The 56,428-nt window shown below is 61.4% G+C and carries 54 protein-coding genes (2 of these 54 only partly in view); 19 read left to right on the top strand and 35 right to left on the bottom strand.

Annotated elements, in window-relative coordinates; translation table 11 throughout:
- Window positions 1-547 carry the final stretch of a Fic family protein gene (locus PZH32_RS02115; protein ID WP_275205980.1) on the top strand. It extends 656 nt beyond the left edge of the window, so 547 of the gene's 1,203 nt are visible here — the last part of the coding sequence; the start codon falls outside the window, past its left edge; it ends in the stop codon at window positions 545-547.
- Between the two features lie 8 nt (window positions 548-555).
- Window positions 556-1,116 carry an RNA 2',3'-cyclic phosphodiesterase gene (thpR, locus tag PZH32_RS02110; RefSeq protein WP_275205979.1) on the top strand — a complete coding sequence of 187 codons (561 nt, stop codon included), beginning with the start codon at window positions 556-558 and terminating at the stop codon, window positions 1,114-1,116.
- Here the strand turns inward: thpR and PZH32_RS02105 are convergent.
- Both PZH32_RS02105 and PZH32_RS02100 read right to left on the bottom strand, forming a co-directional pair.
- Window positions 1,113-1,460, bottom strand: a complete 348-nt coding sequence (locus PZH32_RS02105; protein WP_275205978.1) for a hypothetical protein — start codon at window positions 1,458-1,460, stop codon at window positions 1,113-1,115. The two genes, thpR and PZH32_RS02105, sit on opposite strands and share 4 nt — an antisense overlap.
- Window positions 1,457-1,603, bottom strand: a complete 147-nt coding sequence (locus PZH32_RS02100) for a hypothetical protein (RefSeq protein WP_275205977.1) — start codon at window positions 1,601-1,603, stop codon at window positions 1,457-1,459. The genes PZH32_RS02105 and PZH32_RS02100 overlap by 4 nt, the downstream gene beginning before the upstream one ends.
- A 140-nt stretch (window positions 1,604-1,743) precedes the next feature.
- On the opposite strand from PZH32_RS02100, the gene PZH32_RS02095 reads away from it, so the two are divergent.
- The 4 genes from PZH32_RS02095 to glsA all read left to right on the top strand — a co-directional run bounded on the left by PZH32_RS02095 (window position 1,744) and on the right by glsA (window position 4,416).
- Complete coding sequence (locus PZH32_RS02095; protein WP_275205976.1) at window positions 1,744-2,109, top strand: arsenate reductase family protein; 366 nt, start codon at window positions 1,744-1,746, stop codon at window positions 2,107-2,109.
- A gap of 11 nt (window positions 2,110-2,120) precedes the next feature.
- Complete coding sequence (locus PZH32_RS02090; protein ID WP_275205975.1) at window positions 2,121-2,885, top strand: NAD-dependent protein deacylase; 765 nt, start codon at window positions 2,121-2,123, stop codon at window positions 2,883-2,885.
- 141 nt (window positions 2,886-3,026) lie between these two features.
- Window positions 3,027-3,368 (top strand): SemiSWEET family transporter, encoded by a 342-nt coding sequence (locus PZH32_RS02085; RefSeq protein WP_275205974.1) that lies wholly within the window; start codon window positions 3,027-3,029, stop codon window positions 3,366-3,368.
- Window positions 3,369-3,450: 82 nt separating this feature from the next.
- Window positions 3,451-4,416: a glutaminase A gene (glsA, locus tag PZH32_RS02080; RefSeq protein WP_275205973.1), complete on the top strand. Its 966-nt coding sequence runs from the start codon at window positions 3,451-3,453 to the stop codon at window positions 4,414-4,416.
- 9 nt (window positions 4,417-4,425) lie between these two features.
- Here glsA and PZH32_RS02075 read toward each other — a convergent pair whose 3' ends face one another.
- A complete protein-coding gene (locus PZH32_RS02075) occupies window positions 4,426-5,967 on the bottom strand; it encodes an MDR family MFS transporter (RefSeq protein ID WP_275205972.1) in 1,542 nt (513 codons plus the stop codon).
- Window positions 5,968-6,502: 535 nt separating this feature from the next.
- On the opposite strand from PZH32_RS02075, the gene PZH32_RS02070 reads away from it, so the two are divergent.
- Window positions 6,503-7,867: a hypothetical protein gene (locus PZH32_RS02070; protein WP_275205971.1), complete on the top strand. Its 1,365-nt coding sequence runs from the start codon at window positions 6,503-6,505 to the stop codon at window positions 7,865-7,867.
- An 18-nt stretch (window positions 7,868-7,885) separates the two neighbouring features.
- On the opposite strand, the gene PZH32_RS02065 is transcribed toward PZH32_RS02070, so the two are convergent.
- Window positions 7,886-8,635: an SOS response-associated peptidase family protein gene (locus tag PZH32_RS02065; RefSeq protein ID WP_275205970.1), complete on the bottom strand. Its 750-nt coding sequence runs from the start codon at window positions 8,633-8,635 to the stop codon at window positions 7,886-7,888.
- 415 nt (window positions 8,636-9,050) lie between these two features.
- Between PZH32_RS02065 and PZH32_RS02060 the strand changes: the two genes are divergently transcribed.
- A complete protein-coding gene (locus PZH32_RS02060; protein ID WP_275205969.1) occupies window positions 9,051-9,737 on the top strand; it encodes a DNA alkylation repair protein in 687 nt (228 codons plus the stop codon).
- A 182-nt stretch (window positions 9,738-9,919) separates the two neighbouring features.
- Window positions 9,920-11,044 (top strand): threonine aldolase family protein, encoded by a 1,125-nt coding sequence (locus PZH32_RS02055; protein ID WP_275205968.1) that lies wholly within the window; start codon window positions 9,920-9,922, stop codon window positions 11,042-11,044.
- A 363-nt stretch (window positions 11,045-11,407) separates the two neighbouring features.
- On the opposite strand, the gene PZH32_RS02050 is transcribed toward PZH32_RS02055, so the two are convergent.
- The 4 genes from PZH32_RS02050 to PZH32_RS02035 all read right to left on the bottom strand — a co-directional run bounded on the left by PZH32_RS02050 (window position 11,408) and on the right by PZH32_RS02035 (window position 18,207).
- Window positions 11,408-12,916, bottom strand: coding sequence for an APC family permease (locus PZH32_RS02050; protein ID WP_275205967.1), 1,509 nt, complete (start codon window positions 12,914-12,916; stop codon window positions 11,408-11,410).
- Between the two features lie 126 nt (window positions 12,917-13,042).
- Window positions 13,043-15,280: an APC family permease gene (locus tag PZH32_RS02045; RefSeq protein ID WP_275205966.1), complete on the bottom strand. Its 2,238-nt coding sequence runs from the start codon at window positions 15,278-15,280 to the stop codon at window positions 13,043-13,045.
- A 108-nt stretch (window positions 15,281-15,388) separates the two neighbouring features.
- On the bottom strand, window positions 15,389-16,738 hold the full coding sequence (locus tag PZH32_RS02040; RefSeq protein ID WP_275205965.1) for an aminopeptidase C: 1,350 nt from the start codon (window positions 16,736-16,738) through the stop codon (window positions 15,389-15,391).
- 110 nt (window positions 16,739-16,848) lie between these two features.
- Window positions 16,849-18,207, bottom strand: coding sequence for a C45 family autoproteolytic acyltransferase/hydolase (locus PZH32_RS02035; RefSeq protein WP_275205964.1), 1,359 nt, complete (start codon window positions 18,205-18,207; stop codon window positions 16,849-16,851).
- Between the two features lie 351 nt (window positions 18,208-18,558).
- Between PZH32_RS02035 and PZH32_RS02030 the strand changes: the two genes are divergently transcribed.
- Together PZH32_RS02030 and rd are read left to right on the top strand one after the other, a co-directional pair.
- The gene (locus PZH32_RS02030) at window positions 18,559-20,163 is read left to right on the top strand and encodes a response regulator transcription factor (protein ID WP_275205963.1); all 1,605 of its coding nucleotides are present in this window, start codon (window positions 18,559-18,561) and stop codon (window positions 20,161-20,163) included.
- 166 nt (window positions 20,164-20,329) lie between these two features.
- Window positions 20,330-20,494: a rubredoxin gene (gene rd, locus PZH32_RS02025; RefSeq protein WP_275205962.1), complete on the top strand. Its 165-nt coding sequence runs from the start codon at window positions 20,330-20,332 to the stop codon at window positions 20,492-20,494.
- Between the two features lie 147 nt (window positions 20,495-20,641).
- On the opposite strand, the gene nrdD is transcribed toward rd, so the two are convergent.
- On the bottom strand, window positions 20,642-20,947 hold the full coding sequence (gene nrdD, locus PZH32_RS02020; protein WP_275205961.1) for an anaerobic ribonucleoside-triphosphate reductase: 306 nt from the start codon (window positions 20,945-20,947) through the stop codon (window positions 20,642-20,644).
- 298 nt (window positions 20,948-21,245) lie between these two features.
- Here nrdD and PZH32_RS02015 point away from each other — a divergent pair, with 298 nt between their 5' ends.
- Window positions 21,246-21,923 (top strand): class I SAM-dependent methyltransferase, encoded by a 678-nt coding sequence (locus PZH32_RS02015; protein ID WP_275205960.1) that lies wholly within the window; start codon window positions 21,246-21,248, stop codon window positions 21,921-21,923.
- 92 nt (window positions 21,924-22,015) lie between these two features.
- Here PZH32_RS02015 and PZH32_RS02010 read toward each other — a convergent pair whose 3' ends face one another.
- A complete protein-coding gene (locus PZH32_RS02010) occupies window positions 22,016-22,516 on the bottom strand; it encodes a hypothetical protein (RefSeq protein ID WP_275205959.1) in 501 nt (166 codons plus the stop codon).
- A gap of 305 nt (window positions 22,517-22,821) precedes the next feature.
- Between PZH32_RS02010 and PZH32_RS02005 the strand changes: the two genes are divergently transcribed.
- The 3 genes from PZH32_RS02005 to PZH32_RS01995 are packed head-to-tail and all read left to right on the top strand — an operon-like array spanning window position 22,822 to window position 25,588.
- Window positions 22,822-23,616 (top strand): FxLYD domain-containing protein, encoded by a 795-nt coding sequence (locus tag PZH32_RS02005; RefSeq protein WP_275205958.1) that lies wholly within the window; start codon window positions 22,822-22,824, stop codon window positions 23,614-23,616.
- 2 nt (window positions 23,617-23,618) lie between these two features.
- Complete coding sequence (locus tag PZH32_RS02000; protein WP_275205957.1) at window positions 23,619-24,941, top strand: 4Fe-4S binding protein; 1,323 nt, start codon at window positions 23,619-23,621, stop codon at window positions 24,939-24,941.
- 32 nt (window positions 24,942-24,973) lie between these two features.
- Entirely contained in the window at window positions 24,974-25,588 is a 615-nt protein-coding gene (locus tag PZH32_RS01995) for a hypothetical protein (RefSeq protein ID WP_275205956.1), read from the top strand.
- Between the two features lie 100 nt (window positions 25,589-25,688).
- Here PZH32_RS01995 and PZH32_RS01990 read toward each other — a convergent pair whose 3' ends face one another.
- The 13 genes from PZH32_RS01990 to PZH32_RS01930 form a co-directional block, all read right to left on the bottom strand.
- Window positions 25,689-26,897, bottom strand: coding sequence for a 4Fe-4S binding protein (locus PZH32_RS01990; RefSeq protein ID WP_275205955.1), 1,209 nt, complete (start codon window positions 26,895-26,897; stop codon window positions 25,689-25,691).
- A 5-nt stretch (window positions 26,898-26,902) separates the two neighbouring features.
- Window positions 26,903-27,928 carry a 4Fe-4S binding protein gene (locus PZH32_RS01985; RefSeq protein ID WP_275205954.1) on the bottom strand — a complete coding sequence of 342 codons (1,026 nt, stop codon included), beginning with the start codon at window positions 27,926-27,928 and terminating at the stop codon, window positions 26,903-26,905.
- 12 nt (window positions 27,929-27,940) lie between these two features.
- Window positions 27,941-28,591, bottom strand: coding sequence for a 4Fe-4S dicluster domain-containing protein (locus PZH32_RS01980; RefSeq protein ID WP_275205953.1), 651 nt, complete (start codon window positions 28,589-28,591; stop codon window positions 27,941-27,943).
- 54 nt (window positions 28,592-28,645) lie between these two features.
- Window positions 28,646-29,335 carry a TorD/DmsD family molecular chaperone gene (locus PZH32_RS01975; protein ID WP_275205952.1) on the bottom strand — a complete coding sequence of 230 codons (690 nt, stop codon included), beginning with the start codon at window positions 29,333-29,335 and terminating at the stop codon, window positions 28,646-28,648.
- The gene (locus tag PZH32_RS01970; protein ID WP_275205951.1) at window positions 29,328-30,287 is read right to left on the bottom strand and encodes a hypothetical protein; all 960 of its coding nucleotides are present in this window, start codon (window positions 30,285-30,287) and stop codon (window positions 29,328-29,330) included. Before PZH32_RS01970 ends, PZH32_RS01975 begins: the two co-directional genes overlap by 8 nt.
- Window positions 30,288-30,436: 149 nt before the next feature.
- Entirely contained in the window at window positions 30,437-31,345 is a 909-nt protein-coding gene (locus PZH32_RS01965; RefSeq protein WP_275205950.1) for a DmsC/YnfH family molybdoenzyme membrane anchor subunit, read from the bottom strand.
- Between the two features lie 3 nt (window positions 31,346-31,348).
- Window positions 31,349-31,975, bottom strand: a complete 627-nt coding sequence (locus PZH32_RS01960; RefSeq protein WP_275205949.1) for a 4Fe-4S dicluster domain-containing protein — start codon at window positions 31,973-31,975, stop codon at window positions 31,349-31,351.
- Between the two features lie 19 nt (window positions 31,976-31,994).
- Window positions 31,995-35,000: a molybdopterin-containing oxidoreductase family protein gene (locus PZH32_RS01955; RefSeq protein ID WP_275205948.1), complete on the bottom strand. Its 3,006-nt coding sequence runs from the start codon at window positions 34,998-35,000 to the stop codon at window positions 31,995-31,997.
- A 370-nt stretch (window positions 35,001-35,370) separates the two neighbouring features.
- Window positions 35,371-37,293 (bottom strand): UvrD-helicase domain-containing protein, encoded by a 1,923-nt coding sequence (locus PZH32_RS01950; RefSeq protein WP_275205947.1) that lies wholly within the window; start codon window positions 37,291-37,293, stop codon window positions 35,371-35,373.
- Between the two features lie 38 nt (window positions 37,294-37,331).
- Complete coding sequence (locus PZH32_RS01945) at window positions 37,332-38,930, bottom strand: LuxR C-terminal-related transcriptional regulator (protein WP_275205946.1); 1,599 nt, start codon at window positions 38,928-38,930, stop codon at window positions 37,332-37,334.
- 158 nt (window positions 38,931-39,088) lie between these two features.
- Entirely contained in the window at window positions 39,089-40,132 is a 1,044-nt protein-coding gene (locus PZH32_RS01940; RefSeq protein WP_275205945.1) for a hypothetical protein, read from the bottom strand.
- Between the two features lie 326 nt (window positions 40,133-40,458).
- Window positions 40,459-41,160, bottom strand: coding sequence for a hypothetical protein (locus PZH32_RS01935; protein ID WP_275205944.1), 702 nt, complete (start codon window positions 41,158-41,160; stop codon window positions 40,459-40,461).
- A gap of 49 nt (window positions 41,161-41,209) precedes the next feature.
- On the bottom strand, window positions 41,210-42,067 hold the full coding sequence (locus PZH32_RS01930; protein WP_275205943.1) for a DUF364 domain-containing protein: 858 nt from the start codon (window positions 42,065-42,067) through the stop codon (window positions 41,210-41,212).
- Between the two features lie 144 nt (window positions 42,068-42,211).
- Here PZH32_RS01930 and PZH32_RS01925 point away from each other — a divergent pair, with 144 nt between their 5' ends.
- From PZH32_RS01925 to PZH32_RS01915, 3 genes are read left to right on the top strand one after another with little or no spacing between them, the layout of a single operon-like run.
- A complete protein-coding gene (locus tag PZH32_RS01925) occupies window positions 42,212-43,261 on the top strand; it encodes a FecCD family ABC transporter permease (protein ID WP_275205942.1) in 1,050 nt (349 codons plus the stop codon).
- Entirely contained in the window at window positions 43,258-44,040 is a 783-nt protein-coding gene (locus PZH32_RS01920; protein ID WP_275205941.1) for an ABC transporter ATP-binding protein, read from the top strand. Before PZH32_RS01925 ends, PZH32_RS01920 begins: the two co-directional genes overlap by 4 nt.
- 29 nt (window positions 44,041-44,069) lie before the next feature.
- The gene (locus PZH32_RS01915; RefSeq protein WP_275205940.1) at window positions 44,070-45,230 is read left to right on the top strand and encodes an ABC transporter substrate-binding protein; all 1,161 of its coding nucleotides are present in this window, start codon (window positions 44,070-44,072) and stop codon (window positions 45,228-45,230) included.
- 78 nt (window positions 45,231-45,308) lie between these two features.
- Here the strand turns inward: PZH32_RS01915 and PZH32_RS01910 are convergent, their stop codons facing one another.
- On the bottom strand, window positions 45,309-46,166 hold the full coding sequence (locus PZH32_RS01910; protein ID WP_275205939.1) for a pyridoxamine kinase: 858 nt from the start codon (window positions 46,164-46,166) through the stop codon (window positions 45,309-45,311).
- Between the two features lie 309 nt (window positions 46,167-46,475).
- On the opposite strand from PZH32_RS01910, the gene PZH32_RS01905 reads away from it, so the two are divergent.
- Entirely contained in the window at window positions 46,476-47,435 is a 960-nt protein-coding gene (locus PZH32_RS01905) for a hypothetical protein (protein WP_275205938.1), read from the top strand.
- A gap of 33 nt (window positions 47,436-47,468) precedes the next feature.
- On the opposite strand, the gene PZH32_RS01900 is transcribed toward PZH32_RS01905, so the two are convergent.
- From PZH32_RS01900 to PZH32_RS01850, 11 genes are all read right to left on the bottom strand, one after another.
- Window positions 47,469-48,530 (bottom strand): nucleoid-associated protein, encoded by a 1,062-nt coding sequence (locus PZH32_RS01900; RefSeq protein WP_275205937.1) that lies wholly within the window; start codon window positions 48,528-48,530, stop codon window positions 47,469-47,471.
- Window positions 48,531-48,568: 38 nt separating this feature from the next.
- The gene (locus tag PZH32_RS01895; protein WP_275205936.1) at window positions 48,569-49,651 is read right to left on the bottom strand and encodes a helix-turn-helix domain-containing protein; all 1,083 of its coding nucleotides are present in this window, start codon (window positions 49,649-49,651) and stop codon (window positions 48,569-48,571) included.
- 137 nt (window positions 49,652-49,788) lie between these two features.
- Window positions 49,789-50,331 (bottom strand): NYN domain-containing protein, encoded by a 543-nt coding sequence (locus PZH32_RS01890; RefSeq protein ID WP_275205935.1) that lies wholly within the window; start codon window positions 50,329-50,331, stop codon window positions 49,789-49,791.
- Between the two features lie 4 nt (window positions 50,332-50,335).
- On the bottom strand, window positions 50,336-50,602 hold the full coding sequence (locus PZH32_RS01885; RefSeq protein WP_275205934.1) for a DUF6485 family protein: 267 nt from the start codon (window positions 50,600-50,602) through the stop codon (window positions 50,336-50,338).
- Between the two features lies 1 nt (window position 50,603).
- The gene (gene rlmB, locus PZH32_RS01880; protein ID WP_275205933.1) at window positions 50,604-51,377 is read right to left on the bottom strand and encodes a 23S rRNA (guanosine(2251)-2'-O)-methyltransferase RlmB; all 774 of its coding nucleotides are present in this window, start codon (window positions 51,375-51,377) and stop codon (window positions 50,604-50,606) included.
- Window positions 51,378-51,537: 160 nt separating this feature from the next.
- Window positions 51,538-51,969 carry a PIN domain-containing protein gene (locus PZH32_RS01875; RefSeq protein ID WP_275205932.1) on the bottom strand — a complete coding sequence of 144 codons (432 nt, stop codon included), beginning with the start codon at window positions 51,967-51,969 and terminating at the stop codon, window positions 51,538-51,540.
- Entirely contained in the window at window positions 51,966-52,283 is a 318-nt protein-coding gene (locus tag PZH32_RS01870) for a hypothetical protein (RefSeq protein ID WP_275205931.1), read from the bottom strand. Before PZH32_RS01870 ends, PZH32_RS01875 begins: the two co-directional genes overlap by 4 nt.
- A 356-nt stretch (window positions 52,284-52,639) precedes the next feature.
- A complete protein-coding gene (locus tag PZH32_RS01865) occupies window positions 52,640-53,119 on the bottom strand; it encodes a phasin family protein (RefSeq protein ID WP_275205930.1) in 480 nt (159 codons plus the stop codon).
- 125 nt (window positions 53,120-53,244) lie between these two features.
- The gene (locus PZH32_RS01860) at window positions 53,245-55,005 is read right to left on the bottom strand and encodes a proline--tRNA ligase (protein WP_275205929.1); all 1,761 of its coding nucleotides are present in this window, start codon (window positions 55,003-55,005) and stop codon (window positions 53,245-53,247) included.
- A complete protein-coding gene (gene ispG, locus PZH32_RS01855) occupies window positions 55,002-56,072 on the bottom strand; it encodes a flavodoxin-dependent (E)-4-hydroxy-3-methylbut-2-enyl-diphosphate synthase (RefSeq protein ID WP_275205928.1) in 1,071 nt (356 codons plus the stop codon). Before ispG ends, PZH32_RS01860 begins: the two co-directional genes overlap by 4 nt.
- A gap of 81 nt (window positions 56,073-56,153) precedes the next feature.
- Window positions 56,154-56,428, bottom strand: partial view of a site-2 protease family protein gene (locus tag PZH32_RS01850; protein ID WP_275205927.1) — the 3' portion only. It continues 838 nt past the right edge of the window; 275 of the gene's 1,113 nt are visible here — the last part of the coding sequence; the start codon falls outside the window, past its right edge — the gene reads right to left on this strand; the stop codon is at window positions 56,154-56,156.

Here is a 56,428-nt window from a genome sequence, read left to right as displayed (position 1 = left end):
AACCGTCCATCCCTTCATCGACGGAAATGGTCGCACAGGCCGCACCCTGCTTCACTACTTGCTGCGCGAAGACGAGGTTCTGCGCCGCGCAACCATCCCCCTTTCCGCCGGGCTGCTGCACGATATCGACAACTACATGGAGGCGCTGCGCCTCTACCAGCAGGGCATGCCTGAGCCCATCATCGAACAGCTCATCGATGCCATTGATCTCGCCATCGTCGTCTCACAAAGGACTTCCGAACGGGCACGTGCGCTTTTGGAAGACTGGGAAAGCGCCATGCACGAGCGCGTAACGGCGAAGATTCGCCGCCTGCCAGCGCTCCTGGTAGAGCAACCTGTCGTGGATTCGGCTTTTGTCGCGCAACGACTCGGCATCACCCGCCGCGCCGCCATGGATCTCATCAACCGTGCATGCGAATACGGAATTCTCAGGCCCATCGGCAATGCGAAACGCGGGGAATTCTACCAAGCGCCAGCTATGCTCGACATGTTGGACGAAATATCAAGCATGGCCGGAATTCGTCGCATGCTTGGAATCGCCCGCTAGGAGGAACTATGCGTACCTTTATCGCCCTGGATTTGCCGACGGAATTTGCCGACGACGTGGCGGCCTTGGGCCGCCTGCTCAGCGCCGCTATGGAAGGGCGCTTTCTGGCACGGGATACCTACCACCTGACCCTCGCCTTTCTCGGCGACATCGACGATCCGGAAACCACCCGCGCCATGGATGCCCTCGATGAAGCCGTCGACAAGCTGCGCGACCCTGAAGCGTCCCTCCTGCTCTCCCCCGACGGCCTGGGAAAGTTCGGCCGTCCCCAAGATGCCACCCTCTGGCTCGGCATCGCCAAGACGCCTGCCCTGGAAGCCCTGGCTATCAACTTGCGCAACGCTCTCCAAGCCCGCGACCTCTCCTTCGACGACAAGGCCTTCTTGCCGCATATCACCCTCGGACGTCGCGTCCGCATTCCGAAGGACAAGCTGCCCGCTCTTGCCTTCCCGCTACCCGCCGAAGCCCCCAGCGTTACCCTCTACAAAAGCACCCTCAGCCGCGAAGGCGCCACCTACAAGCCGCTTTATCAGCGGACGTTGACTCCCGACCCAACTCGAAGAGTCTAGTACGCCGCACCTTCTATCCTCAGGTCGGCACAACCGAGGAGGGCGCGGGGACTCAAGCGCACGACGGCTTCCAGCTTGATGGCGGGGTTGGCCACCACCAGCTCTACGGGAGCATCGCCAACACAAATCCTACCGTCGTGCTCATCCTCGCAGAAGAACCGCCGCACGCCCGCTCGCCCCAGCGCCTCTTCCGCTTCCGCATCCTTCATCGGGCGCGCGAACAGCTCGCCTACCGCACCGCCGCAACTTTTGCAGAAGGCGACATCCATAAGCACGTAGCGCAAGCCTTTCTTCCGCAGGTGCGCCACAAGCTTGTCCGACAGCACTACCCGTTGCGCGTTCATCGCGCCGCCTCCTCCGGCTCTTCAACCACCACCTGGAACGCGTCAATGCGATCGCAGCCAAACTCGTGCACTTCCAGCGTGTCGTAGCCGCAGCAAGCTCCCCCGCTGCTGAAGCCAAACACCAATCGTTCCCCGTCGGTCATCGTCACGCCTTCCCGCATTAGGTACAATCATCGTAGGCTGCCGGCACCGCAAGTCACCAGGACCTGGGCGCGCCGGCACCGCATCATTACCGTATCACACTCTGGCGGGAAGCAGGTCCCGCTCGATCAAAGGAGATCCCATGGCCGACGCCCTGTTCGTTGAATACCCGAAGTGCTCCACGTGCAAGAAGGCCAAGGCGTGGCTCGACGCCCAGGGCGCACCGTACACCGACCGCGACATTGTCACCGACAACCCCACGGCCGACGAGCTGCGCACGTGGCACCAGCGCAGCGGGCTGCCGCTCAAGCGCTTCTTCAACACCTCGGGCATGCTCTACCGCGAAATGGAGCTTTCGAAGAAACTGACCACCATGACCGAAGACGAGATGTACGGCCTGCTGGCCACCAACGGCATGCTGGTAAAGCGCCCGCTGCTCGTTACCGCCGAAACGGTCATCCCTGGTTTCAAAGAGGAAGCCTGGGGCGCCGCTATGGCCGACAACTAAGGAGAAGAGTAATGGCACCCGCGGCGAACACCCCAACACCCCAGGACGCTATCGAGCAGCTGCGCCAGTGGATTCGCGATTGCGAGCCAGGACGCATGGTGTTCTTCGGCGGCGCCGGCGTGTCCACCGAAAGCGGCATCCCCGACTTTCGCAGCGCCGACGGCCTCTATGCGCAGAAGTACCCCTATCCGCCGGAGACCATGGTGTCGCGCAGCTTCTTCGACGCCCATCCGCGCGAGTTCTTCGACTTCTACTGCAACCGCATGCTGGCATTGGACGCCCAGCCCAATGCCGCCCACCGCAAGCTGGCCGAGCTGGAGCAGGAAGGCATCCTCTCGGCCGTGGTCACCCAGAACATCGATGGCCTGCACCAGAAGGCCGGAAGCCGCAACGTGCTCGAGCTGCACGGCAGCGTGCTGCGAAACTACTGCCAGGACTGCCACGCCCCTTACTCGGTAGAGGAGCTGATAACCCTGCGCGAAGCAGCCCTCGATGGCGTGCCGCGGTGCCCCCGCTGCGACGGCATTGTGAAGCCCGACGTGGTGCTCTACGAGGAGCCTTTGGACGACGCCACGGTGACCGCCGCCGTGCGCGCCATCGCCGCAGCCGACTTGCTGGTCATCGCCGGCACCAGCCTGGCCGTGTACCCCGCGGCAGGGCTCATCGACTACTTCAGCGGCAGCCATCTAGTCATTGTCAACCGCACCCCCACGCCCCGCGACGCCCATGCCGACCTCTGCATAGCCGCCAACGTCGGCGAGGTTTTCAACTTCTAGACGCGCACCGGGACGCCCCTCCCTCCACCGTTACAACGACCTTACACCCCCGTAAAGATAACTTTTCAATGATGAGCGCCAATCTCATCTGAAAGCTCGGCGCGGTACGGTTGAAGACGTCAAACGATGAAAGGAGGAAGCATGTCTGCGACGACCCATGCCGTAAGCAAGCACCCAATCAGCAAGCAAAACCAGACCGTACCCGAGCACAAGCAGCACGTTAAGCACGATGTAGTCAGCATCATTGGCCGCATCGCATCCGTGCTCTCCGTCATCATGTACGTGTCCTACATCACCACCATCGGCGATAATCTGGCCGGTCACGGCGGCAGCCCCTGGCAGCCGCTGGCAGCGTTCTTCAACTGCTGCATGTGGACGGCCTACGGCTTCCTGAAGCCGAAGAAGGACATCCCCATTATCGTGGCGAACGTACCCGGCATTTTCCTGGCCGGCGCCGCGTTCATCACGGCACTGGTTCACTAGCGTTGCTGGCAAAAAAAGCGGGCGCACGGGGCTTCCGCCCTGGACGCGCCCGCATTCCCCGACGGAAGGAAAGAGGCACCCCATGATCGTCAAACTCACCTATGCCCAGCTGAAGAAGGCGGTCGAGGACGCCTACGCCGCCTGCAAGGACCTTCCCGGCGGCCAGAACGCCCACTACATTCCCTACTTGGCCCATGTCGATTCGAGTCTGTTCGGCATTAGCCTGTGCCTGCCCGATGGACGACTCATCTCCGTGGGCGACACCGACTATCGCCTGGGCATTGAATCGGTCTCGAAGGTGCACACGGCTATCCTCGTACTGAAGGAGCTGGGCGCCAAGGCAGTGCTCGATAAGATCGGCGCCGATGCCACCGGCCTTCCCTTCAACTCCATCTTCGCCATCCTGCTGGAAAACGATCGCCCCTCCACCCCGCTGGTGAACGCCGGCGCCATTACCGCTTGCTCGCTCGTGGAGCCGCAGGGAGACGCCGACGCGAAATGGAAGGCCATCTTCGACAACATGACCGATCTGCTGGGCAGCGAACCGGTGCTCATCGATGAGCTGTACCACTCCGAGTCGGCCACCAATTTCGACAACCGCTCCATCGCGTGGCTGCTGAAGGAATACGACCGCATCTACGACGATCCCATGATGGCGCTCGATCTGTACACCCGCCAGTGCTCCCTGGGCGTCACCGCCGAGCAGCTGGCCATTTCCGCAGCCACCATCGCCGATGACGGCGTGAACCCGCTGACGAAGAAGCGTGTGTTCGATGCGGCGCTGTCGCCGAAGATTGTCTCGCTCATGGCCGCCGTGGGCTTCTACGAGCACTCCGGCGACTGGCTCTACGAATCGGGCCTGCCGGCGAAAACCGGAGTGGGCGGCGCCGTCATCGGCGTCATGCCCGGCGTCTTCGGCGTGTGCGCCTTCGCCCCGCCGCTGGACGATGCCGGCAACTCCGTGAAGGCCCAAGCCGCCATTCGCCACATCATGAACAGCCTGAACCTGAACGTGTTCTCGAACACCCACTTCGACATCGCCGATTAGCTGCGCCCGCTACTTCAAACTCTTCCCCTGGCCGTGGCCGCTGTGATTGATAGTCTTGGCCAGGGGATGTTTCTCCAGGAACAGCATAAGCACGAAGCAGCCGATCATCACCGGCACGAAGCACAGAAACAGCGGCACCAGGGCATCGGAATAGCCGGTGGCTACCACGCCTTGCAGGCTATCGGGGAGCCTGTCCACCACACTGGGGGTCAGCGTGGCCAGCGAGATGTGATCCGCCGCCGGCAGCTTGTCCGCCAGATTCGCCGTCAAACGGCTGGTGAACAAGGTGCCTACCAGCGAGGCGCCCACAGTAGCGCCAATCTGGCGGAAGAAGTTATTGGCTGCCGTGGCGGTACCTACATGGGACTGAGGGAACTCGTTCTGCACGATGAGCACCAAAATCTGCGTGCCCAGGCCCAGGCCAAAGCCCAGGATGAACAGGTAGAGCAGCGGCAGGAACACGGGCTCGTCCACGTACATGAGCGACATCAGATAGAAGCCGACGGCGCACACCGCGCACATGGCCAGAGGCATCCATTTGTACTTGCCCGTCTTGCCGGCAATCCAGCCCGTGGCTGTGGACGTAATGAAAATGCCCACGGAAAGCGGCGTGACCATGAGCCCCGCCAGTTCGGGCGACATGCGATCGACAATTTGGAAGTACGTGGGCAGGTAGTTCACCGTGCCCATAAAGGACACATTGACCAGCAGCGCCACGATGGCACAGAGGTTGAAGTTGCGATCATGGAACAGCCCCATGGGAATGATGGGCTGGGAGACGTGGCGCTCTACCACCACGAACACCATGCAGGCCACGGCAAACAGCACCAGAAGGCCGATGATCTGCCAGCTAAGCCACGCATAGGTCTCGCCGCCCCAGGTCATAGCCAGCACCAGCGCCGTTACGCCCACGGCCATAACGGCACTGCCCTGCCAGTCGAAAGTCAAGTGCTTGCCATGCAGGGAAGGCTGCTTCAGGAACACGGCCAAAGCCAGAATGGCCAACCCGGCCAGGGGTACCGTGAACCAGAAAATCCAGCGCCAGCCCAAGGTTTCCACGAACCAGCCGCCCAGCAGCGGGCCGAGCACGTTTGATACCGTGAACACCGATCCCATAACGCCCAGGTACAGGCCGCGCTTGCGCGGAGGCACCACATCGGCAATGGCCGCCTGAGACAGGATGATCAAGCCGCCGCCGCCAAGACCAGAGATAAGACGCCCCGTGAGCAGCATGGCCATGTCCACCGAAAGCCCGCACACGATCTTGCCCAGGGCGTACAGCACCAACGCACTGATCAGCAGAAACTTACGGCCGATAATATCGCCTATTTTGCCGTAGATGGGCATGGTAATCGTAGAGGCCAAAATGTAGGCCGTTGTGACCCATTGCATGATTTCCACGCCGCCCAAGTCGCCCACAATGGTGGGCAACGCAGTGGCCGCAATGGTCTCGGACAGCGAACTGACGAACATAGCCAGCAGCAAGCCGGCGAAGATGAATGCCAACTGCCGGCCGTGGACAGCGCCGTCCTCGGACGTCGAAGCGCTCATAGGTGTCATTCCTTCCTGCAGAGGGTCGCACCGATCCTCCAAACATTAGTAGTCCAGAAATTATTCTAGGAATCCACCTTGCCGAGGGCTTTTGTATTTTCCAGCCCTTATCGCATCGTTTGAAAACTGTTGTTGCAAAGTTGGGGTATGATGGCACGCCCCCTTGACGCGGGCGTGGGGAGGCTGTGATGTCAGGTCTGGGCCGCTCGAGAGAAGCCGCAGAACTTGAGCGTCCTCCCTGATAGAGTCGTTAATATTGATTGATTTCATCATCAATGTATAAGTCATGGATTCGCGGCCCATCCTCTGCCTCATCCTTCTCGGCCTCTTGTTTAACTGTACCGTTTTAGGTACACTTGCGCGCATCCGAGAGCGGTTGCGCCAATGCGCTTTCAATCCTCTTTTGCAGCTTGCTCTCGCTGTCCTTTGCAGCATTTTTCGTTTCCCTCTCATATTCGGGCGACCCATGCTGTGACCGCCCAGCAACTGGTCAGGTGCCTTCGCACCCGACTTGTTGCCCTATGACTGGAGAACTATGAATAATTCTTTTGCTGCCTTCTCTTCCCTGAAGGGCAAGGCCCTGGCGCTCGTGCTCGCCCTGGGCTTGACCTGCGCTTCCTCGCTGGGCCTAACGCTTGGCGCCCCTTCTGCGGCTCTTGCCAGCGAAAACGCCACCCTGAGCTCCGAGGCCGCCGAGGCTGTCGCCCAGGACAGTGGCGCCACCGCGCTGCCGGGACTGAACGCCACCGCGCTTCCTCTGGCCAGCAAGGGCACTAACTCGTCCTCCTGCGCTGGAGACGGCGACTACTCGATGACGTTCTACTACATCGAGCTGGTGCATTACCACGATCCCGAGCTCAATCATCCTTCGGGCCTGCGCCTTCTGCACACGCACACCGTCACGGGCCTCAACGTGGGCGATCAGCTTGACACCTGGGACTACGTGGCCGACCTGGAGGGCTATCTCTTCTTCGACGCCATTCCGGCTCGCCCGGTGGTTGGCGAAGACGAGGCGCTGAACGGAGTTGAGCTGCGCTACATGAATCCCGAGCTGAACGAGTACACCGTTGACTACTACCGCGTCTGTGACGGCTCGGACCGCCTCGATGACGAAACCTCCGAGGCTCCCCAAAGCGCCGAGGAGGGCATCTCCCCGAGTCACATTATCGAGATTATCAACGGACAGCCGATTGTCTTCGAGAGGCTCAAGTCCGTTACCGTCGACTGCCAGCCCTTCAACGTGAAGGTTCACGGCGACAGCCTGGCCCATCAGATTGACAATCTCGTGTACCTGGAGAGCTATCCTTCTTCGATTCGCGTGTCCACCAACGCCGAGGACAACGTCATCAACCTGCTCTACACCGACGCCATGGCCTCTCTGCCCGACGACACCGAGATTCCCGAGACCCCCGAAGAGGGGAGCGAGCCCGACAATACCCCCGGGAACGGCGGCGAAGGCGGGGGCGCCCCCGATAACGACAATACGCCGGACGGCGGAGATGGCAGCGAGAACGCCCCGGGCGACGAAAACACCCCCGGAGACGGGAACGGCCCCATCGACCTTCCCGGCATCGGCGCCGATATTAGCGGCACCCCCGAGGACGATGCGGGCGAGAACGCCCCGGGCGACGACGAGGACCAACCCGGCACCGACCCCGCGCCAGACACAGGCGACACCACGAGCCCCGATGAGGACGCGGCTGGTGATGAGGTCGGTTCGGCTGACGAATCCGGCGACGCCGACGACGGAGACACGACGATAGAAGCCGCCGAGGAAGAGTCCGCAGCCGATGCGACGCTGCCGCAAACAGGTGATCCTTTGAGCGGACCGGCAGCCCTTGCTACGGCAAGCGCCATCCTTGCCGTCGGCGCTCTGATGGTGGCGCGGCGCCAAAACTAGCCTTTACCGAAGCACACCCTAGAAGAGGGAGAGCTGATCGGCCCCTGGGCCTGAAACAGCTCTCCCTCGTTTTGTTTTATCGGGTGCCGGTAGTTCCTGCACTGCAAGGTCCACCTGAGCCCGATCGGCTAGCAATGCCCGCGCCTCGGGCACGCCTTCGAGCCACGTCCACGCCTCCTGCGTCGAAAGAACAAGCGGCATGCGGTTGTGAATCGGCGCCATAAGGGCATTGGGCTCAGTGGTCACCACCGTCAAACGGTTGCCCTCCACTACCAAGCCCGCCAGTAGCAGCGCCTCATCCGCCGGGCTCGTAAACCGATACTGAGGCTTGCGGTTGCCTTTGCCTGCAGAACCTGACGCATCCAGCGCCAACGACGGCTGATCGCTCGGCGGCTCCACGTTGCGCGTTTCGTAAAACGCGCGGACGGGCACCAGGCAGCGACCGGTCTCCATGGCCTCGCGCCACAGGCCCTCGCCCCGCAGCGCCGATTCCAACCGCGCATTGAACACAAGCCCCCTGCGCCACTCCACGGCTACGCCCCAGATCGTTTCCTGTTTCTTCAGGACGCCGTCCTCCGCGACAACTACTTCGCAAGGCGATCCCGGAAAACAATCGAGCGCCTCCCAGGGAACGGAACCCGCAGGAAAAAGCCGCGGCGCCCCTGCCTCCAAGCACGCACCTTCGGCCAGCGCTTGACGAACCGCCTGCAAGTAGTCCATGACCCGATCGACTTCATCCCCCACCAGGGGTGTAAACCGATGGCACACGACAGCTCCTCCCTTCCGCATCTCGCCGCCCTAGAGCACCCCGACCATCGCGAGCGCCAACGCACGCAAAGCTTCGCCTTCGAAGCATAGCCGACATCGGCTTTTTTGAGAACAAATGACAAATCTCGTCGTTTTTCTTAGCGCGAACCGAGAGCGAGCCAGCTGCGAGCAAAACGCAAGACGCGGCTCTTTCTCGCTTGGCACGGACAAACTGGCACCGCGCCCCTTCTAACTGATAGACTGGAAGAACCACGGCGCATCCCCCGCAACCGCCCAACTACGACACATTCCCGCAACCGCCCAACCGTAAGGAGTCCTTCGTGAACCAGGAACTGCGAATTCCGCACGGCACAACGGCCTGCGCCTTGGCGCGTTGCGCCTGTCCGTCCCTCCGCCACTCGGCGGGAATGCGCTCATGAGCATCCTGGACGACATCGCCGCATTCCTAGCAGAGCATCGCGACCCTGCGTACCAGGCATTTCAGGCAAAGCTTATTCCCAACCTGCCTGCCGCGTCGATCATCGGCGTGCGTACGCCGGCGCTGCGCGCCTACGCTACGCAGCTTGCCAAGCGCACCGATGTCGATGACTTCCTTTCTGCCGTGCCGCATCGCTGCTTCGAGGAAAACCAGCTTCATGCATTCATTGTCAGCGGGCGCCGTTCTTTTCCCGAACTTGTTGCAGGAATCGACCAGTTTCTCCCCTTTGTCGACAACTGGGCCACCTGCGACCAAATGTCTCCACGGGGCTTGGCGCAAAACCGAGAAGAAGCGCTCGCGCAAGCCCGGCGGTGGATGAGCAGCGACCATCCCTTCGCGGTACGCTACGGCATCGGCGTGCTTTTGGCGCTGTTCCTTGATGACGCATTCAACCCGCGCCTCCTTGAGCAAGTAGCCGCCATCGATTCCGAGGAATATTACGTGAACATGATGCGTGCCTGGTTTTTCGCCGAAGCGCTGGCAAAACAGCCAGAAGCCGCACTCGCCTTTCTTGAGTCGCAGGCGCTCGACCCCTGGACGCACAACAAGGCCATCCAGAAAGCCCGCGAAAGCCACCGCGTCGATCCAGCCCTTAAAGAGCGGCTACGATCCATAAAACGATGATGTCCCGAGCGCCGCTGGACCCCAAGAAGTGCCACTGGACTCCAAGAGGCGCCGATGCCCCGGCGTCCCGCAGCACTGCGAACGCTGCGTGGCTGGCGGCATTCACATATTTCTAAAACAGCGGCCGAATTTTCGTTGTTCCGCTACTCTGGTACCATGGCGAAAACAATGAAGGAGCTTGCATGATCTCGTTTGAGAACGATTACAGCACGGGAGCCCATCCGCTTATTTTGGAAGCCCTGGCCGCAACCAACCTCGAACCCGCTTCCGGCTATGGCACCGATCGTTTCTGCGCGTCGGCGGCCGAGCGCATCCGTACCGCCTGCGACGCGCCCGAGGCCGACGTGTTCTTCCTGACCGGGGGCACTCAAACCAATGCCGTCGTGCTTTCGGCGCTCCTGCCCAGCTGGGCCGGCGTGGTGTGCGCCGACACGGGGCACATCGCGGTGCACGAAGCGGGGGCCATCGAGGCCACCGGCCACAAAGTGCTTACCCTCCCCGAGCACGGCGGCAAGCTAGACGCCGCCGAGCTCGAGGGCTACCTGGCCGGCTTTTTCGCCGACGGGAACCACGAGCACATGGTTTTCCCTGGCGCCGTGTTCATCGCTCACCCCTCCGAGCTGGGCACGCTGTATTCCTTGGCCGAGCTGGAACAACTGCGCGCCGTTTGCGATCGCTACGACCTGCCCCTCTATCTTGACGGAGCGCGCCTTGGCTACGGTCTTGCCGCCTGCGACACCGACGTCACACTGCCCGACATTGCTCGCTTAACCGACGTCTTCTATATCGGAGGCACGAAGGGAGGCGCCTTGTGCGGAGAGGCGGTGGTGTTCCCCCGCGGCACCATGCCCACTCACTTCCTCACCCACGTGAAGCAGCAGGGTGCCCTTCTGGCCAAAGGGCGTTTGCTGGGAGTGCAATTCGACACGCTGTTCGCGCCCGCAGCCAGCCTTGTCGGCACCGATTCCTCAAAAGCAGATTCCCGACTCGGGGCCGAAGATGCACCCTGCAGCCCAGTCCCCACTCTGTACGAGGCCATTGCGTGCAACGCCATCGACCGCGCCCGCGATCTGGTGCGCGTGCTCACCGATGCCGGCTGCTCGTTTTTCCGGCGCTCCCCCACCAACCAGCAGTTCGTCATCTTGGAAAACGATGTCCTAGAGGCCCTGGCTCAGCAAGTGCGCTTCAGCTTTTGGGAGCGCTACGACGACACCCGCACCGTCGTCCGCTTCGTCACCAGCTGGTCCACCACCCCCGAGGACATAGTCGCGCTCGAAACCGCGCTGCGGCAAACCCTGCACCCCTAGGCACTTTTCGACGCCGCGACGACGAAAGCGCAGCTGCGGCCCAAGAGCCGTCGGAGACAGCACGCAAAAAAATCGCGCGGCCCGTCTCGGCGGGGGCCGCGCGATAAAACGACCACAGGCCTGCTGCAAAACAGTAGCACGGAAAATCAGCAGGCCCGGGTCGAACGGAATAGTCGTACCTCTCGGAACAGTCGTGCATACTGAAGAGGTTTCGGGGAGGAGCCTCGCGAAAGGCCCTTCTCCGAAGCTTGCTCATCGCATCGCCATGAGCGGGAAACAGGGGCTCCCCGGCTGCGCGACCAACCGTCATGCAGCCGAAACAAGCCCCGCCCCGCGCTCCGAGGCGCGGGGCGGTTAAGCGCTCTACCCGAGATGAATCTCGCGATGCAGAACGCGGGTCAGAACAAAGTAGTAGACAAAGCCAAGCACAATCCAGATGCCGCCCACCATCAGGGCCACATCCTTCACCGACAGCATAATGGCGAAGCAGATGATGGTGCCCAGCGCCGGGAAGATCAAGTGCATGAACAGCGCCTTGGCGCCCTTGCGCTCCTTCAGCTGGAACCAGCAGAAGATGATGACGCTCAGGTTCAGCAAACCGTAGGTGGCCAGGGCACCGAAGTTGCTGATCTTCGCGATGGTGTTCATGTCGATGCCGGCGAAGTGGAACACCAGCGTCAGCACAATGGACAGGCCGATGATGAAGATGATGGCGTTAATGGGCGAGTTGGTGCGCTTGCTCATCTTGCCCATGAACTTCGGCAGCGCGCCGCCCGTAGCCATGGTGAACATCACGAAGGCAATGGAGGTCTGCTGGGCAATAGCGGTGAACACGCCCTGGGCCAGAGCCACGCCCACGGCGCACAGGATGGCCAGCCACGGTCCGGTGATCATACGGGCCACCACGTAGAAGGCGTTATCGGTATTGTTGGCGAAGTTCGCGCCCGTCGGGTCGATGCAGGCGGCCACGAACATCTGGGCCACGTACAGCACGCACAGCACAATGGCCATCACCATCATGGCGCGACCGGGACCCTTGCGCGGGTTGATGGCCTCTTGGGTCAACGTGGCAATGGCACCGAAGCCCACATAGGACATAACGGCCAACGACACAGCCGACATGGTGCCGCCGAACTCGAACTTAGCGGGGCTGAAGATGCTGTCGAAGCTGAAGCCCGTGGAAGCCGGGTTCGTCACAATGTAGGCCACGCCAAAGCCCACGAACAGCGCCAAAATGGCCAGCTGGGCAATAAGCGCCGCCTTGTTCACCACCATGGCCGTCTTCATGCCAATCAGCGAGACAACGCCCACAATGATCAGGAAGGCGAAGCACAGCGCCAGAATTGGTATCTGAGGCACCAGCTCATGGATGGCGATAGCGGCGATGAGGTATACCAGCGCCGGGCTTACCAGGTACTGCAGCAGCATCAACCAGCCGGCAATAAAGCCCATGGCCTTGCCCATCACGTGGCTCACGTAGGTGAAGATGGAGCCCGACGACGGGAAATGGTTGATCATGATGCCAAAGGAGAACACCGAGAACAGCACGGCCACGAAGCCGATAAGGAAGGCCAGGGTGGGCATGCCGTTGGAGTCGGTGAACACGCCGCCGTAAATGGCCATCGGCGAAATGGGCACCATGCAAATGAGGCCCCAGATGACCATATCGGGCACGGTCAGCGTGCGCTTGAACGGGTCGCCGTTCTTGTGATTCTTGGCCACGGTAGGATGCGGATCCTGGCTGACGGCGGGAACGTCGGAGGCGGCCTTGGTGGCTGCCGCCGCTCCCGCAGCCGTGGCGGTTGCTGCCACGGTCGTCGTGGCCCCGGGGCTTGAGCCCTTCATTGGTTGTGCACTGTTTTGTTTGCTCATGTTGATCAGACTCCCTGATCTCGCTACCTTTCGAACAAGGGGCGCCGCTCTCGGCAATCCACGCCATCGGAAACGGCGCCCCTTGCTTGCCATACTCTCTGAAGCGTCCCGAAGGAACGCCCGCTCTTATTTGTTACCGCTCTGGTCGGAAGGCTTATCCTTCGAGTCACCCTTGTCCTTGGCGGCAGCGTCGGAAGCGTCCTTGGCGGGAACCTTCGCGGTTTCCTTGCCCTCGGCCACGCGCTTGCTCTGCTTGGCCGCGGCCTTGGCCTCCTTCACTTCGCGGCGGGCGGCAGCCAAATCGCTGTCGGCCTGCACCTGCTGCTCGAGCGCTTGGGCTTCGACGGCATATTCGTCGGCCTTCTTGCGGGCCTCGGCCTCGGCGGCCTTGGCCGCCTCTTCGGCAGCGGCGGCGCGCTTGGCATCGGCCACCGGGTCGCGCGGCACGGTCTCGGCCGCTACCTCATCAGCAGGGGCGGCGGGTACTTCGGGATCCAGGCGCACCGGCTCAGTGCCCTCGTCGGACTTGGCCTTCTTCAGACCCACCGTCGCCGAGGTGCCAATGCCGGCCTTCTTGGAGATGATCACCGGCTGGCTCATGGGAATGGCCACGGCCGTGTTCGCCACGCCGTTGGTCTTCACCGGATGGTTCATGGCCGCCGGGTCGTCGCCAGCCTCAAGGGACGGCGAAGAGGGATGATGCTTGCCCGGCACGTATTCGTCGGGAAGAACAATTTGCTCGTTGGGGTTCCACAGCTTCTTGATGGGCATGCCCATGGGGTTCTGGCCTTCGCTCATCAGCTCGGACGGCACGTTGGAAAGCACCTTGGCGGGCTTCTTCAAGCCCTCGAGCTGCCAGGTAAAGGGCGCGAACACGTTGTTGGGGTCAACCCAGTTGTGACGCTTGGAGGCCTGGTACACGCCGAAGCAGATGGCGAACGTCACCAGGATGATGGCCAAGATGACCACCACGTAGGTCACCGGGCTGCCCACTTCCTCGGACACCTGAGCCGGCGGGATGATGGCCAGCACGATGCCGAACACGCAAGCAAGCAGGCCCACGCCGGCAACAACCCAAGCGCCGACCTTGCCGCCAGGCACCTTGAACAGACGCGGACGGTTCGGCTGATCGTGACGCAACTTCAGGAAGGACACGAACATGAGCACGTAGTACATCATGTACAGAATGGTGATGGCCTGCGTGATCAGAATAACGAAGCCCTCGATGTTAGGAATAAGGAAGCACAGGAAGGCAACAGCGGTCATGAAGCCCATCTGCAGGTACATCAGGCGGCTCGGCATGCCGTGCTTGTTGTTGTTCTGCAGGATCTTCGGCAGGAAGCCGGAGCGGCCGGCCTGGCCCAGCATGAAGGAAGGACCAGCCATGTTGGTGACCAGCGACGCCATGGAAGCGCCCAAGCCAACCCACACGAAGGCCACGTAGATCCAGGGGCAGCTGAAGCATTCGCCCAAGATCTTATAGGTCTGGTACAAGCCGTAGACCAGGTTCATCTCGGACTTCGGCGTCACAATAGCGATGCAGACGGTACCGGCGATGAAGATGATCAGCGTCAGGATCATAGCGATAAAGATGGACAGCGGGAATTCCTTCTGGGGCTTCTTCAGCTGCTTAATGTGGGCAGCATTCATATCGATGCCCGCGAAGCTGAAGAACACACCGGCAGCCAGGGCCAGGTTCGTCAGGCTGAAGCCGCTGGCGAAGGGATTGAAAGCCTCAGGCGTGGGCGTCACGTTGGACACGTTGCCCTGAGCCAGCCATACCACCGTCATAATGACGATGAAGGCCAGCGGAATGAACGTGCCGATGATCACGCCGTATTTCGTGATGCGGGCGAAGGCCTTCACGCCCTTGGTGGCCAGGAAGGTCAGGCCCCAGTAGTACGCCAACCACGCGAGAATGATGAAGAACTGGTTCTCGGGATGGTTCATGAAGTCGACGGCCCAGTCCCAATCGGGCGTGTAGAAGCCGATGGTGGCGGAAGCAGATGCCACGCCGGAGCCGAAGTTAATGGAGGTTTGGAACCACAGAATCAGCAGGCAGGTAAAGGCCAAGCCAGGGCCTAAAGCCTCGCCGACCCAGCGGAAGATGCCGCCGCGCTGACCCCAGCCAGAGGCCAGCTCGGCTGCTACCAAACCGGTAGGCAGGAAGAAGACGATTGCGCCGATGATGAAGAGTGTAACGGAAGAAAGCCCGTAGTACGCTTGCTGAACATCGTTGGCGACACTGCCGATGATCGTAACGTTCATCATAACCAGTGCCATCAAGCTGATGTACGTGCCACTGTTTACTTTCGCCGCACCCTTCCCCGACGTTTTCGCAGGAGAGGATGCAGATGCGCTCATGATAGTCCCCTATCGGGTAGGGCCGAAGGGGCCGGGCCAGCTTGAAACGCTCGGCCCCTCCGGCAGGTTGGTAGATAGTGCGGACCGCGCCGGCCCGCGGGGTGCTCGTTAGGCGGAAACCGGATTGAAGGTTGCCCAGAACGGCCAGACGATGGGCTCGCCCGTAAGGGCCTTCTGCTGCTCGGCAGTCATAAACTTCTTGTTGATGGCCACCTCGTAGACGAAGTTGTCGAACCATTCGTCGCCGCAGACGAAGTACCCGTTGTTGCCGGTCTTCTTGCCGCCGTTCTCGGTGCCCCAAGAATTCTCGATCTTCCACTTGGTGGGCTTGCCGTCCTTGTCGAGGTCGACGCCGGCAATGACCATGGCGTGGGTCGGCAGGCTCTCGCGCATGGCGTAGCGCTCAGCCTTGGTCATGTTGAACTTGATGCCGAACATGGCCTCGAGATCGTACAGATCCATGTCCATGACGCCCTTGTAGCGATCGCAGTGCTGCAGCACGTCGCAGCCGAACCACACCGGCTCGCCGGCCTTCAGCTGAGCGATGACCATCTGCTTGAGGTCATCCATCTCAACGTTGAGGTACAGGTTCTCGCGCTCGGGAATCTGATCGGAGTCCTCGATGGTGTAGGTGCGGCCATAGGGGTTCTCATCGCCGGGCACGTTGATGACGCCGATATAGTCGTCCAAATCCATGCCCACGTACTTCTTGTAGAACTCAAGCGGCGTGAGGTCGTAATCGGCGTGGTAGTTGCCCTTCTTGTCCTCGTACTGGAAGTCGAACTTCTGCACCGGCTCGCCGAAGCACACGGCCAAGATGCGGTACACCTCGTTGAGCATCTCTTCCTGGACGGCCTCGGTGTCCTTGCCCTCGCGAGCCATGGAGCGCAGCTTCAGCGCATCCTGGCGCAGCAGGTGCGACAGCACGGTGTTCACCTCGGAGGTATTGTTGGTGCAGTGGGTCTCGCTCATGGCGGAATGCGGTACCACGCCGTACTTCTTCACCAGCGCGGCCACCATGTCCCAGTCGCCGCCATCCTGCATCGGCGACTGAATGAGCCAGGTAACCTCTCGGTCGTTCAGGTCCTTGTCAGCGGTTTCCACGATGTGCTTCATGAACCAGGCCGCACGCTCCAGCTTGTTGTAGAAGGCCAGATAGGCCTGGGAAAGCTCGAAGGTACCGTGGGGCAGGTCAAGCTCCTTCTCAATGCGGAAGCGCAGGGTGTTCAGGCAAGCGAACATCCAGCAACGGCCGCTCATCAGCTGGTTGGCGACGGCCTCTTTGTCCACGTCGATGGAGAAGGCGAAGTTCGCCGGCGAGAGACGCTTGAGCACTTCCACGTTCTCAGCAGATTTCAGAATACCGTTAACGGTAACGGCCTTCTGAGCCACCTGCTGAGTCTCGCACTTCTTGAAGCTCTCGTGCATCTTCTCAATTTGCTCTTTTGAGATCTTCATTTTCTATGGCTCCTGTTCTTACTACTTGCTTCGGTTTCGTCATCTATCTGGAAAGGGCTGGGCGGCGTCGGCTTTTCTGGAGGGTCCGACGGGGCGCAACCCGGATTTTCTTAATCGAACAGCGTCCAGGGCTGGGTGGGACGGTCGTACAGGTAGCCGTCCATCCACTTCCACAGCGGATGCTGCTCCATGAACTCCTTGGCGTTGAACTCCACGCCGTCGGCACGGCCGTAACGGCCCCACATGCGCATGTGCTCCATGTCGTCGGGACCAGCGGCCTTGGCGTCGCAAGAGCCGGCCGGGTAGAACGGAATGTTCCACACGGCATCCGGATCGTCGGCGTAGTACTGCGGATCGACATCGTAGTGGGCGCAGATGCAGCGGGACGAGGGGTTGTTGTAGCCCAGGTACACGTCAAAGGTGTCGGCCAGCATGAGCTTGGCGCGCTCGACGTCGATGGAACCGTAGTACTTGTCAATGAGCTCCATCCAGCGCTGGCGACGGGCGCCGGTCTGCTGACGCGGATCGTTGAAGCCGTTGTCCTTGCACTCCAGATTACGGATGCGCGGATCGAACACAGCGTTGCAGCCGAAGAAGGCGCCGTTGGTCTTCTTCTCAAGGGCCTGATACTCCAGGCCCTGCTCGTAGCGGGCAATCTCGCCGGTGTTCTTGTCGGCAATCAGCCACGCGTTGGCGTAGCCGCCGTTGTTGCCCTTGTTCAGGCGCTCGACGAACTCGTCGATGGTGCTGGCGAACTGCACGGCATCGCGGATGCGCACCCACTCGGGCATGCCTTCCTCGCTGTACTTGTCGAAGCCGGCCAGCGTAGTCTCGGTGACGGACAGGCCCGAGGAGATGACGTAGAAGTCGGTCATGGAAGCCAGCATGCACGGGCCCGAGGCCTGCATAACGAAGTCATAGCCCTCATCAGGCTTCACGTGCTTGCATACGTTGAAGTACTGGCCGCTCCAGAACTCGTCGAAGCTCTGGTGGGCGATAACCGGCTTGCCGTCCGGGGTCGCATCGCCCGTGGCGCAGATGGCGGAGCAGTGCTCCTTGCGGTGCGTCTTCATCTGGGGACGGCTCATGATCTTCGGGGCGTTCACCGGCCACCAGTAGCCGGTCATTTCCATATAGTCGTTCCAGGCAATGACGTCATCGACGGATGCCTCGACGCCTGCGGCAGTCAGGCCGTCGGCCATGCCCTGCAGCTCCTGCATATAGCGCTCGGGAATAACGTCCTTGTGCAAGCGGATGGACTGCTCGGCGAACCAGGAATATTCCTTGCCGTAGGTCTCGTAGGTCATATAGGCGAACACGCGCTGGGCGTCGGCCCATTGGTCGGCCAGCAGATAGCCTTCCTGGAAACCGCACTCGTAGGGCGAGCCCTTCACCTTGATGTGATTCCAGCCGTTGATCTTCTGCAGCTGGGCATGATCGACCATCTTTTGCTGCGTTTCGGTGAGCATATGATGGCTCCTTTCCTTTCTTTTCAACCAGCGCGCCGCCACTGGTTTAGGACGAATAGGATGGGAAGACGAAGCGGCAACTTCACCGAAGATTACAGCGCGTCAACGGCAAAACACGAGGTAGCGGGCTTGTTCTTCCTGGCTCGGATTGTGACCACCTGAGGGGTTGAGGCATCAACTCTTTCAGGTGATTAGGGGTTTTCGTTTCTCCTCCGTTACGGATCGGCGATCTGAAGGTCATCGCGGAACTCAACCTTTATTCTGAAAGTCACCAACATGCGAAGTGAAGCCTCTCCGGCCGCGTTCGCCATACTGCAGCATCAACAATCTCTTGGTAGAAAGGCGGTCCCCATGAGCAACTCGCGCAACCTTCGGGAGCTCTTCCCCTGCGTGCTCGGGCTCGCCTTCGGACGCCTCTGCTTCACGTTGGGCAGCTTCGGCAGCTACCAGAGCATGCCCGAAGGGATGGGGGGCGCTCAAGCGGCGGTAGCCTTCTTCATACTTGTGGCCGTTGTGGCCCTTCTTTTTTTCGTACGTAAGGTCCAACTCACCGATGCGCAAGCGCTCTTCGGCGCTCGCCTGGGCATTGTCGGCGCCGCCGTCATCATTGCCGTGGCTGCGGTTGTTCAAGGCAACGACGTTCTTCGAGCTACTCTTTCGTTTCCCTTGAGTCTGCTGCTCTCCGTCTTTGCCGCGGGCGTTGTCTTTTATTGGCTTCGCCTTGCGAAGGGAACGCACAGCTCGGTGGCGGTCGTTTACGTTTTCAGCGCCTTGGGACTAAGCGAGATCATGCTCCTTGGACTGCATATGCTGCCCTTGCCGCTGGGGGCGGCGGTCACCATTGTTCTTACCCTGGGACAGCTTGTCTGCCTCAAATGCAGTCGTCGCTACGCGCCCCTTTCCACCCTCTCGTTTGCCCATGGCACCGTCGGCTTTTACGACTTCGCGCCGCGCTTCACCATGAGTTCGGTGTTTCTCGCCTCGTGCGCTGCGGCTGCAGGGCTGCTCTCGGTGGTAGTCGGTGCCCTGCGCGGGTACCCCCACGGACTGCCCATCGCCTTAAGTCCCGAGGCGCTGGCCCTGCAAACGCTCGTGCTTGTGGGACTTAGCCTGCTCATTGCCGTTCTGGCCTCTCGGGGCAATCGCGACATTATTAGCTGGGGGCTTTGGGCCCTCGTGGAAATGGCCGCGGTGGCGGCCCTCATGCTCTATGCTCTCTTCCCCCACACCATCATGGTGGGCGGCGTTGGCACCGCTGTGGCGAACGCCCTGCTCGGCGGCATCGTCTGCTACGTAGTCATTTCTTTCGAATCCATCGGCAAGCGCGATCCTTACTACTACGCCCTTGCTGGCTGGCTCACCTGGACCCTGGGGCGCGCCGCCGCCCGCTGGGCTCTCCTGCTTATCGGGCACCCCAGCACCTTGGCGGTCTTCACGGTGCTCAGCGCATGCCTCATGGTATCGGCCCTGGCCATATTCATGGGCTACCAGAAAGGGGCCCTGCAGCAAACCGTGGTGTTCCCCGCCCCTGCACCGTTCTCGGCGGCGATTGGGGCTCGAGCGACTCAAGCCGCGGCCGCTGCCCCCTCTACGCCAGCGGATGCGGCGTCCCTTACGTCAACGGCGGCGGCGAACGAGGCCGCCCAAGCTCCATTGCCGGGCGCAGCCAGCGAAACCGTCGCCACTGCCCCCGCAACACCCGCGCCCGCGGCGCCAACCGATGCGGCAACGGCCTGGAAGGAAGGGCTTGTCGCCCTGGGAGAAACGTACATGCTGTCAGATCGCGAGCAGCAAGTGCTCGAGTTGTACGCCGGCGGCTATACGCAGAAGCGCGTGGCCCAACAGCTGGGAACCTCTCTGGACACCGTGCACACCCATGTCATGCATATCTACGCGAAAACGGGGCTCCACTCCCGCCAGGACATCATCGACTACCTGCGCGGACGTGAGGCCTAAGCGGACACAAGAGAGATCCGCGCCTTTTGACGGGTAGTTACAGAACGGAGTCGGTTTTCCCGTTGCCGAGGCCGCTGCTCGACAGTCATGCCATCATAGGCCCATATCAGCCAGACCGAGCAATGGCGCAGAGGGCGCCTGCCGGCACGAGAACTGGGAGGATACCATGGACAAGTACATTTGCGACGTGTGCGGCTATATCTACGATCCCGCCGTGGGCGATCCGGACGGCGGCATCGAGCCCGGCACCGCCTTCGAGGACATCCCCGAGGATTGGGTCTGCCCCATCTGCGGCGTCGGCAAGGACGACTTCTCGCTGTACGAGGAGTAAACGGCAATCTCGGCCCCGCACTCAGTCGGGGCCTTTTTATGAAGTGCCTTGGCAAGCCGGCACATCATCGGCGGCAAAGCCCCTTAAAATGAAAAAGCCCGGCACGGAGCGTCTTCCGTGCCGGGCTTTTCTTGCAAGCCATTGAGTTTAGGCAACCTCGTGCTTGACGCGGTCATGCTCCTCGGCGCGCTTGGCGTCGTTGAAGCGATCCATGGTGCCTACCAGGTAACCGGTGATACGGCGGATGCGGTCGAACTTCACGGGAGCCAGACCGTAGTGAATGCCCACGTCCTCGCCATCGACATCGAGCGTCAGAGACTCCAGCTTGCCATGGGGATACTTCTCGGCGGCACGATGCAGATAAGCCTTGATCTCGTTATCGGACACGGGCTCGTCGTTGCCGTTGGCGTAGTTCACGTTGATCTTCACGCCGTCGATCATCTTGGTGCTCATGAGTCTCTCCTGTTCTTACGAGGCGAGGGCCGCTGTTATGAAAAAGGGCATCTTGCGGGGACCCTTTGCCACTAGCAACCCTGATATCGCCTAGGGAATAGTTACCATATCTAGTTAGCGATTGCGAATATTACCACAATATGTTGTCCATATACCCAACGTTTTTCAGAAGTTACGCGAACCGCGCAAAGAGCCCGCGAAGAGGTGACGCGAGCATACAGCAGGCCGGCGATATTTGGCTTCGAGCCTGGAATAAATCGCCCGTGGTACCATAGCGCCCCGAGGAAAGAGAGGGCTTATGGACCGCGCATCTTACTACCAGCAACTTCCCGCCGAAGGCGGACTCGTCAGTGCCTGCCGCATGGCCCTTACCAACACGGACCTTGCCGGCAAACGCATCCTCGATATCGGCTGCCGCCGCGGCAAGGGCGCCTACAAACTCAGCGAACTTGCTGGTCCCGAGGGGTTCGTGCTCGGTATCGACTGGCGGGAGGCTTTCGTGACCCAAGCCCAGGAGGGTGTCGCGGCTGCCCTTGCCCGCAGCGGACTCAGCGAAAGCAACCTGGCCTTCCGCACCGCTTACCCCGAAGACCTGCGCAACGCCGGCATCGAAGACGGCTCCTTCGACGCGGTCTACCTGAACAACGGCATCACGCTGCTCTACGATCCTATCGAAGCGCTGCGGGAATGCGCCCGAGCGCTGACGCCAGGAGGCTTGCTCATCCTGGAGGCCGTCGTTTCCGAGGAGCCGCACGACACAGCAGCTATCGAAGCCGCCCGCGCTGCCGGAAGCAGCATCGGCGCCGCCTGCGCCGAGCTCGAGCTCCTCGCATGGCTTGTCACAGCCGGCTTTGACCAGTCCACCGTGGTCGAGCGCATCCCAGTGGACCCCTCTGTCGACAACCTCGACCCCGCAGCCTACCCCGGCCGCTTCTTCGCTCTCACCCTTCAGGCAAGAAAGCCCCTTTTCGAGTAAAAAGGCCCTCGGAAAACCGAGGGCCCGTTACTTACGCGACCGGTTTTTTCATGACGCTTGCGCAGCTATCTCCTGCGCGGCACTATGAGCTTCTACCGATCCTTGTTGGAGCACAGCAGCAAAATGCCTGCTACCAGCGAACAGAAAATGAGCGTGCACACGTCGAAGGCCACAGTGTTGGCCTTGGTGCCTTTGTAAATGCCCCAGGAAATGACGCACATGGGAATCATCCACGCCAGCGGCAGAATAAGCCAGCACGACCCCACCAACGACAGAATGCAGAAGATGAATGCCACCAGGCGCAAGTTGCGATCGGTGTCGGTCATGGGATAAAGCGGCGGTGCCTGCACCGGGGCCACGGGCTGCTGATAGGCCTGCTGATAACCCGGCTGCTGGTAACCGTAAGCCTGCTGCGCCTGATAGGGATCCTGATAGCCGTAGGGTTGCTGCTGGTAGCCCGAGGGCTGCCCATAGCCAGGGGCATAGTGGCCATCGGCCGTTTGGGTGTAGCCAGAATCGTAGTTTCCTCCGAAGCTTTCGCCAGTTGCCGCAGCGTCGGGCGACTGCGCGGGATCGTATTGCTGGTCGGACATAGAGCCGCCTCCTTGGTCTGTCATCTTTACCTTTAGTATAGCCGCGGCGCCCCTTCTGTGCGACCGATTTCGCTTACCTGAAGGTATCACTTTTGTAAGGGAGCACCTCGCATAATTTCACTGATCTTTTGTTGTCGCAGATCAGCGCATTGTTTTTGGAAGGCCGCCATGAGCAGGGAAAACGCTGCGATGCTATACTCGATTCATCGTTGGGTCTGTCTTCTTCCCCCCTCCCTAGCTCCTTCCACTTTCTTCAAGACAGGCCCAACCGGTTCCCTTGATTCCCCCAGAGAAAGAAGTCCGTCATGGCGAATCGCTCCTTCTGCACCTTTGGCCTGAGATTTGCGCTGGCTTGCATCGCCGCACTGGCGGCCCTTACCGCACTGGGATGTTCGCAGCCCGTAGTGGGCACGTCGAGCAACGACAAGTACGCGGTCTTCCAGGAAGAGGACGAGTCTACTTTCGTCCCTCAGCCGGTGTCCATTGCCTCTTCGAAGCAAGGCACTGAAACATCGATTGTCGACAGCGGCTGGTGGGCCAAGGACGGCTACATTCACTACGGCCTGAAAGTGGAGAACCCCAACGCCGACCTCATCGCACGCGACGTCACCGTCCAAATTACCTCCTACGACGAAGATGGCGTTCAGCTTTCCCAGGACAGCGAGGTTATTTCCTTTATCGGCCCGGACAGCATCGTCGGATTCGCCGGCGAATGCGGCAGCGGCCAGATGCCGGCCACCGTCGAATTCGCCGTCGTGGGCACTGCCGTATGGCAGGACGCCAACGGCTACGAGGAACCCCTGCTCATTGCCTCGGTAGAGGAAGAAGACAAGGGCTATTACCGCTACGAGTACACGGGCGGCGTCACCAACAATACCGGCGCCTACGTGTCCACCGCTCCCATTTGCATCCTTCTGGAAGACGAGGACGGCAGCATCTTGGCCGGCTACGCCGGCTCCACCAAGCGCATCAAGGAAGGGCGCACCCACGATTACCAAATCACTATCAACACCGCTCCCGATCATGCCAAGGTAGAAGTATTTGCCCAGTGGTCGTCCCTCAATGACGAGACGAACGAGGCCCTGGGGGAAAGCGAATAGCCATGGCGCGCCTTGCCGACTACGCGTCTTTGCTGGAAGCCCTGGAGCACCAGGGCTTCCGCATTAAGGCGAACCAGTGCATAGCCGTGAGGAATCGCACGGTCCAGTGCGGGCGCTGCGCCGAAGCCTGCGTCTCGGGGTGTATCCAGGTGGAGAACCGCGCTCTGTCGATCAATCCCGAGCAGTGCATTGGCTGCGGCAGCTGCGCGACGGCCTGCCCCACGGGAGCCATTGCCACCGTCAATCCCGACGATCATCAGATCATCGAGGAGATGGCGGCCGTACAGGCCCATAACGATGGCCTGGTGGTGATTGCCTGCGCCTCCATGCTGGAGCGCGCCGAAGGCAAGATCGATGGCGATGCCGTGGTCAAAGTGGCCTGCCTCGGACGCATCGACGAGGCCGCTTTGGTGCACGCAGCCGCCCAAGGGGCCCGCAAGATCGTGCTTGTCTCCGATGCATGCGAAACCTGCGCCTACGCCACGGGACGCAGGCTCATCGACCGCGTTGTCACAGGCGCCCAGGCTCTCCTGGCGGCCTGGAACAGTCCGTGTCGCATTAAGCTGGGCACCACTTTTCCGCGGCAGTGCGCCCGAGGACAGAAAGACACCTACGATTTGCAGCGCCGCGAGTTCTTGCTGGGCATGAAGGACATGGCCGCCACCAGCGCGCGTCAAACGGCCGAGCTCATGATCAACGACAAGCTTGGCATGGGCGAGGAGGAGCCCGCCTACGAGCATGTCACCGACGACGGCACGCTTCCCCATCGCCTCCCTGCGCGCCGCGTGCGCCTTTTGCAGTCGCTGAACGATCTGGGAAAACCTGCAGCCGCTACCGTCCCCGGACGGCTGTGGCACCGCGTGGTCATCGACGAGCAGCGCTGCAGCGGCTGCCAGATGTGCGCGGTCTTCTGCCCGAGCGGCGCCTTGGCCAAGCATCAGGAAATTGACGAGGCTGCCACCCAGGCCTGCAACAAGCTGTTCCGCGCGCCGGGCAATCCGCGCTCCGTTGCCGCAGAAGGCGCCGCAAAACCGGCCAAGCCCATCTACAAACGGCACAAGGGGCCCTCGGCAAGCAGCAGCTTTGCCGGCGGCGAGCAAGTGGACCTGCTGTTCACTCCGCGCCTGTGCCTGGGCTGCGACAGCTGTCGCCAGCTTTGCCCCCAGCGGGCCATCCGCATCGAGGAGGGCATCGACACCGCCCACATAACATCGAACGCCACCACGCGCACGCCCCTGAAGGACATCACACGCGAAAAAGGCGGCCCCGATGCTATCCGCAACTCCATGAGCAAGCTCATCGACAGCCCCTTCCTTTGGGGCTAGCACCCTCTCGCACCACACGGAAAGGACACTTCATGGCCATCAGCAGACGACACATTCTCAAGCTGGGAGTCAGCTACGGCACCGGCACGATCAACTTCGGCAACGACTCCGTCGTGTACGATCGCGCTTTACGCAAGCTGCCCGAGAGCACCGCCCTTGAGGAATTCCTCGAAGCGCTCAGCGCCGCCGAAGCCGCTCTTGCCGAAGAGGCACTGGCCCAGGAGGCAGCGAACGAAAACGGGTCGACGGGCTCCCCCGCCGAGGAGCTTGGCACCATGGCGAGCGAGCCAGCAGCCACCGAACCCCCGCTTGTCGGTGCCGGCGGCGAGGAAGCCGTCCCGACGTCGGCGGAGATACCGACTGAAACTCCCTCGGACCTCCAAGAAGAACCGCAAGAAGGCGAAGGGCGGCAGGGCGGCGAGGAGGCCGACGAAGCTGCCCCGACCCGGTCACCGGCCCTGGAAGAGGCCCTGGCCAAGGCCCGCGCTTTCCAGCAGCTGTGCAGTCAACTGGCCCTCAGCGAGCTCTATATGCAGGTGCGCGCCATGATAGGCGCCCTCGAGCAAGACGCGCTTCCCTCGGTGGAGGAGACGGCCCTGCTGAAAGAGCGCTACGACAAGATCATCGACTACCTGCAGCACTGCTAACCCCCGCACCCCCCTTATATACGACGACCACCTTTCGGTGGTCGTCGTTGCGTTATGTCGATGGGAGAATCAGGCGCCCTCGCGTCCCGGAGCAAACCTTCTAGTAGCTGTGCTCCACCGACTGCCCGCCGATCTTCACGCGCATGCGCTGGAGAATCTGGTCGGGGCCGGCCATCCAGTCGGGGTCGGCCATGTAGTACCGCTCCGTCTCGTGGGCGGCCAGCTGACGGCTGGGCACTTGGGTGACACAGGAAATGGCCTGGGCAGGGCAGATGTCCTGGCACAAACAGCAGTGGACGCACTCCGCCAGATAGTGCTCAATGCCCGCAATGCCATGCTCGTCGTGGAACTTGACGATGGCGCCCGTGGGGCAGAACACCGCGCACATCTTGCAGGACTGGCAGCGGCTGAAGTCAATGGCCACATGGCCCCAAAGCCGCGTATCGAGTTCTTCTTCCACGGGCTCGCCAAGGCGCTCCAGGGCATCCAGCAACTTGATGCGACGCGTGGGCACAAAGTGCGGCAGCGTGCCATCCTTCTGCACATGCGCAGGACGAATGTCGACCTCGGCCGCCTCGGCTGCACCGCCGCCCTGAACCTCAGGCTTTGGCTGACCTGCAGATGCGGCCTGCCCCCCGGCCGCCGCGCTGGCCGCAACGCCAACGGGCGCCTCCGTCTCGTCGGATGCCGCTGGCGCTACCCAGGCGGGAATGTCCCGGCTCACCACATAGTCGAGCGGGGTGCCCCAGACCTCCGAAATATGACTTGCCGTTCGCTGCACGGTCTCAATGCTGACCACGCCCTGCTTGCGCGGGCAGTCCTCGCACGTGTCGCACAGACCGTAGACCCGCTTCACCCCTGCAGCCGCCAGGGAGAACAGCAGCGTCTCCTCGATGCGGCTCAAGCACAGCACCTCCACTGCCGCCGCAGCTTCACCGTCGATGCGCTCCTTGGCCTTCTGGCAGCAAATCAGCGCCGTGCCCTGGTTTTTCGCCGCGGACTCCTTCGCCTGACGCAAGAGCGAGGCGTCATTGGGATGCTGGGCCTCCAACGCGCAGGTGGGACACACCGTCGCGCAGGTGCCGCACCCTACGCAGAGCTCGGGATCGATGTGCCACTGGCCCGCCTCCACAGCAATGGCGCCGGACGTGCAGGCGTCGGCGCACCGCCGACACGAGGCATGGCGATTGCGCACGCGCACGCACCGATGGGGATGCACGGCAAGCCCCTGGCTCGCCAGCATCTCGACAGCGGCAATGTCATCCACCACCGAAGGGCCGTGCGAGGCAACGGAGTTCTTCTTCGCCACCGCCCTCACTCCTTTTCAACGGCATCGCCCTTGCCCTTGCGCGACGGCAGGAAGGGGAAGGTGATGGCCTGGGTCGGACAATGATCGGAGCACTCGCGACACTTCGTGCAGTTGTTGAGCGAGACTTCCGACAGTTCAGGTTCGCGGATATTAATGTGCTCAGGGCAGCTCTTCGCGCACCGCAGGCACGAGATGCCCTTGGACGTGTCGAGGCACTTGCCGTCGTCGATCGTGGGGCGCAGCGTCTTGTTCGCCCCCGAGATCAGGGAAATCACCGCGCCAAGCGGGCAAATCTTCGAGCACCACTTGCGGAAGAACACCACTTCGAGCAGCAGCACCAACGGCACGGCGATGATAGCCCAGGTAGTCTCGCCGAATGCGAAAAGACGCATGACCAAAAACACGCCAGCGAACGTCAAGCCCACCGGGCAGATCAGGCAGAAGACAGGGAATCCGAAGATGGCCGCCGAGCCAAGAGCGCCCAGCAACACCCCGTAGCGCGAGTCGAACTTGAAGCGGTTCGGCTTTCCGCCGATATGGGCATCGATCTCCTGGGCCGTAGGCTCCGCAGCGGCGGGCGCAACCGAGGTCGCTTCACTGGCCACCGCCACTGAAGCCTCGGCAGCTGCCGGCGCTGCATCGTCGCCGACGGCCGGGGGCGCCGCCTGCGCAGGCGCGTTCTCGGACAGCGCCGCCGCGTCCTTGGCGCCCTTGGCCTTCTTGCTTTTCTTCCCCAGGCCGGGAATGATTTTCTGCAAGAACGGCATCGGGCACATCCAGGCGCAGAAGACGCGGCCCAGCACGATGATGAGCAGCACCACCGCAATGACCGAGATAAGCGCGCGCGGAACAAAGATCTTGCTGGCAAGCAAGCTTTCCAGATAACCCAAGGGGCACAGGAACGCGAAGACGTCGAAGCCAAAGCCGCTCAAATTGCCAATCCCCACGGCGGTGAAGTAGCCGATGGCCACGACAACGAGAATGACGCCCATCACCAAAGCGCGCAGGGTCGAAGCTTTCATTTTTTTCATGACGGACCTCCCCTAGGCGCCCACGGGCACAACGTTGATGGCTCGGGTGGTGGCACTTCGACCGCCGGCGCTGACCGAAACGCTCTCAAGGCTCACGCACGCCTGCTCGCAACTACCACAGCCGTTGCACAGCGACTCGTCCACATGGGGACGGTTGTGCTCGTCGAAGGTAATAGCCTCCTGCGGACAGGCATTCTTGCACAGGGTGCAGCCCTTCATCATCCACGCCAGGCACCAATCGGTCTCGATGCGCGCCACACCCAGCTGCATGGTGTCGAACGACGAGTCGTCCGTAGTGGTCAGCGCTCCGGACGGGCACACTTCGGCGCATTTCGCCACGCCGTTGTTGTACTCCGTGCAGTGATCGCACCAGCCCATGGCCCCTCGCAACTGCGATGCCGAGCGGGAAAAACCCAGCTTCGGCGTGCGCAAGTTCACCACACCGTCCTCGATGGTGGCGGGCACAATGCAAGCATTAGGGCACACCTCGATGCACTTGCCGCAGCGCACGCAGGCGCCCACAAACGCGTTTTCGCTCCGGGTTCCGGGCGGTCGACACAGCGCCTGCTCGGGCAGCATCACCACCCCGCCCAGCGCCAACATGCATCCTGCGCCGACGGCTCCGGTAATGAACCCTCGACGACTGACCGAAACTTTTTTCATCGCCCGTCCTCTCTCTCATTAGGATCGGCAGCGCTCCCTCAGCGCCTTCTGCTGTTATGCTGCGCGCTCGGCCTCAAGCTCCTCGGACAGCACGTTCTCAAGAAAGTCCTTGTCCACCTCGATGAACCCGCGCGTCAGGTAAGCCAAGGCGCGATAGAAATCGGTCTCGGCGAACTTCAGCATGTCCTGGGCCAAAAACGGAATCCAGCCCTGCAGGTGATCGACGATGAAGTGGTACTGGCACAGCATCTCGGCCGACGCCGTCTCCACGTCGTCCTTTTTCAAAGCCTCCATGGCACGCAAGGTTTTGATCTGCATATACTCCAGCTCGACGGCAATGTGGTCCTCGCCCATCTTCCAGCTGTCCAAGCTGCGAAGACCGGCCGCCCGGTACAGTGCCAGAATCTCGTCGCGCGCGTCCTGCATCAGCAGACGCTCGGGCGAGGTATGCACCGACTCGTTGGGGTAGGCGGCCGAATGGCCCGTGGTGTTCGCGCCAATGAAGGTGCGCAGGTAGTCGCGCTCCAGATCCTCCAAGGTGCGCTCCCAAGCGCCGCTCAAGTACTTATGGAACAGGCGATAGCCCGCATCCACATCGGCATTGCCCGTGTTGATGGGGCAGCGCATGGCCATCATCGCCTTCAGGCTAGCCGCATCCATTTCCTCGCGATACAGACGGGCCAGCATCCCGTACGTGGCCAATCGTCCCTGCATGACCGACTCGAGATTGATCTCCTTAGCCATGGCAAACCTCCTTGTTCAGCTGAGCCTCGTAATCCTCAATAACCGCTTGGCCGGCCTTCGTGATGCACCAGCCTCCTTGCCACTCCAACGCCCCCTGGCGCTCCAGACGACTGACGAAGTAGCCGGAATAGCGGCGCGGCTCCTGCAGCAGCGGGCTGTCATTGACCAAGTTGTCGATCTCCTTGGCCGAGCGTCCGTATTTCTCCTCGGCGCAGTAGTCGAGAATCTGGTGATAGATGTCCAGGTACTGGGGCTCCTTTCCCAGCAGCTCTTTGGTGTCGGCCACATCGTCGACCGCATCCACGGCCGCGCAACCGGCAGCCGTCGCCACCCAGACGCCGGGCTGGCGCTCTTCCACTTCCAGGAAATCGAGCACCACTTCCTCGTCGCCCTCGACCATCACGTCGTGGCAGACTTTCGCCTCATCAATGGGCACCAAAAGCGCGCCGCAGGCAAAGGGGTCGACCGTATCTGCAGATGCCTCCGCCGCCGCGGCCGGCAAAACGCCCGCTTCCCCGTCGGCAGCGCCCGTCTCCGACGCCGCGACCGTCTCGGCGGCCGCATCCTGGGGATCCTCATCGGTCAGGTACTCGATAGCACCGGCGCCCTCAAGCAGCTCGCGCAGCACCACCGGCGAGTAAACGCTGTAGCAGTGCTCCTGGAGCTCTTCGGTGTAGGCGTCCATCTCGACGCCCGTTTTGGGCTCGCGGCAGTAATCGACCAAACGCAGCATAAGGCGCTTCTGTCCCGGCACTTCCTCAAGAAGCTTGGCAATGCGCTCCTCGGGGGGCAGGGCGGGCGCTTCCTCCTGGGGGCGCTCCTCCAAGGGAGCCCCGATCAGGTCGTCGGATCCGTCTTCCGAAACAACCTCGACGGCCTCTCCCTCATCCTCGTCGTCAAAGGGATCGAACAGGTCGTCGTCAAGCAGCAAGTCACGGATATCTTTGTCCATGATGATCTCCTCTCGATATAGTGGCTTTGCTGAGGGGGGCAGACTTCTTCATGGACGGGAGAGAAGTCTGCCTTCCCCAACAAAGCCAAAGAAGCCGAACCTGCTCCGGAAGGAGGAGGGGGTTCCTTCCGGAGCAGGCAAAAGGCTGGCTAGAAGAAGTACACGTAGGAGGCGATACCGACTACGTACAGCACGATGCGGTAGCAGGTATTGCCGATAAGAGCGGCCACCAGGGCCACCACGGGCAGCGCCGGGTTGGCAGCAAGCTTCGCGCGGAAGGCTGCCACCGCCGCCACAACAATGGGCACGATGCCGCCCACCACCACGGCTCCGCCCCAGAACAGACCGGCTGAAGCGCCGCTCCAGGCCGCCGCCAAATCCGCGGCGGGATCCACAGCAGGATGGGTGGGATCGTAGGTGTAGAAGGTAATGCCCTCGATGGTTGCCGGCTCGATAGTGGAGATGGCGAACATGGCCGCAACGGTGATAACGGTGTACAGCACCGCCATGACCAGCGTCAGCTTACCGAACAGGGCATTGACGTCATCGCCCTGCTTCAACACGGCCGTCAGCACCCACACACCCGCGGCGCCCAGAATGAGCTCGCTGGCGTAGTAGTACAGGTACAGGAACAGATTGTTCCAGGCCGGACGTGCGTACATGTCGTACGAGTGAGCCGTCACGAAACCGCCGATCACCGCAATGATGATGAAGGCAACCCCCACAGCCTTGGAGGGGACCACGCCGTCCTCGCGACCCCTCCAAGCCATCACGAAGGCCACCACCAGGGCCACCACCATGACGACAATGAGAATAAGCTCGTGGGTAATACCCGAGTTGATCTGGCCGAAGCCGTTGAAGATACGCTCCCAATGCTGCAGGTGCGTGAATACGGCCAGGCCGCCCACCACCAGCACCACGGCCGTCACAATGAGCGTGATCAGGTGGAACCGGTTATCGCCCTTTCGCTGGACCATCATGAGACCCTGGAAGCCCATCAGGCCGTTCGCCAGACAGAGGAGCAAGGTGAAGATGACAAGTGGCGTCTGAATTTCCATAGGTTACCTCCAGGTCCGATTGCGAAGGATGAAGCGATCGCTCGGCCCGTTGCCCGAATCGGGCAGCGTGTGAACATCATCGTCCGAGAACGGCTTGATGTAGGACTCGTCGAGCAAGCTGATGTTGTTGCCGTTTTCGTCCAAGCGACCACGGAAGTCGTTGTAGCCAGCGTCCAAGTCGCCAAAGAAGCGCGCCGAACCGCCGCAGGCAATGACGCAGGAAGGCAGCTCGCCCTCGTTGGTCTTCTGGTAGCAGCGGGTGCACTTCTCCACCACGCCCTGCTCCTCGTTGAGGTAGCGCACGCCGTAGGGGCACGCCATGGCGCAGAACTGGCAGCCGATGCACTTGTCGTGGTCGATCTGCACCGAGCCGTTCTCCGTCTTATGGGAGGCGCCGGTGGGACACACGTGCACGCAGGCCGGATCCTCGCAGTGCTGACAGCTGACCGGCAGGTAGTACATCTCGACATCGGGGTAAGTGGACGTCGGGGTCTTCGGGTTCGGCCCGACGCGCAGAATCTTGATCCAAAAGCTGCCAATGGGTACTTCGTTTGCTTCTTTGCAGGCAACGACGCAGTTCAGGCAAGATACGCACCGATTCAAGTCGGTGATAACCGCATAACGGGACATGAGTAAGCTCCTTTCTCGCCTAGATAACTTCGTACTCGTAGGTAGGCAGCCATTCCTTCAAGCGAGGATCGGTTGCGGTGTGGATGATCTCGGTGCCGTCGTCATCACAGGGACACGGGTTGCCGAACGGGCTGTTCTCCGGCGTGGCCTTGTAGATCTTGGCCAGGTAGCCGCGGCAGTTGCAGGTACCGATAATGGGGTCCTGAGACTCGTGGTCCATGCTCACCAGCACGTTGACGTTGGACAGATCCCAACCATGCTTCGGCGCCGAGAGCTCGGGGTACCACCACTGGTGGTCGCACTCCACCGTGCCCGGGCGAATGCCGTAGAACAAGTCGGCCACCTGGCGAATGCGTCCGCGCTTCGTCTCGATCCAGCACCAGTCGCCCTGCTCGATGCCAAGCTCGGCGGCCGTATCGGGATGAATCTGGAACGTGGCGCAGGGGGTCAGCTCGCGCAGCCACGGCTGCTGACGTCCCTCGTTGTGGAAGTACAGCGGGTTGCGGCGACCGGTCGTCACGATGATGGGATACTCCTCGTAGAGCTCGGGGCTCGAAAGCGGCGACTCCACCGGCTCGCGATAGCCCGGGATGCCGTTGTAGGAACCCGGCGCCTCCACCCACTGGGTATTCGGGCCGTGATAGGACTCCAGAATGGTCGACAGAATCTCGAACTTGCCCGTGGGGGTGTTGAAGCCCGGCACGAAGGGCGCCGTCGGATCCTCGGCATCACGCGGACGGAAATGGCCCCACTGGAAGCGGTAGTAATAACCGAAGGGAGAGATCTCCTTGAGGTTCCACTGGCTGTGCTCCTGGTACTGCTCGACGTACTCGTCCCAGTCGTCGCAGCGCAAGATGTTGCCATCGGGAGCCGGCACGGCAATGTCCAGATGGGGCGCGATGACCGTGTCGCCAATCTTGGCCGGCAGCTCGCGGCGCATGGGCAGCACCGACATGTTCAGCATGTCCTTCTCAGTGGGCCACGGCTTCATCCACTCGTCGGGCCACTGGGGCAGCGGGCGATTCTTGGTCGGCCAGTACTCGTAGCCCATGGCCTTGGACAGCTCGCAGCAAATGTCCGCGGAGTCCCACGAGGCGTCGCCCTGACGCTTCACGGCCTGCACCTGGGCGCCAATGGCACCCTCGCCGCCCTGGGTGTAGCGCAGTACGCTGACCTCCAGGAAGTGGGCCGCCGGCATAACCACGTCGGCCAGCTCGATGGTGGGGCTGTGCCACAGCTCCCAGCCGCCGAAGAAGTCCAGCGTCTCGAACGCCTGCCAGTTCATCCAGGCGTTGCCCGAATTGAAGTGCTGGCCCGAGTTGGCAATCATGGCGCGGATGGGATAGGGATCGTCGTAGAGGATGGCCTCGGCGGCGGAAATGGGGTCGTGGTACAGAGCCGCGCCGCCGACCATCTGGAAGAACGGCGTCAGCGGGAAGCGATCGCCACCCACCACCTTGGCCTGCTCCTTCGGATCGAGCGTGCTATTCGCCCACGGAATGTGATACTGGAAGAACGTGTCCATGGTGAAGAACATGTTCTCGCAGCCGCGCTGACCGCCGGGCGAGTCGATGTTGTTCATCAGCGCCGACAGAATAAGCGGCAGCATGGTGGTCTGGATGGAGTTGCCGGCGTGCTCCAGCGGCAGGTTGAACACGATGCCGCCCTTGCCGGGCTCCTCGCAGTAAGCCTCGGCCGCGTCAATGAACTTCTGCGGGTCCACGCCGGTGATCTCCGAGGTGTGCTCGGGGGTCCAGGGCTCCAAGTGGCGCTTGAACATCTCCCATACCGGCTCTACCGTGTGCTCCTTGCCGTCCTTGAGGGTTACCTTGAAGCTTCCCTCGAGGGCCGGATCAATGTCCACCGGCAGGCCCGGATCGGTGGCCAGAATGCCGCCCTTGTATTCCACGCAATCCTTGTCGAGATCGGGGTACTGGTACTCGGTCTGGCCGTCCCACAGGCACGTATGGGTATCGAAGAACTTGATGCTGTTCGACTTGGTGTCCCAAACAGCCATCTTGCGCACATCGCCGCCCTCGACGATATCGGACTCCTTCAGGATGCGCGTGCGGATGTTCAGCGGGTAGCTGCCCATCTCCTGCTTGCCTTCGGGATCGCCCCACTTCGACCAGGTCCAGCCCGACGGCTCGATGTCCTCGCAGTACAGGAAGGGAGCGTTCGTCCACTTCTTCACGAAGGTCATATCGATGTTACAGTTGTCGTTGAACACCGCCTGATGCAAAAGGCCCAGGGCCACGGCGTCGTCAGTGCCGGGACGCAAGTCGATCCAAATGTCGGCTTCCTTGCCCAGGTTCTGCATACGCGGGCCTACCTGAATGGTGGTCTCGGCGCGCACATGCTCGTCCACGGTCACGCGGCACGAATTGTCGTAGTTGGAAACTTCCTGATTGGTGCCCCACTGGAAGTTGACCTTCTGGCCGTCGATAAGATTGCACCAGTGAGCACCCGGGAAGCAAATCATGGCGGCCGAGCTCAAGCGCGGGCCCTTGCACAGAATGCCGGCGGGCGAGCCGGTGTTGGCCGTCTGAATCAGATAGGTCGGATAGGCCTCGGTAGCATAGGTGGTAATACGCCCAGTGCCGTGCAGGCACTTAATGGAGTGCTGGCCGTACTTCTCGATAACGGCGTTGAAGCCGTCGGCCATATACTGGATAGCCTCGTCGTGGGACACGCGCTTCCACTTCGGATCCTCGCCCTTGGGCGTGGTGCGGATAAGCGGGTAGCGAATACGATCGGGATGGTACAGGGCCTGCGTGGCCGAGCGTCCCTTCACGCACAGGTTGCCACGGCTGGCCACGGCGCGATGGTCGCCTTCCAAGTGAATGACGCGACCGTTCTTCACCGTAATCAAATTGCCGCATTCCATCTTGCCGCAGCCACGGCAGGTGGAATGGATAACCTTGATTTCATCGTCCGCCGTCTCATCGGCGAAGGCGTCTTCATGCAAAATAGCCTGGCTTGCGCCATCAGCCAAGGCGATAGCGCCGGCGCTTGCGGCAGCCACTTTGAAAAACGAGCGCCTGCTTAAAGATCGATCAAGCATGCAGTCCTCTCTTCTCTCGTCACCTTTGCGCTTCGAGCTCGGGCCCAAAGCCCTGGCGCTTGCGGGCCCTTGCCCTCAAACCCCGAAACGCATTTCCGTTTCCCCAGTGAAAAAGTTACGCGCAAATAACGGCAGGGCCAATCGCATAAACACCCTGAAATCGACCTCGATGCGGGTGCGAAGCAGTCTCGATGATTTTGTATGAGAGGGCTTTGACCTGGTATTTCTTTCACATTTAGCGCTAACTGCAAGAAAAAGGGCCCCATCTTTCCTGAGAAGATGGGGCCCGCAGGGGTGGGGGCGAATTGGAACGGGATAAGCGTCGCTTGCTCTACAGCGTCGAGACGAAGCCGGGGGCCTCGTCGCCCATTTCGTCAAGATAGGGCGTGGGCGCAAGAACGGCCATGCTCTTGCCGTCCTCCATGCGGATGCGGTGGGCGTACATGCCCAAAGCCGCCGCCGTGTTGGCCTCGTCCTTCTGCACCGTGGAGACGATGAAGGCATAACGCGCCTTCGTCATGGCCGCATACCACGAGCGGCGCTCCTGGCGGCGAATTTCCTCGATGCGCTCGTCGTCCAGCTCCACGCCGATGGTGACGCGCGCCGGGTAGAAGCCCTCTACCGCTCCAGCGAAAATGACGGTGTCGAAGGACAGGCCGCAACTCATATCCATGAGACCGATGCGCACAGCGTCCGTATCGGCGAAACGCGCCTCCAAGCGCCCGCGGGCGCGCTCAAGGAGCTGAGCGGCACTCTCGCTTCCCTCCACCGGCTCGACCAGATCCATGAACTCGCGGGGCGGCTCTTCGCCCCGCACGGGCGCACAGGCGTTGAGCAGCGCAAAGCCCTGCTTGTCCTTGACTCGGGCCACGAATTCCTTGCCCGCGCGATAGCGGTCGACCAACACCGAGGCACCGCCGAACAGCTCGTCCTCGGTAAGGGCCTCGGCCTGCTCCAGTGCCTCCAGCACGCCGATGTCCTTTTGCTGGGCGTACTTTTCCAGGCGGAACCAGTGGTTGGAGTTCGTCAGGTAATCGCTGAATCCGCACCAGCTGCGCCAGGCAATCACATCGGTGTCGTCGGCGGCCAAATTGAGGCGCGTATAGGCCTGCAGCGCACGGCTGCGCTCCTCGTCGCGCGGATCGCCGCGCAAAGCGTGCCGACTCGTTACCACGTCGGCCTTGATGTCATTGGCCCGTAGCACCTTGGCCAGGGCATTGCCCCATACCGCGTTCGGCACGGCCACGAAAATGTCCTGAGGACGGATCAGATGATCCGTGTCGGCAAGACGGTGCTTGATGTAGCGAGCCAAACCGAGGAACTCCTCATTCGGCGTGGGCCAGCGCACGAACTGAACCTCGCAGGGGGCCCCGGTGCCGGTTTCGACCACTTCGTCAACGCACAGACCCCCGTCAGTTGCCAGCGCGTTGGCCATGCTGGCCAGGCGCTCGGGGCTGCGCAGGCCCTGGCGCAGAGACACGGTGGCCGCGCCTTCGTGACGACCCTCAAAGGCGATGAAGCCCTGGGGGTAAGGATAGGGCTCCCCCGTGGCCACCTGGCAGTTCTGCGCACCCGTTACGACCAGGCTGCGCGTTGCCAGAAGTTCGACCAGCCATTGGGAGGCGCAATTCAGGTTCTGGAAATCATCAACCAGAACGAAGGGGCGCTTGAAGGGCGCGGCCGCCTCAGGATGGTCGCGCACGAACTTGCAGGCCACATTCGAAAGCTCCTGGGGCAGCATGGCCTCGCGAAGACGCAAGTTCTCGGTCAAGGTAGCGTAAACATCGGCCTCTTCGGAATCGCGGATGAAGGTGTCTTTCTCGTCTCCCAGCTCGGAGAGCTCGCGATAGAAGAACTTGAGCATTTCGCGCAAGCGCTTTGGCTTAAGGCCGCAGACCTTCATGTCCTCCATGAGGATACGCTCCTCGAAGTCGGCCAACAAGCGTGGGCTGCGTCCCGTGGCCTGGCGCGCTGCCGGACTGTCAAGCAGAGCCACGGCGTAGGCCACCAGCGTCGTAGCACGCACCTCCGTTACGCCTTTCTGATCAAGCAGCGTGTTCAGGGCATCGACCGCCGCTGGCGTTGGCCCGATCAGCAAAATATCCTCGGGGGAAACTCCTTGATCCAGCAAAACAGCCACTCGTTGGACAAGGCCGAAGGTCTTGCCCGTTCCTCCTCCGCCGACAATCTTTGCAAACGGCGTATCGAGTGCAAGCAAACGGGGCCAATCTGTCCCGAAAGGCAAAGTACCCATGATCTATCTATCCTTTTCTCTCACTGAAGCGCTTCGACTCAGGAGTCTTCGCGATCTTTCTGCGCTCGAATCTCGCTCTCGATCACGTCGATAAGCTCCTGGTCGGAATGGATGTCGAGCTTCTTATACAAATTGCGCATATGCGTCTGAAACGTGCTCTTGGAAATGACCAGCTTCTCCTGGACAAAGGTACCGTTGCGCCCGCGGCCCACCAGCATCATGATTTCCTTCTCGCGCGGCGTTAGGCTGTAAGTCTTGCCCACCGCTTCGCAGGCAGAGGCGTAAAGCTTGCGCGTGAATGTTGGCACGGGAATGTATTCCCAGGCCGTCGCGACGCTGGTATCGCGCAAGGCGATGGCCATGATGACGATAGAGAGCACCAGGGCCCCAGCCGACACCACCTCGAAGCTCATGCCCTGCTCATTTCCGAGCAGCAATCGGCGCAGAAGGACCCCGATGAACTGCGTGCCGAAAAAGTCCGCCCAGAGCATGAAAAACGTGGCCAGCGATTGCTTTTTGCGGAAAACCAGCGGCAGCTGCATGAGAAGGATGCTGCCGAACAGCAACTGGCCGGCGAAGAGGATACCGAACGAAAACGTCAGACCCACGTCGCGGAAAATTGAAATGAGCCCCTGACCAATGCATCCCAGGGCCAGTAGCAGCGCTAAGGGGATGGTGTAACCCGGATTGCGGCCCGTGCGCCAATAGCGGCCCACAATAAACAGGCCAATGATAACGGTAACGGCCATGCACACCAGCAAAGCGCTTCGCAAATTCGCAACGCTCGTGCCCACGTACCCATAGGATAGGCCGAAAACAAATCCCACGGCCGCCAGACTCAGCCAAAGACGGCGCGGCGCCTCAATGATGTCGGCGCGCTCCATGCTTGCTTGCTCAATCTGATCATCGACACGCTGCACCGTAGCGTCAAAGTGCCCCAGGGTAAGCAGAACCACCAGCGGCAGCAATGCGATCAGCGTGCCGGCCACCGGCTCCGGTATCACCGAAAGCGCCAGCACGAACACGGCCGATACCACCAGCGACATGCCGATGCACAGCGCCACCGTCTCAGAGAAATGGGCGAACAGGCGAACCCAGACCGAAAACGCCATACCCAACGACGATCCGAACAAAAGATACGAGAGAATGAACATCAGCTCCTCGAGGGGAGCAGGCCCCTCGAAGGCGCTGCACGCCAAGCACAAGCACGTGGACAGGGGCGTAAGGATGAGCAGCACGTTGCAAAGGCGCCGCCAGCGAAACAGCGGCATTTTGCGAAACACAAAGCCCGATCCTATGGCAGCAAGGTAAGCCAGGAAGCTCACCTCTTGAAACCCGGCCACATTGAGGAAGGGCTCGTGATCAAAGACGAACACATCGGGAAGAAAGAGCGCCGCCAAAAGCCAGGTGTGAATAATGCCAATGGAAACGGTGTTCGCCACCAGCAGGCTCTTATGGATGTTCTTCGGTTTGATTTCATTGTGCAACTTGTGCGCCGTCATGTCCTCTTGGTGAATCGAGGGATGATTATCCCTGGTCAACACCTTGTTCGGCAGCGCCTTGTTCTGCTGCTCAACAAACTTATCTGCGGTAACTGCGGCATCCGTGCGCGGCGCCTCCACAGTGCATCCCCTCATGACGGTCCCGTCCAATCTTCGTCATGCGCTCTGCCGTACCACGACAGCCCCTACGTAATCGTCCAGACACGCCGAGGAAAACCTCGACTGTCTGGACGATTTTTCCATGCTTGAGTTAATTTATTCTTAAGAAAGAATAAACCTTCAAAGAACTGTAACTATTCTCCGTCCGTATAGTTCCAGTCGCCTTCGGCCATGCCCGGATGGTAGTCAACTTCGCCAGCCGAGTCGGTGCCGTACTCGCCAGCGCCCTCAACCTCACCGGCCTGCTTCCACGTGCCGGCATCGCCGTTCGAGACACGCCAGGTAATCAGGTTGGGGTTCCAGAACAGATAGTCGTAGGTACCGTCGGTGTAGTCCTCGCTCGGCTCGCCGTAGAGCGGCACGTACACGCCGAAGTCGGGCGCGTAGGCCACATCGCTCCAAAGCGGCACGCTCTCGTCCCAACCGCCGCCGCGGCTCTCGGTAATCTGGCGATCATCCATACGTACTGCCGAATTGACGTGATAGGCGAACTCTTCGGGCGTGTACTTCGTATCGCTGTCGTCGGCAAAGCCGCGAGCGCGGTTGTACTCATACAGCACCGTGGGATCGGGCGTGTGGTTGGTCACCGTCGTGCGCTCCACGAAGTTCACATCATAGGTGTCCGAGAAGCACAGGGCCAGCGACAGCACGCCCTTCAAGTTCACATCATGGAACTCGGCGGTGGCGCCGTCGGCCAAGGTTGCCTGGAAGGTATAGGTCACCGGGGTCACGTATTCCTTGTTCGAGCGGTTCGTGACGGCATAGTCACGATACTCCTGGGTGTACCACCAGCAGGCCTCATCGCCCGGGGCAATGTCGGCGGCCAGGCCCAGATCGGTAAACGACGTCTCGTCGCTGGCCTTGATGCCCAACTTGGTAATGGCCTGATCAAGCTTGTTGATGACGCACAGGGCGTAGGAGCCCTCTTCCTGACTGCCAAACTGGTTGCCCAAAGCGGCCGTAGCGGCCAGTCGATCGGCATTCTGAGAAGAAATGGGACCCACGTAGGTCATGCCATCAACGTAAATGTCGTTCCGCAGGTCGATATAGTTTGTGTAGTCGGCATTGCCCAGCAAAGTAGGCTGGTAGCTTTCATCTGCCGCGGCCACGCCGGCAGAGAGCCCTGCTGCAAGAACCGCCGAGACGGTCACGCCGACAACACCTTTCCGTAGGTTCATAGAAACCTCCTCTTGGTATGTGTCAAGAACGTCGGTTTCCCTGCGGTTTGCTAATATGCCTCGCGGGGAAACGGAACAGTTGAACGACCCCGCAGAGTTCGCGACAAGCCTATCCTGCACAAAAATACGGCACCTGTCACCTCGTATAAATTCAATGAAATTGCGTTTTCCCTGGTCATTTCGTTGTGCAGAGGACGTTCTCATCGTTTTGGCCGTCGTGCAAAAAAACGGCCCCCGCCGAAGCGGGGGCCGCAGCATCGCTCATCTTTATGTGAGGGCGCCAAGAAAGGTCTCTCTAGTGCTTTGCCTTACGCAGGCGCTGGCGCTCAAGCGCCCACCGCCTCCAACACCGCGGCTCGCCCCGCCTCGTCGGGCGCAATGCGGCACCGGTCGGGCCAGGCGCCACCCAGCTGCCGCTCCGCCTCGTCGACAAGCTCCTCGCGCACTACCGCCAGTGCATGGGGAAACGCTGAGGTGGGCCCTTGTCGCAGCAGAGCCACAGCTTCGGTAAGCCCCTCGCCTCGCTGAAGTTCAAGACGACCAAGCTCATCGACAATCAGAAGGCCCGAAGCCGCAGAAGCGAGTCCCGCGCCCGACAGTTCTCGCACGCACGCGTCCGTTGCCTCCGATGAGCCGCTCGCGCGCACCTCCCCGCGCTCAGCTCCGTCGCCGCATGTTCCTTCTACCAGCTGGCGAAAATGCTCATTCACGCGGGCGATGGCAGCGTCGTCTATCTCCCAGGCCAATTGAGCCCGCGCGCTCTGGCTGGCAGCGTCGAAGCTTCCCTCCAGCTGCGCTAAATCGCGACGGCGCGCGAAGGGAAGGCGCTCTCCGCTCGGTAGGAGCACGTTGTCGATACCGCGCTTCTCGAATCCATTGCCATCGGCCCAGCTCCCGGCGGCCGGCACCCAGTCCCCAGGTGCCAGCACCCCCGCCACCGGCACACCAGCGGCAGCGACGTCGTCAACCAGCCGCTGAAGCCAGCGGGTCTTCCCTATCTGCACATCGCCTGTCAGAAAAAACAGCATGCCGCCCTCTCGCTTTCCATCGCCCTGAAGCAGAAGCCGATAGCGCCTGCTAGGCCTCCGGGTTCTTCAAGGCCGCCATAGTCAGCGCCTCGCCAAACAACTGCCCGGCGCCGTTCTTGACGGCAAACGCGGCCTTCTCCGGGTCGGCCACCACGCTGCCGGCCAGCATGTCCACGCCCCAGCGGAACAGGAACGGCGCCATGACCACGCTGGGTCCCACGAACACCGTCTTCGCGTTCGCAGCCAAATCCAGTAGACGCGGTGCCGTCTTGTTGATAAGCGTCACGCCCGTCATGAACAGGTAGTCGGCGCCGGGGATCACATACTCGCAGGCTGGATCGGGCACATCGTTGGCCTGGGTACACTTGCGCTCGAGCACGGTCAGACGCGCGTACTCCTCGATGCGCTCCACATGGGGGAAGTGACCCACCACCACTACGGAGGCGTCACCTGCTGCCGTGATTTCCGGCCGGTACATCTCGAAGGCGTCCATCTTGCGCACCGTGCCGTCAGGCACCTCGACGGCCGCGTCGTACACGCAACCCAGCGGATCAAGCAGCCCGTGCTGAGAATACCACGCGTTCAGCGCCGCCACGCCCAGGCTGGCCTCCTCGAAGCACCACGACTTCGCCAGCTCGGCCACCGTACGCAAGGGCAGACCGCGCAGGTCATCGCCGTAGCGGCGCTTGGCACCGCCCGTGGTGGTGAAGCTCACGCCCATGCCGCTGTCGGCCGCCACGTAGGACCAGTGGGTACCCAGGCAATAATCACGCACCACTACATCCTCGGGAATGCCGGCAATGAGATGGTTGTACAGCTTCCACGGGGTGTTCGGCTCGTTCGTGCCCGGGAACTGAATGGGTCCTCCCGCACTCGCCGTGCAGCAATCCTTTTCGGCGCAGCCCATCTGTTTCCTTTCTCTCGCCAGCGACTCGAAGTACTTCCGGCAAAGTGTCCCTCAAATCCGCTTTCTCAATTCTTTCATCATTGCTATGGTAACGAATTATCCTTCTCTGTAAATTATCTATAATAAAGGATATAATTGGCTGCCATGAAGAATACCGAGCATACCCTCAATCGCCCCACGGTCTCCGCAGCCGCTCGTCGCGGGCGTCTCGTCGTGCTGGGCCTCGCCATCGCCCTGGTAGTGGCAGCTGTGGCATCTCTCATGCTCGGCCGCTACCCCATCGATCCCGGCCAGGCGCTGGGCATGCTCGTCAACCAGATCATCCCCCTCGATCCTACCTGGACCGATCAGCAGGCAACGCTCTTCTTCAACGTGCGCCTGCCCCGCATCCTGCTGGCCCTCCTGGTAGGCTGCTGTTTGGCCCTCGCTGGCGCCGCCTATCAGGGCACCTTCCAAAACCCCCTTGTCTCGCCGGACATCCTGGGCGCCAGCCAAGGTGCCGCCTTCGGTGCGGCCGTGGCCATTCTGCTGGGTCTCAGCTCAGTCATGACCTCCGCCTTTGCCTTCGTCTTTGCCTTGATCACCGTCTTCCTGGTGCTGCTTATCAGCTCGCGCGCCCGCGGCAACCATATGATGGTGGTCGTGCTGGCCGGCATTATGGTCAGCTCGCTGTTCCAGGCTGGCGTATCTTACGCAAAGCTGGTAGCCGACCCCACCGATGAGCTGGCCGACATCACCTACTGGCTCATGGGCTCGCTCACCGGTGCGAACATGGGCAAGATTGCCATGGTCTTCCCGGTCATGCTTGTCGGCTGCGCGGTGCTGTTCGCCCTGCGCTGGCGCATCAACATTCTCACCATGGGCGACGACGAGGCGGCCACCATGGGCGTGAACGCTCGCCGCACGCGCATCGTCGTCATTGTGGCCGCCACCCTCATCACAGCTGCCAGCGTGTGCGTCACCGGCATGATCGGCTGGGTGGGCCTGGTTATTCCGCACCTGTGCCGCATGATGGTAGGCGCCGATTACCGCAAGCTCATTCCCGCCTCCATGCTCATGGGCGCCACGTTCCTGCTGGTCGTTGACGATATTGCCCGCCTGGCAACCACCGCGGAAATCCCCATCGGCATCCTCACGGCCTTCGTAGGCGCGCCGTTCTTCCTGTATCTCATCACGCGGAAGAAGAAGATATGAGCATCGAAGTCAAAAACCTCTGCTTCTCTTACGGCTCCCGCGAGATCTTGCACGACCTGACCTTCACCATTCCCGATGGCACCCTGGTTAACGTGTTGGGGCCCAACGGTGTGGGCAAGTCCACGCTCTTCCGCTGCATTCTGGGCCTCAATCCGAACTTCCTCGGCACTATCCTGGTGAACGGGAAGGACTTGAAGCGCCTGAGCATTCGGGAGCGCGCCCGAGAGATTTCCTACATTCCCCAGAGCCACGCCTCGGTCTACGACTACGAGGTGGTAGATGTGGTGCTCATGGCCACGGGCAGCGACTTGAAGATGCTCAGCACCCCGGGCCCCGCCCAGCTGAAGCGAGCCCACGAGGCGCTTGATCGCATCGGCATCGGGCACTTGGCCCACCGCACTTACACGCAAATTTCCGGTGGCGAGCAGCAGCTGGTGCTCATTGCTCGCGCTATTGCCCAGAATGCCCAAACCATCATCATGGACGAGCCCACCAGCGCCCTGGATTACGGAAACACGGTGCGCGTGCTCTCGTGCGTGCGCCAGTTGGCCCGCGAGGGGCTTTCCATTGTGCAGTCGACCCACAACCCCGACCATGCGTTTCTCTATTCCGATCAAACCATGGTCATCAACCAAGGCCACATCCAGGCCTACGGCAATCCCCACGACGTCATCACCTCTGAGCTGATCAGCGATTTGTACGGCATCGAGGTGGATGTCAATTCCCTTTACGGCGACAAGGTGCGCGTCTGCGTGCCCGTCAGCGAAATAGAGTCCTAATTGGGAGGAACTGAAAAGGAGTTACATCTATGTTGAAGACCCTGCAAACCCACCGCCGCTCCTGGGCGGCCTTGGTCGGCGCTGTAGCGCTGAGCGCCTGCTTGGCCTTCGGCCTTGCTGGCTGCTCGTCCAACGAGGAAGCAGCCAGCAGCGACCCTGCCGCATCGACGCAGCAGAGTGCCGATCAGAGCACCGAGGCCGATACCGTCACCTTTACCGACGACCTGGGCCGCACGGTCGAGCTGCCCGCCACCATCGACCGCATTTGCCCCTCGGGCTTCACCGCCCAGCAGGTGCTGCTGACCATCGCCCCCGACAAGATGGTGGGTCTGGCTCAGGAGCTTACCGATGATCAGCTGAAGATCTTCGGCCAGAAGTTCGCCGACTACCCGGTGTTCGGCGCCGTGCTCGGCGCTACCGACAACCTGAACCGCGAGGCGGTAGCTGCCGCGAACCCCCAGGTGATCATCGATACCGGCGAAGCTAAGGAAGGCGCCGAGGACGACCTGAACGCCCTGCAGGAGCAGCTGGGCATTCCCGTGGTGTTCATTGAGGCGAAGCTGTCCGACTACGGCGCGGCCTATGCGCGCCTCGGCGAGCTGCTGGGCATGGAATCCCGCGGCGATCAGCTGTCCCAGTACTGCACCGACATCTACCAGAAGGTGGAAACGGTCATGGCGGGTATTCCCGAGAGCGAGCGCGTGCATATGGCCTACCTGCTGGGCGAGAACGGTCTGAACGCCATCGCCAAGACCTCGTTCCAGGGTGCCGTGGTGGACATGGTGGCCGACAACGTGGTTGTCGTGGAAGAGGCTTCGGGCAAGGGCACGGGCAACGAAGTGAGCCTCGAGCAGATTGCCCTGTGGAACCCCGATCTCATCATCTTCCAGGAAGGCAGCATCTACGACACTGTGGGCGACAACCCGGCCTGGGCCGGCATTGCCGCCATCGACAACGACAACTACTATCAGGTGCCCAACGACCCGTGGTGCTGGATGAACAACCCGCCGACGGTGAACCAGCTCATGGGCCTGCAGTGGCTGCCGCGCCTGCTGTACCCCGATAAGTTCGACGACACCATCGCCGACGTTACCCGCGAGTACTACCATCTCATGTACAACTACGACCTGACCGACGGGGAGCTGAACGACCTCATCGAGGACGCCATCCCCCGCGCCGCCAGCAACTAGGCTCAAACAAGCAGCCCCAAATGCAAGAGACCCGCCCCTTTTCGGGGCGGGTCTCTTTTTGCATATCAGCCTTGGCAGTTAGTCCAACAGCGCCGTTACCTTGCCCAGCAGCGGCTCGAAGGAAACGCCGCGAGCCTCGAAGTCGGGCTGTTTGGCGGATACCAGCATGGCGTCAGCCGTGAAGTCGGCGGCGAAGGCCGTAGCCTCGGCCAAGCTCGAGCCCGTCATGACGGCGGCCAGCAGCGTGCTGGCGAACACGTCACCCGTGCCGTGGAGCATATAAGGCAGCTTGGCGTTGGTGGTCTCGGTGAACTCCACCGAGTCGCCCCACACGTAGTTGTGGATGAGGCCATCGCCGTGCTCGATGCCCTTGAGCACCACGTTCTTCGCGCCGCGCTCGCGCAGCTCCAGGATCATGGCGCGCACCGTTTCCTCGTCCACGTCGCAGCCCTGCCACTCGCGACCGAGGATAATGGCCGCCTCGGTAAGATTCGGCGTGAGGATGTCGGCGCCGTTGGCCAAGGTGCCCATGGCCTCCACCAGCTCCGGCGTGTAGGTGGGGTACACCTTGCCGTGGTCGGCCATCACCGGATCCACCACGCGCAGGGCCTTGGGGTAGCGCTCCCACACCTGCTTGATGATATCCACCTGCTTGGGCGCGCCCAAAAAGCCCGAGTACACGGCATCCAAGTCGACGCCGATACCCTGCCAAGCCGCCAGGTAATCCTCCAGGATGTCCGTGGTGTCGTGCATGTACCACCCCGGGAAAGCCGTGTGGCTGGAGAACAGCCCCGTGGGCACCGGGCACACGTCGCACCCCGCCGCCGACAGCACGGGGATGGCCACGCCCAGCGAGCACTTGCCGTAGCCGCACAGGTCGTGAATGGCCGCCACACGGGGAATGTAGGCATCTTCGCGTTCGTAGAGATTCGCCATGAAGGCTCCTTCCATGAGGGGCGGGAGTGCCTGCCGGCCAGCACTTAAACTCACCCAAGGTGAGCGTGGGGCAACGTGCTCCGAAGCTCGCGCCAAGATTCAGACGGCGCAACTCCCGCCACTTTCGTTCGCGCTCGATTCTACTCGTCTTGCCGTCGCACGGCCCTAGATTTTTCCGATGGCCCCTAAAGATCGGCCCGATTGGCTGCGAAAACGCAGTATCCGCCCACAATCCGGTGACGCTTTCGGTCATGAAAAGGCCGCTTCGTTCAGAAAACCCTAGGATGAAGGCGAAAGGAGGCAGAAGCCGTGAGCCTATTCCTCGAACCCTTGGACGATCCCTATGGCTACGATGCCTATCGCCTGCTGCGCTCGAAAGTAGTGCCCGCTGGTTTGGCCACCATTGTGCTGGGCATGGCCCTCGGCTCGTTTTCCCTCTGGCTTCCGCCCCTGCGCAACGAGGACGCCCACGCCATCGCCACCGAGCTCACCGACTTTCTGGGCATGGTGTCGGGCGGCGCGCTCAACATCAGCTTCGCCGACAACAACGCCACCATTTCCCTGGTGGTTATGATCTTCCTGATCATCGGCTTCGCCTTGCTGGGCTACGCGCGCAACAACCGGAAGAACTACATGACCGCCTATCCGCGCATCACCAACTTCTACACGCCCTCGCAGAAGGCCCAGGCTCTGAAAGTGCGGCGCCGCTGGATTCTGGCCGGCGCCATCGGCCTTGGGCTGTCAGCCTGCCTGGGAGGCGCCGTGGCCGCTGCCGAAGCGCCCTTGGGGCTCGACCTTACCACCCATCGCGGCTCGGCTATTCCCGTAGGGCTGTTCCTGCTCGGCGCCGCCCCCAGCCTGTGGATGATTGCCCACGGCGTTATCGTAGGCGACCGCGTGGACATCTTTGAGTACAACTACCAGGCCTTAAGCCTAACGAACCGCTACGACATCCGCGTAAACCAGGCTGGCGCGCGCCAGCACGTCATGCTGGGGGAACAGCGCATCGCCTCTCGCTTCCACGTGGTCAACCGCTGCATTCTGGGCGTGGGCATCTTCCTCACCATCATGCTCTGGGTCGTGCCCTCCCTACACACGAACTTCGCCCCCGTGCCCCTTTTGGCGGCCTGCACCCTGTGGTACGTCGTCTACAAAGTAGGCGAGCAACTGGCAAAACACCGCTACGAAGCCCCCGACCCCGACACCGACGAAGTAGAAGAAAGCGCCGCCCTAGCCAAACAGCAGAAGCCCCCAAAGTTCAAGGCGTGATGGATAAACGCAGCGCGGACGACCCAGCCCAGTTTACCGGTTCTCAATAGACCCGATATTCTTAAGAGCAATCTCAATACGCCCATCGGGCGTGCTAAAGAACTCAATGAACTCGGCGTTTTCGCCATACTCGGCCGGGAAGGTCAGCTCAATACCCGTGTCGGTGCGAATCTTGTGGGTACGCGCGACGCGCTTGGCCACCGCCTTCTCCACCACCACGCGCTCCGGCAGCACCCCCTCGTCCACCGCACGGTCAAAACGCTCCGCCACCTGAGGGGCATCGGCGAACACCTCGCGGCCCAGCTCGTGGGCGTCCACCTCGTCGGACTCCTCGGCGCGCTCGGCCACGTAGGCCTTGGCCCGCGACAGCGCTACCGCCGTATTGGCGCCGTACTCCTTGGCCACTTCCTCCACCACCGTGGTCACCGCTTCCAGCACCTCTTTGGAGGACGCCTCCATGGAGCACTGCAACAAGCCATCGGGGATGATCCAGCGCTTCTCGCCGGCAATCTCGCGCTCCTTGTCCACAAACCACACCTCCATGCCCTCGGCGGCAATAAGGGCAAAGGAGGCCACCTTCTGCGAAGGGTTCGGCAGAATGGCGTGATGGCGCGCAATAGTAGTGGCCGTGTCGCCGAAGTCGTTGGAGCCCACCTCGTGCATGTAAGCCTGGCGCGCCTCCAACAAAATAATGGCGAAGTAGCGCGGGCCCTGGGCCTTGTAGGAAGCCTCGGCCTCCTCGTCGGTCATCTCGCGCACCGTCTCATCAAGATCGCCCTCGAAGTCCACCACCAGCACATCGGTGGAAGGCGTCTTCTCCATGCGACCCAACTCGCCGGCCACGAACTCGGCAATCTGTTGGGAAAGCCCCACGAAATCGCGCTCGCCGCGGAAGTAGCTGCGCAGCTCTTCGGCAAACAGGCTATCGGCGGCAAACTGCCCGCGCTTACTGTCCAAGTTGTTGAGCGTGCGCCGCGCCTGAGACGTCACGTAGCGCTTGGCCACCTTGTTGGAGAAATCCATCGGCGCCTGGGCATACACGTTCACGCAGGACACAAAATCGAGCACATGCAGAATAGCCTGATTGATCTTCATAGGTTCCTTCCCTTTTCAGCTCTGGTCGGGAACAAGCATTATAGCGAAGGAGCGCCTCCCTCTGCGGTTTCGTCGGCATCCCGAGGAGCCTCCCCTTCGGCAGAGGGTACCGCCTCTTCCACCTCAACCTCGATCTTCTCCGACGCTGATGAGCGGGAGCGCCACCATTCGGCCGTCTTTACAATGAGCACTTCCACCAGGGGAATGGTGAGGAAAATAACCCAGGCCGGCCCGTACCAGTTGCCGTCGATAAACACAATCCAGATGAACCAAATAACGGCACCCAGCGGATACAGTGCGCACAGGAACGGCACGATCCGCCGCGAGGCTACGACGCCTCCGATGAGATAGTAAAGGGGAATCAACGCCAGCAAAATTAGCCCCGAAGTCCACGTGGTCTTCGACAGCATGCCCAGCACCAAATAAGCCACCAGCATAATGGCCCAGAAGGGGAACTTGTTCCATTTTCGCAGGAAGTCCCGGTTCACCGAGTCCCATCCGTGTTCACGGGTGAAAACATGGTTCGCCGCGCCGGGCTTTTGCGTGTTGACCCGCACGCCGTCCCAGCCCACGTGCACTTCCTCCCCATGGCGATCAACCACATGAACGCCGTCGGCCCAGGACACATGCACATGATCCTTGCCGTCAGCCACGTCGATACCGTCGAAGCCGATGTGAACGTTGCCCTTCCCCTCTTTCTCGAAATTGAGGCCGTCCTCGGCTGCAGAGACGTCACCGACATCGGAAGACTCCGCACCGTCTGCTTCGCCATCGGCCGCCGAGGCACTCCCATCCGAGGACGGGGCGTCAGGTTCGGACGGCGCACTTGCTCCAACCGCCGCGGCCCTAGTTGCACCTGCGCCCTTCTGCGTTCGAGCACGATCGGCCGCTTCGAAGGCCACATCGTCTTCAATGGACTCATCCACGTACAGCAGCTCGTCAAGAGATACGCCGTACAGCTTGGCCAGCGCAATAAGGTTGTCAGTATCGGGCGAAGACTCGGAGCGCTCCCACTTGGAAACGGCTTGGCGCGACACCCCCAACTTCTCGGCCAGGGCCTCTTGGGAGAGTCCCGCAAGCTTGCGTCGGGCGGCCAGTCGCTCGGCGATCTCAACGTTCATGGTGTGCTGCCTTTCTGCTTCGAAGAGAATCTGAAATCGTCTTCGAGCCTACCGAATTCGCCGCCGCACCGAAACCAATTCCCGTTGTCATTTCCCGCAATTATTGGTTGCGGAGGATTTGACCTGGGGTTTTACCGCTATTTTCCGTCGCGCAGCGCCTTTAGCTTGGCCAGGGTGTCGGCGGGGATGCGCTCGGCCACGGTGTTCTTGCGGGCCACTTTCGGCGAGTCATCAAGGCGCGCCTGCTCGTAGTACTCCCCCACTTCGTGGGAGAAGCCGTCGGCGCTCATGCGGTCGACGCCGCCGCCGAACACGGTGTCCTGGATGCTGGCGTCGCTGGTAACCACCATGGTCTCAATACCGCGCTTGCCCGCGTCGTAGGCCAGCTTCTCGATAACCTTGTCGGCCGACTGTCCCGCAGGCGAGAACATAATGCGAATACCGCCGATCTTCTGGCTCTTCCCTTCGGAGAAGTCGTTGCCACCGCCATCAAAGACAATGATGGCGCCCATGTCGTGGCCGGCGTAGTTGATAACGTCGTTGATAAGCTTGTCGCGAGCCGCGTTCCACCAATCGTCGGTATAATCCTCGGCGGTTTCGGGCAGGCGGCGGTAACGACTGCCGCTGCGCAGCACGTTGTACCCGTCTACGATGAGCATCTTTTTGCGCTGCTTCGCCAAAGCGCTATTCCTCTGCAGCCGCCTTGGCCGCATCAGCGGCGGCGATGACGTCCACCTGTCCGGCGGCACGCTGGGCATCCACCACGGACAGGGCGAAGTCCTCGAAGTAGTAGCCCTCGCAGCGCTCGCTGCGGCCCACCATCTTGAACAGACAGCTGGGCACCTCGCGCTCTTGCTGGTTCTTCATAATGCACGGCGTGCACCCTTTATCATGGTTGACGGGATGGAAAGGGCACGCGTGATCAGTGCAGCTGCAGTAATCGGCCTTCATGCTACGCCCCCGCTCCCTCGCCGGCCGTCCAATTCTGGCGCAGCCACTCGTACATGCAAGCGGTGGAAGCCTGGGCCACGTTGAGCGAGGAAATCTCGCCCACCTGGGGCAGCTTCACCCCGAAGTCGCAGTTCTCCAGCACCAGGCGCGAAACACCCTCGCCCTCATTGCCCATGACCAGGGCAATCTTCCCCTTCAGGTTGGCCTGCCAGATGAGGTCGGCAGCATGCTCGGTGGCAGCGGCCACCCAGAAGCCCTCTTCCTTCAGGCGGTCGAGCGTGCTCACGATATTGGCCACCTGGCTGACGGGAATGTGCGAGATAGCCCCGGCCGAGCTCTTGTAGGTAGCGGCCGTTACGCGCGCGGCACGCTTATTGGGGATAACAATGCCCGCAGCGCCCACCGACTCGGCAGAACGGGCGATGGCGCCCAAGTTGCCCGCGTCAGTAATGTGGTCGAGCACCACCACCAACGCACGGCCGTCGTACTCTTCGGCTGACTTGGCAGCGGCCTCCAGAATGGTGGTCACGTTCACGTACTTGAACGGCTCCGCCTCGGCCATGACGCCCTGATGGCTGCCGCGCTCGGAGATCTCATCGAGCTTCTTCTTCGACACCTTCTTGATGGGCACATCCAGGTTCTTCGCCTTGCGCTGGATGTCGCGCACCAGGCCGTCGGCCTGGCTCAGGTTGTCGGCCATGAGAATGTACTTCAGTGGCACACTGGTACGCAGCGCCTCGATAACCGGGCGCTTGCCCTCGATAAAATCAGCCATAGGTTCACTTTCCGCGAAAGAGTCTTGTCAGTCGCTTCAGTGTACCACGGAAGCAAGGCCGCCCCGCACCCCCAACGGCCAACTGCGCCGAAGCGTCATGGAGGGAAAGGACGTATGCTGGGCTGAGACTAGCTTTCGAGCCGCTCAGCCACCTGGCTGCTTATGGTAAGTCGATGACCTCCACGCCCCGTTCCTTGATAAACTCCGTTGGCGTGTAGCGACGAATGTTCAAGTTCTGGAAGGCGGCTGCATCGCGCGTGACGATACAGTCCACCTCGTCCGAAAGAGCGGCGGCTGCCACAATACCGTCCTCGTAGTCGGGCCGCTCCAGCTTCACCGCTTTGCGACACACCCAATCGTCTACCGTGAGCGCACGGGCTAACTCCAGCATTTTTCCTACCGCCTCATAGGCGACTTCAGCGCTTTCCATGCGCTCAACAATAAAGAAAACGTCTTTGAGCGACGTGGCCGCCATACATATCTCATCACTCTCGTCCAAACAGTCGACGAGCGCCATGAAAGAATCCAGGTAGAACCCCTCACGACCCAGCACGATGTCGAGCCATACATTGGTATCAAAGAGCACCTTCATACAAGCGCCTCGTACTTCTCCATAAGGCCCTGAAACCGAAGGTCATCCAACTCTTCATCAGCCACGCACGATGCTGACGGCACGATGGCCAGGAGGCTGCGCGCAATCATCTTCTTGCGCGTCTGTTCATCTGCCTGGGCTTCATCTTGTTCCGCCAGAACGAAGTCGGGCACCTCGTGCGTGCGAGCCATGACGCCCCACAGTGCACGAATGGCCTGCGTGGTCGAGATGCCGTTTTTCCTCAGAACACTGTCGCCGCGCTCTTTAAGAGTCGGACTGAGTCGCACATTAATAGTTGCCGTCGTATCTGCCATGGCTCCTCCCAGGTACATGCTTTGCATTATTGTAATGCAAAGCATGTACCTTGGACAAGCGACAACATCGTTCGCCCTTGGACGGCACTTTTATGCCAGCGCTGCCTCAAGCGCATGACGCATGAACTGCGATCGCGTCTCATGAAGACTGGCCGCTTTCTCGTCCATTTCGCCCAAAACAGGTAAGGAATCTGCGTTTTGTTAGCAGCTCCACCGTGGGCCGCCTTGCAAGCAAGAGCGGCGTGACCGCACCAGGGAAAGCGCCGAAGCTCGAAGCCCTTTTCTCCACTGCCCTCCCCAACAAAAAGAGACGGGCCGAAGCCCGTCTCTTTCTGAGGACGTTGTTGGGCAGCGCGTTACTGCTGATCGCCCTCACTGGTATCACGTGCGGCAATCTCGGCTGCCTTGGCAGCGAACTCGGCGCGCTGCTCGGGCGTCATGACCGCCATCTGGGCCTCCAGCACGTCGTGCTTCAGAGCCTCGGCGAAGCTAGCGGAATCCTTCTTGGCGTTGTCCGTGGCCATCTCGGCCTGAGAGCGCGCGAAGGACACCGCGGACTGGCCCTGCTCCTTCAGCAGCTCAGCCGCCGTCTTCGCCTGATCGCTCATATGGCTGGCAGCCGCCTGCGTCTGCTGGCCCACGCGCTCGGCCGTAGTCTGGGCCTGCTTCAACACCTCAGAGTTGATTTCCTTGCCCTGCTCCACGGTAATTTCACCCTTGGCGATCAGCTGCTCCACCAGCTCCTGAGTCTTTTCCGCCCCCAGCGCCATGGCGCCCACGCCGGCGAGAAAAATGTCCTTCAGCCCGTCGGCGAAGTTCGGAGTATTCGCAGTCATTTCGAGGCCTCCCGTTCCTGTTTGAGTTAGCTTCTCCATCATAGGCGGCGCACGCCCCCAGAAACGCCGACGGGGCGGTAGTGTTACCGCCCCGTCAGAGGTTGATTGAATTGGTAAGGTTTAGCTTACCCGAAAATAGCCTCGAAAGAGCCGGTGCCAGCGCCGTGCAGCGTGTTGTCGCGCATAGCGCGGCGGGCGAAGCCCATCATCTCAGCGAAGGTCTCGCGCGAGACGTCCTTCTTCTCGCCAGTGCGGCGCAGCTTCATTTCCACTTTGCCTTCCTTCAGGCCGCGCTTGCCCACAATAACCTGGACCGGCCAACCGATGAGGTCGGCGTCGTTGAACTTCACGCCGGCGCGCTCGTCGCGGTCGTCGATAACCACCTCGAAGCCCAAATCGGACAAGTCGCGGGCAATCTTCTCGGCCGCGGGCTGAACCTCGTCATCGCCCACGGTCAGCGGGATGACGCAGATGTGCGCCGGCGCCACGGACAACGGCCACTGGATGCCGTTCTCGTCGTGATGCTGCTCGACCACAGCGGCCATAGTGCGGCTGATGCCCACGCCGTAGCAGCCCATGATGAAGGGCTTCTCCTCGCCGTCCTCGTCCATAAACGTGGCGCCCATGGCCTTGGAATAGCGATCGCCCAGCTGGAAGATCTGCGCCACCTCGATGCCGCGGGCGCCCTCCAGGGGCAGGCCGCACTCCGGGCAGCAGTCGCCGGGCTTTACCGTGGCCAGATCGGCCCACTCATCCACCGTGAAATCCTGACCCAGGCGCGCGCCCACGTAGTGGTAGCCGTCCTCGTTGGCGCCCACCACCCACTGCGGCACCGCCTGCAGGCTGGTGGAAGCAATGACGCGAGCGTTCTCGGACAAGCCCACCGGGCCCATGGAGCCCTTGCACAGCCCGAAGGACTTCATCTCGTCATCGGTCAGCAGCGTGAAGCCCGGCACCACGCCCTCGATCTTCAGCTCGTTCAGCTCGTGGTCGCCGGGGATGAACACAGCCACCAAATTGCCCTCGGCATCTTTGCCCGAGAGGGCCTTCACCGTAGATGACTCGGGGATGCCCAGGAACTCCGCCAGCTCGGCGATGGTGTGCACGCCCGGCGTGGCAATCTTCTCCATGGCGTCCACCTCATAGACCGTGGGGCGCGCCATGCACGCGCCGGCCTCGGCGTCGGCCGCATAACCGCAGGAGCAGTACACCAGATCAGCCTCGCCGGAATCGGCCAGGGCCATGAACTCGGTAGTCACCTTGCCGCCAATCTGGCCGCCGTCGGCCTCTACCTCGCGATAGTCCAAACCGCAGCGCTCGCAGATAGCCCCATAGGCCTTCCCCATCTCGTCATAGGTTTCCTGGAGCGACTCCTGGGTGGCGTTGAAGCTGTAAGCGTCCTTCATCACGAACTCGCGGCTGCGCAAAAGGCCGAAGCGCGGACGGATTTCGTCACGGTACTTCGTCTGGATTTGGTACAGGTTCTGCGGCAGCTCCTTGTAGGAACGCAGCTCGTTGCGCACCAGCGACACGATGATTTCCTCATGGGTGGGACCCAGGCACATCTCGCGATCGTGGCGGTCCACCAGGCGCATCAGCTCGGGGCCGTAGGCGTTCAAGCGGCCGCTTTCCTCCCACAGCTCGGCCGGCTGCAGCACCGGCATGAGAATTTCCTGAGCACCAGAGGCGTTCATTTCCTCGCGAACAATGTCCTCGATCTTCTTCAGCACGCGGAAGCCCAGGGGCAAAAACGAATAGAGGCCCGAAGCCGTCTTGCGCAGCATGCCGGCGCGCAACAGCAGACGCGCGCTGTCAATGTCGGCGTCGGACGGATCCTCCTTCAAGGTGGGGGCGTACAACTTGCTCATGCGCAGAACTTGACTCATAGGTTCTCCAACTCTTCCAGTAGGGCAGGCACAATGTCTGACTCATTAACTTTGCGAACGATTTTACCATGGGAGAAAACGACGCCCGAGCCGGCGCCGCAGGCCACCCCAATATCAGCATCGGCGGCTTCGCCGGGGCCGTTTACCACGCACCCCATCACCGCCACTTTCACGGGCTTCTGCACGGAAGCCAGATGCTCTTCCACTTCGCGGGCCAGGCCGATCAGGTCTACCTGACAGCGCCCGCAGGTGGGGCAGCTGATAAGCTCTGGTGCACGGCGACGCAAATCGAGGGCTCCCAGCAGCGTCCAGCAGGCACGCACCTCCACCACCGGGTCGTCGGTCAGCGAGATGCGCATGGTGTCGCCGATGCCCTCTTCCAGCAGCACGCCCAGGCCAGCGGCGGATTTGATGATGCCCTGGAACGCCGTGCCCGCTTCGGTGACCCCAATGTGCAGCGGCACCTCGGGCAGCTCGGCGGCCAGAAGACGGTAGGTGTCGATGGTGGTTTGCACGTCATGGGCCTTGGCGGAAACGGCCAAATCGAAGAAACGGCACTCATCTTCGAAGAATCGCACATACTGGCGCGCCGACGCCACCAACTTCTCGGGCAGCGTCAAATCCTGGCGCTCGGCAATGGCATCGTCCAGCGAGCCCGCGTTCACCCCGATGCGAATGGGGATGCCCGCCTCGCGTGCCGCCTCAATGACGTCGCGCGTTGCCTCGAGACCTCCGATGTTGCCGGGGTTGATGCGCAGCTTGGCCGCTCCGCGCCGCGCTGCCTCAATGGCAATGGTGGCATCGAAGTGAATGTCAGCCACTACGGGCAGCGGCGAGGCAGCGCACACGGCCTCGAAGGCATCCAAGCACGCACGGCGCGGAATGGCCATGCGCACAATCTCGCATCCGGCCTCGGCCAGAGCCTCGATTTGAGCCAGGTTGGCCGCCACATCGTCGGCCGGGGCATTCAGCATCGACTGCACCGCCACCGGCGCGCCCCCGCCCACCGGCGCCGCGCCCACCATAATGCGGCGCGTCCGCTGATGCGGCTTCATATTCTCATCCATAAGACTTCTTTCTCAAGAAAGAACCAGTCCAGTTATTATATCCCGCATGTGCGCCCCAGGAAGTCAGCGAGGCTCCGACCCCTATCCCCAGTTGCCGAAGACAAACCTCTGGATGTCCTGGTTCAGCATGATGACGAAGAGACCCAGGAACAGCGCCATGCCGGCCATGGACATATAGTTCATCACCTTCTGGGATACCGTCTTGCGCGTGCCCTTCTGGAACACCTCCACCACAAAACGTCCGCCGTCAAGGGGAGGAATGGGCAGCAGGTTCATGATGCCCAGCGACACCGAGATCATGGCCATGAACTCGAGCCCCTCGATCAGGCCAGCCTGGAAGTAATCCTTCGACATGA

Source organism: Adlercreutzia equolifaciens (assembly GCF_029076695.1).
Lineage (GTDB): Bacteria > Actinomycetota > Coriobacteriia > Coriobacteriales > Eggerthellaceae > Adlercreutzia > Adlercreutzia equolifaciens_A.
This window is presented reverse-complemented; position numbering and strand designations above follow the sequence as displayed.

What these genes read in the sequence shown, in the direction of transcription:
- thpR (WP_275205979.1), top strand. Translation starts at nt 556, where the DNA reads ATGCGTACCTTTATCGCCCTGGATTTGCCGACGGAATTTGCCGACGAC.
- PZH32_RS02105 (WP_275205978.1), bottom strand. Translation starts at nt 1,460, where the DNA reads ATGAACGCGCAACGGGTAGTGCTGTCGGACAAGCTTGTGGCGCACCTG.
- PZH32_RS02100 (WP_275205977.1), bottom strand. Translation starts at nt 1,603, where the DNA reads ATGACCGACGGGGAACGATTGGTGTTTGGCTTCAGCAGCGGGGGAGCT.
- PZH32_RS02095 (WP_275205976.1), top strand. Translation starts at nt 1,744, where the DNA reads ATGGCCGACGCCCTGTTCGTTGAATACCCGAAGTGCTCCACGTGCAAG.
- PZH32_RS02090 (WP_275205975.1), top strand. Translation starts at nt 2,121, where the DNA reads ATGGCACCCGCGGCGAACACCCCAACACCCCAGGACGCTATCGAGCAG.
- PZH32_RS02085 (WP_275205974.1), top strand. Translation starts at nt 3,027, where the DNA reads ATGTCTGCGACGACCCATGCCGTAAGCAAGCACCCAATCAGCAAGCAA.
- glsA (WP_275205973.1), top strand. Translation starts at nt 3,451, where the DNA reads ATGATCGTCAAACTCACCTATGCCCAGCTGAAGAAGGCGGTCGAGGAC.
- PZH32_RS02075 (WP_275205972.1), bottom strand. Translation starts at nt 5,967, where the DNA reads ATGAGCGCTTCGACGTCCGAGGACGGCGCTGTCCACGGCCGGCAGTTG.
- PZH32_RS02070 (WP_275205971.1), top strand. Translation starts at nt 6,503, where the DNA reads ATGAATAATTCTTTTGCTGCCTTCTCTTCCCTGAAGGGCAAGGCCCTG.
- PZH32_RS02060 (WP_275205969.1), top strand. Translation starts at nt 9,051, where the DNA reads ATGAGCATCCTGGACGACATCGCCGCATTCCTAGCAGAGCATCGCGAC.
- PZH32_RS02055 (WP_275205968.1), top strand. Translation starts at nt 9,920, where the DNA reads ATGATCTCGTTTGAGAACGATTACAGCACGGGAGCCCATCCGCTTATT.
- PZH32_RS02050 (WP_275205967.1), bottom strand. Translation starts at nt 12,916, where the DNA reads ATGAGCAAACAAAACAGTGCACAACCAATGAAGGGCTCAAGCCCCGGG.
- PZH32_RS02045 (WP_275205966.1), bottom strand. Translation starts at nt 15,280, where the DNA reads ATGAGCGCATCTGCATCCTCTCCTGCGAAAACGTCGGGGAAGGGTGCG.
- PZH32_RS02040 (WP_275205965.1), bottom strand. Translation starts at nt 16,738, where the DNA reads ATGAAGATCTCAAAAGAGCAAATTGAGAAGATGCACGAGAGCTTCAAG.
- PZH32_RS02035 (WP_275205964.1), bottom strand. Translation starts at nt 18,207, where the DNA reads ATGCTCACCGAAACGCAGCAAAAGATGGTCGATCATGCCCAGCTGCAG.
- PZH32_RS02030 (WP_275205963.1), top strand. Translation starts at nt 18,559, where the DNA reads ATGAGCAACTCGCGCAACCTTCGGGAGCTCTTCCCCTGCGTGCTCGGG.
- rd (WP_275205962.1), top strand. Translation starts at nt 20,330, where the DNA reads ATGGACAAGTACATTTGCGACGTGTGCGGCTATATCTACGATCCCGCC.
- nrdD (WP_275205961.1), bottom strand. Translation starts at nt 20,947, where the DNA reads ATGAGCACCAAGATGATCGACGGCGTGAAGATCAACGTGAACTACGCC.
- PZH32_RS02015 (WP_275205960.1), top strand. Translation starts at nt 21,246, where the DNA reads ATGGACCGCGCATCTTACTACCAGCAACTTCCCGCCGAAGGCGGACTC.
- PZH32_RS02010 (WP_275205959.1), bottom strand. Translation starts at nt 22,516, where the DNA reads ATGTCCGACCAGCAATACGATCCCGCGCAGTCGCCCGACGCTGCGGCA.
- PZH32_RS02005 (WP_275205958.1), top strand. Translation starts at nt 22,822, where the DNA reads ATGGCGAATCGCTCCTTCTGCACCTTTGGCCTGAGATTTGCGCTGGCT.
- PZH32_RS02000 (WP_275205957.1), top strand. Translation starts at nt 23,619, where the DNA reads ATGGCGCGCCTTGCCGACTACGCGTCTTTGCTGGAAGCCCTGGAGCAC.
- PZH32_RS01995 (WP_275205956.1), top strand. Translation starts at nt 24,974, where the DNA reads ATGGCCATCAGCAGACGACACATTCTCAAGCTGGGAGTCAGCTACGGC.
- PZH32_RS01985 (WP_275205954.1), bottom strand. Translation starts at nt 27,928, where the DNA reads ATGAAAAAAATGAAAGCTTCGACCCTGCGCGCTTTGGTGATGGGCGTC.
- PZH32_RS01980 (WP_275205953.1), bottom strand. Translation starts at nt 28,591, where the DNA reads ATGAAAAAAGTTTCGGTCAGTCGTCGAGGGTTCATTACCGGAGCCGTC.
- PZH32_RS01975 (WP_275205952.1), bottom strand. Translation starts at nt 29,335, where the DNA reads ATGGCTAAGGAGATCAATCTCGAGTCGGTCATGCAGGGACGATTGGCC.
- PZH32_RS01970 (WP_275205951.1), bottom strand. Translation starts at nt 30,287, where the DNA reads ATGGACAAAGATATCCGTGACTTGCTGCTTGACGACGACCTGTTCGAT.
- PZH32_RS01965 (WP_275205950.1), bottom strand. Translation starts at nt 31,345, where the DNA reads ATGGAAATTCAGACGCCACTTGTCATCTTCACCTTGCTCCTCTGTCTG.
- PZH32_RS01960 (WP_275205949.1), bottom strand. Translation starts at nt 31,975, where the DNA reads ATGTCCCGTTATGCGGTTATCACCGACTTGAATCGGTGCGTATCTTGC.
- PZH32_RS01950 (WP_275205947.1), bottom strand. Translation starts at nt 37,293, where the DNA reads ATGGGTACTTTGCCTTTCGGGACAGATTGGCCCCGTTTGCTTGCACTC.
- PZH32_RS01945 (WP_275205946.1), bottom strand. Translation starts at nt 38,930, where the DNA reads ATGAGGGGATGCACTGTGGAGGCGCCGCGCACGGATGCCGCAGTTACC.
- PZH32_RS01940 (WP_275205945.1), bottom strand. Translation starts at nt 40,132, where the DNA reads ATGAACCTACGGAAAGGTGTTGTCGGCGTGACCGTCTCGGCGGTTCTT.
- PZH32_RS01935 (WP_275205944.1), bottom strand. Translation starts at nt 41,160, where the DNA reads ATGCTGTTTTTTCTGACAGGCGATGTGCAGATAGGGAAGACCCGCTGG.
- PZH32_RS01930 (WP_275205943.1), bottom strand. Translation starts at nt 42,067, where the DNA reads ATGGGCTGCGCCGAAAAGGATTGCTGCACGGCGAGTGCGGGAGGACCC.
- PZH32_RS01925 (WP_275205942.1), top strand. Translation starts at nt 42,212, where the DNA reads ATGAAGAATACCGAGCATACCCTCAATCGCCCCACGGTCTCCGCAGCC.
- PZH32_RS01920 (WP_275205941.1), top strand. Translation starts at nt 43,258, where the DNA reads ATGAGCATCGAAGTCAAAAACCTCTGCTTCTCTTACGGCTCCCGCGAG.
- PZH32_RS01915 (WP_275205940.1), top strand. Translation starts at nt 44,070, where the DNA reads ATGTTGAAGACCCTGCAAACCCACCGCCGCTCCTGGGCGGCCTTGGTC.
- PZH32_RS01910 (WP_275205939.1), bottom strand. Translation starts at nt 46,166, where the DNA reads ATGGCGAATCTCTACGAACGCGAAGATGCCTACATTCCCCGTGTGGCG.
- PZH32_RS01900 (WP_275205937.1), bottom strand. Translation starts at nt 48,530, where the DNA reads ATGAAGATCAATCAGGCTATTCTGCATGTGCTCGATTTTGTGTCCTGC.
- PZH32_RS01895 (WP_275205936.1), bottom strand. Translation starts at nt 49,651, where the DNA reads ATGAACGTTGAGATCGCCGAGCGACTGGCCGCCCGACGCAAGCTTGCG.
- PZH32_RS01885 (WP_275205934.1), bottom strand. Translation starts at nt 50,602, where the DNA reads ATGAAGGCCGATTACTGCAGCTGCACTGATCACGCGTGCCCTTTCCAT.
- rlmB (WP_275205933.1), bottom strand. Translation starts at nt 51,377, where the DNA reads ATGGCTGATTTTATCGAGGGCAAGCGCCCGGTTATCGAGGCGCTGCGT.
- PZH32_RS01875 (WP_275205932.1), bottom strand. Translation starts at nt 51,969, where the DNA reads ATGAAGGTGCTCTTTGATACCAATGTATGGCTCGACATCGTGCTGGGT.
- PZH32_RS01870 (WP_275205931.1), bottom strand. Translation starts at nt 52,283, where the DNA reads ATGGCAGATACGACGGCAACTATTAATGTGCGACTCAGTCCGACTCTT.
- PZH32_RS01865 (WP_275205930.1), bottom strand. Translation starts at nt 53,119, where the DNA reads ATGACTGCGAATACTCCGAACTTCGCCGACGGGCTGAAGGACATTTTT.
- PZH32_RS01860 (WP_275205929.1), bottom strand. Translation starts at nt 55,005, where the DNA reads ATGAGTCAAGTTCTGCGCATGAGCAAGTTGTACGCCCCCACCTTGAAG.
- ispG (WP_275205928.1), bottom strand. Translation starts at nt 56,072, where the DNA reads ATGGATGAGAATATGAAGCCGCATCAGCGGACGCGCCGCATTATGGTG.